The organism is Haemophilus sp. SZY H36 (genome assembly GCF_018829625.1).
In the GTDB taxonomy this organism is placed as follows: domain Bacteria; phylum Pseudomonadota; class Gammaproteobacteria; order Enterobacterales; family Pasteurellaceae; genus Haemophilus; species Haemophilus haemolyticus_K.
In genome coordinates this window covers 1-57671 of the sequence record NZ_JAHKKA010000006.1, presented here as the reverse complement: position 1 = coordinate 57671, position 57671 = coordinate 1, and the positions used below count along the sequence as shown (strand labels likewise).

At 39.1% G+C, this 57671-nt stretch carries 48 protein-coding genes (1 of these 48 running past the window's edge); 36 read left to right on the top strand and 12 right to left on the bottom strand.

Annotated elements, in window-relative coordinates:
• From KP713_RS08505 to rseB, 7 genes are all read left to right on the top strand, one after another.
• Positions 1-693, top strand: partial view of a glycosyltransferase family 2 protein gene (locus tag KP713_RS08505; protein WP_118846346.1) — the 3' portion only. Its footprint begins 111 nt before the window's first position; 693 of the gene's 804 nt are visible here — the last part of the coding sequence; its start codon lies off the left edge, out of view; its stop codon occupies positions 691-693.
• A 3-nt stretch (positions 694-696) separates the two neighbouring features.
• Complete coding sequence (gene trkA, locus KP713_RS08500; RefSeq protein ID WP_215770397.1) at positions 697-2073, top strand: Trk system potassium transporter TrkA; 1377 nt, start codon at positions 697-699, stop codon at positions 2071-2073.
• 73 nt (positions 2074-2146) lie between these two features.
• Positions 2147-2533, top strand: a complete 387-nt coding sequence (mscL, locus tag KP713_RS08495) for a large-conductance mechanosensitive channel protein MscL (RefSeq protein ID WP_005630888.1) — start codon at positions 2147-2149, stop codon at positions 2531-2533.
• A gap of 94 nt (positions 2534-2627) precedes the next feature.
• Positions 2628-2885: an FAD assembly factor SdhE gene (locus KP713_RS08490; protein ID WP_005690047.1), complete on the top strand. Its 258-nt coding sequence runs from the start codon at positions 2628-2630 to the stop codon at positions 2883-2885.
• Positions 2886-2993: 108 nt separating this feature from the next.
• Positions 2994-3572 carry an RNA polymerase sigma factor RpoE gene (gene rpoE, locus KP713_RS08485; RefSeq protein WP_005627595.1) on the top strand — a complete coding sequence of 193 codons (579 nt, stop codon included), beginning with the start codon at positions 2994-2996 and terminating at the stop codon, positions 3570-3572.
• A 17-nt stretch (positions 3573-3589) separates the two neighbouring features.
• The gene (locus KP713_RS08480) at positions 3590-4177 is read left to right on the top strand and encodes a sigma-E factor negative regulatory protein (RefSeq protein WP_215770396.1); all 588 of its coding nucleotides are present in this window, start codon (positions 3590-3592) and stop codon (positions 4175-4177) included.
• Between the two features lie 87 nt (positions 4178-4264).
• Positions 4265-5212, top strand: coding sequence for a sigma-E factor regulatory protein RseB (gene rseB, locus KP713_RS08475; RefSeq protein WP_106013847.1), 948 nt, complete (start codon positions 4265-4267; stop codon positions 5210-5212).
• Between the two features lie 40 nt (positions 5213-5252).
• Here the strand turns inward: rseB and KP713_RS08470 are convergent, their stop codons facing one another.
• The 4 genes from KP713_RS08470 to rsmA all read right to left on the bottom strand — a co-directional run bounded on the left by KP713_RS08470 (position 5253) and on the right by rsmA (position 9026).
• The gene (locus KP713_RS08470; protein WP_215770395.1) at positions 5253-6587 is read right to left on the bottom strand and encodes an NAD(P)/FAD-dependent oxidoreductase; all 1335 of its coding nucleotides are present in this window, start codon (positions 6585-6587) and stop codon (positions 5253-5255) included.
• A 100-nt stretch (positions 6588-6687) separates the two neighbouring features.
• Positions 6688-7311, bottom strand: coding sequence for a glucose-6-phosphate 1-dehydrogenase family protein (locus KP713_RS08465; protein ID WP_215770394.1), 624 nt, complete (start codon positions 7309-7311; stop codon positions 6688-6690).
• Between the two features lie 9 nt (positions 7312-7320).
• A complete protein-coding gene (gene apaH / locus KP713_RS08460) occupies positions 7321-8148 on the bottom strand; it encodes a bis(5'-nucleosyl)-tetraphosphatase (symmetrical) ApaH (protein ID WP_215770393.1) in 828 nt (275 codons plus the stop codon).
• A 14-nt stretch (positions 8149-8162) separates the two neighbouring features.
• Positions 8163-9026 (bottom strand): 16S rRNA (adenine(1518)-N(6)/adenine(1519)-N(6))-dimethyltransferase RsmA, encoded by an 864-nt coding sequence (gene rsmA, locus KP713_RS08455; protein ID WP_215770392.1) that lies wholly within the window; start codon positions 9024-9026, stop codon positions 8163-8165.
• Between the two features lie 205 nt (positions 9027-9231).
• On the opposite strand from rsmA, the gene infA reads away from it, so the two are divergent.
• From infA to rplI, 5 genes are all read left to right on the top strand, one after another.
• Positions 9232-9450 (top strand): translation initiation factor IF-1, encoded by a 219-nt coding sequence (gene infA, locus KP713_RS08450; protein WP_005627617.1) that lies wholly within the window; start codon positions 9232-9234, stop codon positions 9448-9450.
• Between the two features lie 198 nt (positions 9451-9648).
• The gene (gene rpsF / locus KP713_RS08445; RefSeq protein WP_005627620.1) at positions 9649-10026 is read left to right on the top strand and encodes a 30S ribosomal protein S6; all 378 of its coding nucleotides are present in this window, start codon (positions 9649-9651) and stop codon (positions 10024-10026) included.
• Positions 10013-10339, top strand: coding sequence for a primosomal replication protein N (gene priB / locus KP713_RS08440; RefSeq protein WP_215770391.1), 327 nt, complete (start codon positions 10013-10015; stop codon positions 10337-10339). The genes rpsF and priB overlap by 14 nt, the downstream gene beginning before the upstream one ends.
• 12 nt (positions 10340-10351) lie before the next feature.
• Entirely contained in the window at positions 10352-10579 is a 228-nt protein-coding gene (rpsR, locus tag KP713_RS08435) for a 30S ribosomal protein S18 (protein ID WP_005598105.1), read from the top strand.
• A 16-nt stretch (positions 10580-10595) separates the two neighbouring features.
• Complete coding sequence (rplI, locus tag KP713_RS08430) at positions 10596-11045, top strand: 50S ribosomal protein L9 (RefSeq protein ID WP_005627626.1); 450 nt, start codon at positions 10596-10598, stop codon at positions 11043-11045.
• Positions 11046-11146: 101 nt separating this feature from the next.
• Here the strand turns inward: rplI and rpoD are convergent, their stop codons facing one another.
• From rpoD to rpsU, 3 genes are all read right to left on the bottom strand, one after another.
• The gene (gene rpoD / locus KP713_RS08425) at positions 11147-13027 is read right to left on the bottom strand and encodes an RNA polymerase sigma factor RpoD (protein WP_140527848.1); all 1881 of its coding nucleotides are present in this window, start codon (positions 13025-13027) and stop codon (positions 11147-11149) included.
• Between the two features lie 71 nt (positions 13028-13098).
• Positions 13099-14880, bottom strand: a complete 1782-nt coding sequence (gene dnaG / locus KP713_RS08420; protein WP_215770390.1) for a DNA primase — start codon at positions 14878-14880, stop codon at positions 13099-13101.
• Positions 14881-15013: 133 nt separating this feature from the next.
• A complete protein-coding gene (gene rpsU / locus KP713_RS08415; protein ID WP_005627632.1) occupies positions 15014-15229 on the bottom strand; it encodes a 30S ribosomal protein S21 in 216 nt (71 codons plus the stop codon).
• A gap of 231 nt (positions 15230-15460) precedes the next feature.
• Between rpsU and tsaD the strand changes: the two genes are divergently transcribed.
• Genes tsaD through KP713_RS08400 form a run of 3 tightly spaced genes read left to right on the top strand, consistent with a single transcriptional unit; the run spans position 15461 to position 18336 of the window.
• The gene (tsaD, locus tag KP713_RS08410; protein WP_215770389.1) at positions 15461-16489 is read left to right on the top strand and encodes a tRNA (adenosine(37)-N6)-threonylcarbamoyltransferase complex transferase subunit TsaD; all 1029 of its coding nucleotides are present in this window, start codon (positions 15461-15463) and stop codon (positions 16487-16489) included.
• An 8-nt stretch (positions 16490-16497) separates the two neighbouring features.
• Entirely contained in the window at positions 16498-17079 is a 582-nt protein-coding gene (locus tag KP713_RS08405; protein WP_215770388.1) for a thymidine kinase, read from the top strand.
• A 36-nt stretch (positions 17080-17115) separates the two neighbouring features.
• Positions 17116-18336, top strand: a complete 1221-nt coding sequence (locus KP713_RS08400) for an aromatic amino acid transport family protein (protein WP_005630856.1) — start codon at positions 17116-17118, stop codon at positions 18334-18336.
• A 142-nt stretch (positions 18337-18478) separates the two neighbouring features.
• Here KP713_RS08400 and KP713_RS08395 read toward each other — a convergent pair whose 3' ends face one another.
• Positions 18479-18739 (bottom strand): YfhL family 4Fe-4S dicluster ferredoxin, encoded by a 261-nt coding sequence (locus KP713_RS08395; protein WP_005627640.1) that lies wholly within the window; start codon positions 18737-18739, stop codon positions 18479-18481.
• A gap of 77 nt (positions 18740-18816) precedes the next feature.
• Here KP713_RS08395 and KP713_RS08390 point away from each other — a divergent pair, with 77 nt between their 5' ends.
• The 4 genes from KP713_RS08390 to KP713_RS08375 all read left to right on the top strand — a co-directional run bounded on the left by KP713_RS08390 (position 18817) and on the right by KP713_RS08375 (position 23162).
• Positions 18817-19599 carry a ribonuclease T2 family protein gene (locus tag KP713_RS08390; RefSeq protein ID WP_140527845.1) on the top strand — a complete coding sequence of 261 codons (783 nt, stop codon included), beginning with the start codon at positions 18817-18819 and terminating at the stop codon, positions 19597-19599.
• Positions 19600-19694: 95 nt separating this feature from the next.
• Positions 19695-20855: a phosphoglycerate kinase gene (gene pgk / locus KP713_RS08385; protein ID WP_140527844.1), complete on the top strand. Its 1161-nt coding sequence runs from the start codon at positions 19695-19697 to the stop codon at positions 20853-20855.
• A 120-nt stretch (positions 20856-20975) separates the two neighbouring features.
• The gene (gene fbaA / locus KP713_RS08380; protein WP_140527843.1) at positions 20976-22055 is read left to right on the top strand and encodes a class II fructose-bisphosphate aldolase; all 1080 of its coding nucleotides are present in this window, start codon (positions 20976-20978) and stop codon (positions 22053-22055) included.
• A 66-nt stretch (positions 22056-22121) separates the two neighbouring features.
• The gene (locus tag KP713_RS08375; RefSeq protein ID WP_215770387.1) at positions 22122-23162 is read left to right on the top strand and encodes a glycosyltransferase family 9 protein; all 1041 of its coding nucleotides are present in this window, start codon (positions 22122-22124) and stop codon (positions 23160-23162) included.
• Here the strand turns inward: KP713_RS08375 and yczE are convergent.
• Entirely contained in the window at positions 23106-23774 is a 669-nt protein-coding gene (gene yczE / locus KP713_RS08370) for a membrane protein YczE (protein WP_140449624.1), read from the bottom strand. The two genes, KP713_RS08375 and yczE, sit on opposite strands and share 57 nt — an antisense overlap.
• A 209-nt stretch (positions 23775-23983) precedes the next feature.
• Between yczE and KP713_RS08365 the strand changes: the two genes are divergently transcribed.
• The 8 genes from KP713_RS08365 to rpoC all read left to right on the top strand — a co-directional run bounded on the left by KP713_RS08365 (position 23984) and on the right by rpoC (position 38565).
• Positions 23984-25528, top strand: a complete 1545-nt coding sequence (locus KP713_RS08365; protein WP_215770386.1) for a YjjI family glycine radical enzyme — start codon at positions 23984-23986, stop codon at positions 25526-25528.
• Between the two features lie 8 nt (positions 25529-25536).
• Positions 25537-26325, top strand: a complete 789-nt coding sequence (locus tag KP713_RS08360) for a 4Fe-4S cluster-binding domain-containing protein (RefSeq protein WP_215770385.1) — start codon at positions 25537-25539, stop codon at positions 26323-26325.
• Positions 26326-26426: 101 nt separating this feature from the next.
• A complete protein-coding gene (locus tag KP713_RS08355; protein WP_215770384.1) occupies positions 26427-27680 on the top strand; it encodes a NupC/NupG family nucleoside CNT transporter in 1254 nt (417 codons plus the stop codon).
• Between the two features lie 69 nt (positions 27681-27749).
• Entirely contained in the window at positions 27750-28466 is a 717-nt protein-coding gene (gene deoD, locus KP713_RS08350; RefSeq protein WP_048952894.1) for a purine-nucleoside phosphorylase, read from the top strand.
• Between the two features lie 172 nt (positions 28467-28638).
• Entirely contained in the window at positions 28639-29067 is a 429-nt protein-coding gene (gene rplK, locus KP713_RS08345; RefSeq protein ID WP_005633053.1) for a 50S ribosomal protein L11, read from the top strand.
• Positions 29068-29071: 4 nt separating this feature from the next.
• Positions 29072-29761 carry a 50S ribosomal protein L1 gene (gene rplA / locus KP713_RS08340; protein WP_009500432.1) on the top strand — a complete coding sequence of 230 codons (690 nt, stop codon included), beginning with the start codon at positions 29072-29074 and terminating at the stop codon, positions 29759-29761.
• Between the two features lie 381 nt (positions 29762-30142).
• A complete protein-coding gene (gene rpoB, locus KP713_RS08335; protein ID WP_140449622.1) occupies positions 30143-34171 on the top strand; it encodes a DNA-directed RNA polymerase subunit beta in 4029 nt (1342 codons plus the stop codon).
• 125 nt (positions 34172-34296) lie between these two features.
• Positions 34297-38565 carry a DNA-directed RNA polymerase subunit beta' gene (gene rpoC / locus KP713_RS08330; RefSeq protein ID WP_111407910.1) on the top strand — a complete coding sequence of 1423 codons (4269 nt, stop codon included), beginning with the start codon at positions 34297-34299 and terminating at the stop codon, positions 38563-38565.
• Between the two features lie 198 nt (positions 38566-38763).
• Here the strand turns inward: rpoC and KP713_RS08325 are convergent, their stop codons facing one another.
• Positions 38764-40086, bottom strand: a complete 1323-nt coding sequence (locus KP713_RS08325; protein ID WP_065264918.1) for an anaerobic C4-dicarboxylate transporter — start codon at positions 40084-40086, stop codon at positions 38764-38766.
• A 249-nt stretch (positions 40087-40335) separates the two neighbouring features.
• Between KP713_RS08325 and KP713_RS08320 the strand changes: the two genes are divergently transcribed.
• Together KP713_RS08320 and secB are read left to right on the top strand one after the other, a co-directional pair.
• Entirely contained in the window at positions 40336-40782 is a 447-nt protein-coding gene (locus KP713_RS08320; protein ID WP_005635667.1) for a rhodanese-like domain-containing protein, read from the top strand.
• Between the two features lie 13 nt (positions 40783-40795).
• Entirely contained in the window at positions 40796-41305 is a 510-nt protein-coding gene (secB, locus tag KP713_RS08315; RefSeq protein ID WP_005629412.1) for a protein-export chaperone SecB, read from the top strand.
• A gap of 68 nt (positions 41306-41373) precedes the next feature.
• Here secB and aphA read toward each other — a convergent pair whose 3' ends face one another.
• A complete protein-coding gene (aphA, locus tag KP713_RS08310; RefSeq protein ID WP_065264915.1) occupies positions 41374-42081 on the bottom strand; it encodes an acid phosphatase AphA in 708 nt (235 codons plus the stop codon).
• Between the two features lie 213 nt (positions 42082-42294).
• On the opposite strand from aphA, the gene hslV reads away from it, so the two are divergent.
• Together hslV and hslU are read left to right on the top strand one after the other, a co-directional pair.
• A complete protein-coding gene (hslV, locus tag KP713_RS08305) occupies positions 42295-42816 on the top strand; it encodes an ATP-dependent protease subunit HslV (protein ID WP_215770383.1) in 522 nt (173 codons plus the stop codon).
• A gap of 107 nt (positions 42817-42923) precedes the next feature.
• Complete coding sequence (gene hslU, locus KP713_RS08300; protein WP_065264913.1) at positions 42924-44252, top strand: ATP-dependent protease ATPase subunit HslU; 1329 nt, start codon at positions 42924-42926, stop codon at positions 44250-44252.
• 71 nt (positions 44253-44323) lie between these two features.
• On the opposite strand, the gene KP713_RS08295 is transcribed toward hslU, so the two are convergent.
• The gene (locus KP713_RS08295) at positions 44324-45376 is read right to left on the bottom strand and encodes an extracellular solute-binding protein (protein ID WP_046942905.1); all 1053 of its coding nucleotides are present in this window, start codon (positions 45374-45376) and stop codon (positions 44324-44326) included.
• A 141-nt stretch (positions 45377-45517) separates the two neighbouring features.
• On the opposite strand from KP713_RS08295, the gene KP713_RS08290 reads away from it, so the two are divergent.
• The 5 genes from KP713_RS08290 to KP713_RS08270 all read left to right on the top strand — a co-directional run.
• Positions 45518-46813, top strand: coding sequence for an NAD(P)/FAD-dependent oxidoreductase (locus KP713_RS08290; protein WP_215770382.1), 1296 nt, complete (start codon positions 45518-45520; stop codon positions 46811-46813).
• 62 nt (positions 46814-46875) lie between these two features.
• Positions 46876-49227, top strand: a complete 2352-nt coding sequence (gene lptD / locus KP713_RS08285; protein WP_215770381.1) for an LPS assembly protein LptD — start codon at positions 46876-46878, stop codon at positions 49225-49227.
• A gap of 167 nt (positions 49228-49394) precedes the next feature.
• Positions 49395-50912 (top strand): sodium-dependent transporter, encoded by a 1518-nt coding sequence (locus tag KP713_RS08280; RefSeq protein WP_215770380.1) that lies wholly within the window; start codon positions 49395-49397, stop codon positions 50910-50912.
• 1 nt (position 50913) lies between these two features.
• Positions 50914-51009 carry a methionine/alanine import family NSS transporter small subunit gene (locus tag KP713_RS08275; RefSeq protein WP_080351522.1) on the top strand — a complete coding sequence of 32 codons (96 nt, stop codon included), beginning with the start codon at positions 50914-50916 and terminating at the stop codon, positions 51007-51009.
• 636 nt (positions 51010-51645) lie between these two features.
• Positions 51646-57671, top strand: a 6026-nt coding sequence (locus tag KP713_RS08270; RefSeq protein ID WP_215770379.1) for an ESPR-type extended signal peptide-containing protein, incomplete at its 3' end; no start/stop codon positions are given.

Sequence of the window (57671 nt, the reverse complement as noted above, 5' to 3'; positions counted from 1 at the left end):
GATGACGGCTCTAAAGATAACACGTTAGCTTTGGCGCAAGAATGGGCTACGCAGTATCCAGAAAAAATAGTTGTTGAGTCTATGCCGAAAAATAGTGGCGTGGCTAAAGCGCGCAATTGGGGCGCTTTGCAATCAAGTAATGAATTTATTGCTTTTTTAGACGCTGATGATGCTTATGAACAGGGCGCATTAGAAGTTGCAGCGGCGACTTTTCATTTTCAACCAGATACCTCAGTGGTACGTTTAGCATTAAAGCCGATTGATTTGCCCGCGCGTTATGCTGAACATCCTAATTTTGAGTTTGCATGGCAACACATGCGAATGACCTGTGGTGGGAGCGTGGTTTTTCGTCGAGCTTTTTTCTTGGCATGTGGTGGTTTCCCACAAGATGAATTATTTCATCAATTAGGCGGTGAAGATGGTGCACTTGGTATTGCGACAACTAAGATAGCTAAAGTTGCAACGCTATTTAATGATGTTGGCGTACTTCATTACTGCAGAGATGGAATGCATGCAGAACGGCTATTGGATGCGATTTTATTCCAAAAAGCGCCACAGGAGATTACTGAAGAACAAATGGCTCAGGCTAATGGGGTGACAGATGAGATTTGTCGCCAGATTAACGCATTAAAGTGCGGTCTAAATTCATCAGAAATAGGCATTCGTCCTCTTGTATTAGAACGAACGGAGTAAGCGATGAAAATTATTATTTTGGGCGCAGGTCAGGTAGGAACAACGCTTGCCGAAAATTTGGTTAGTGAAGATAACGATATTACACTCGTTGATAATGAGTCTCCACAGTTGCAAGCTTTACAAGAAAAGCATGATTTGCGTGTGGTGCAAGGCTCGCCATCATCACCAAAAGTGCTTCGTGATGCAGGTGCTGCCGATGCAGATTTAATGGTTGCCGTAACAGCTTCTGATGAAATCAATATGGTAGCCTGCCAAATGGGCTATACATTATTTAATACACCAACGCGTATTGCCCGTATTCGTAATTCAGAATATTTACGTGAAAAAGATAAGTTATTCAATGATGAGAATGTCCCTATTGATCATTTGATTTCGCCTGAAAATCTTGTGACAGATGAAATTACACGCTTAATTGCTTATCCAGGGGCATTACAAGTTGCCCATTTTGCTAATAATCGTATTAGCATGGTTGTGGTAAGAGCTTATTATGGTGGCCCTTTGGTTGGATATGCGCTTTCCGCATTTCGTGAACATATGCCACATATTGATTGCCGTATTATGTCTATTTTGCGTAACGGCAAACCGATTCGCCCGCAGGGTTCTACTATTGTTGAAGCCGGTGATGAAATTACTTTTATTTGTGCAACTGAGCACATAAAAGCAGTAATGAGTGAACTTCAACGCTTAGAAAAACCTTATAAACGCGTAATGATTGTTGGGGGCGGAAATGTTGCCGCTGGTGTAGCGAAATGTTTGGAAAATGTTTGTACCGTAAAATTAATTGAACGTGATGAAGAACGGGCTAATTTGCTAGCTGAAAAACTTTCAAAAACCTTGGTTTTTTATGGTGATGCGTCTGATCAAAATTTATTGTTTGAAGAGTATATTGAAAATGTCGATGTGTTCCTTTCATTGAGTAGTGATGATGAAGCGAACATAATGTCCGCTTTATTGGCAAAACGTTTGGGTGCCAAGAAAGCAATGGTGCTGATTCAACGAATTGCTTATATAAACCTGATTCAAGGTGGAAGTATTGATATTGTAGTTTCGCCACAGCAAGCGACAATTTCTGCTTTGCTTGGTCATGTTCGTAAAGGGGATGTGAAAAATGTGGCTACATTACGACATGGTATTGCTGAAGCTCTCGAAATTGTCGCGCATGGTGATGAAAGCACCTCCAATGTGGTCGGGCGCAAAATTGGTGAGTTGCGTTTGCCTATGGGAACAATTATTGGTGCTTTATTGCGTGGAAATGATGTAATTGTTGCACGACGCCAAGTTGTGATTGAAGAAGGCGATCATGTGGTTATTTATTTGAGTGATAAGAAGAATGTGCCTGAAATTGAAAAATTGTTCCAGCCAAGTGCATTCTTCATTTAACGATTTATTTACTTTTAAGAGCGACTCATTATAATGGGCGCTCTTTTATTCAATCTCTAAAGGAAAAATTATTATGAGTTTTATTAAAGAATTTCGCGAATTTGCAATGCGCGGTAATGTTGTAGATATGGCTGTCGGTGTGATTATCGGCGGTGCGTTTGGTAAGATCGTAAGTTCACTTGTTAGTGATATTTTTATGCCTGTGCTTGGTATTTTAACGGGTGGCATTGATTTCAAAGATATGAAATTTGTATTAGCTCAAGCACAAGGCGATGTTCCGGCTGTTACTTTAAACTACGGTGTATTTATTCAGAATGTTATCGATTTCATTATTATTGCTTTTGCAATCTTTATGATGATTAAGGCACTTAATAAAGTGAGAAAACCAGAAGAGAAAAAAGCAGGTCCTACATCAGAAGATTTGCTCACAGAAATTCGTGATTTATTAAAGAATAAATAATGAAATTGAAAAGTAAAGGTTGGTAAATATGCCAACCTTTTTTTATTGTTATTTTTTAGGCTATAATCGCCCCCTAAAATTTAAGGAATTAAAAATGGAAAAATATAATAAACTCCGTATTGAATGGGATTGCCGCCGAGGAATGTTGGAGTTGGATAAAATCATTATGCCTTTTTATTTGAAGCATTTTGATGAATTAACGGATGACAAGAAAGATATATTTATTCGTTTATTAGCAAGTACAGATCTGCAGCTGTTTTCTTGGTTTTTTAATCGTGGTCAATCATCAGATTCAGACATTCAATCTATGGTGGAATATATCCAAAACGTACAAAAAATCACAACTAATTAAAATTATTAAGATACGTATGAACTTTTTTCACACACTTGTGTCTGAGATTGCAACAAGAGCTTGCTGTCTTGAATATTAAGGCGTGTTAGATATTGGCATAGGAGAAATATGGCTGAACAGCTAACAGATCAGGCTTTGGTAGAAAGAGTGCAGCAAGGGGATAAGAAAGCCTTCAATTTGTTGGTTTCTCGTTATCAGAATAAAGTGGCGGGGCTTTTGACTCGCTATGTATCACGTAACGATATTCCTGATGTGGTGCAAGAATCCTTTATAAAGGCTTATCGCTCAATTGAATCTTTTCGTGGCGAAAGTGCTTTCTATACATGGCTTTATCGAATTGCCGTCAATACGGCAAAAAATTATTTAACGGCTCAAGGGCGTCGTCCACCTAATGAAGATATTTTAGCTGAGGATGCTGAAAATTATGATGTGGGTACGCACTTGCGGGATGTAGATACACCTGAAAATGAAATGTTATCTAGTGAACTTGAACGAATCGTGTTTAGTACGATTCACAGTTTGCCAGAAGATTTAAAAACAGCAATCACCTTGCGAGAGCTAGAAGGCTTAAGCTATGAAGAGATTGCAGAAATTATGGATTGCCCTGTTGGTACTGTTCGTTCTCGTATTTTCCGAGCAAGGGAAATTATTGAGAATAAGATTCAGCCACTGATGCAACGCGAATAAAAATGTCGGAGTTTACTATGCAAAAAGAGCAACTTTCAGCCTATATGGATGGCGAACAAGTCGAGGCTGGCTTGACAGATGCTTTATTGAAAGACGAAGAATTACAAGAATCTTGGCGGGTATTCCATGCTGTACGAGCAGTGATGCGTAAAGAAAGCGCCTTGTTTCTAGGGGCTGATTTTACCGCTAAAATGGCAGGTTTAATTGAATCTGAAGAAGTGAAGAAAGTCGATGTCATTGCGGTGTCTCAACCTGAACCAGAAGATTCACATAATTCTGCATTTATGCAAAAATTAAAAGCGTTCTTTGCGCCAATGACACAAGTTGCAGTTGCTGCTGGTGTATGTTTAGTGGCGGTACTTGGTGTTCAATCTTTCAATAATAAAAACGAAGCGTCTAATTTACCTGAGACTCCAGTATTGCAAACCTTGCCATTTAATAATGCGGTTCAAGAGGTGAGCTATAATGCGCCGAGTAAAGATACATTGACATCAGAGCAGCTTGAACAAAAAAGTCGCCGTATTGGTGCGATGTTACAGAACTATGAATTACAACGTCGTATGAATGCAGATGCATTAAATGTAAGTAGTAATAGTCAAAAATAATATGGATTAGCCCTGTGCATTTATGTTAATTCACCACCTAATATACTATTTAGTGTGGTGAATTTTTATCCTTTAAATTTAATGTTTATGAAAAAAATAGCGTTAAAACTCACCGCACTTTCTCTTTCTTTTCTATTTAGTAACATTACTTCAGCTGAAGAGCTTTCTGCGAAGCAGTCTTTAGATAAAATGACACAAGCATTGGATAATCTCAATTATGAGCTTGCCTTTGTTCAAACAACTCCATCAAATATGGATTCCTTTCGCTATCGTCATATTAAGAAAGATAATAAAACTTATGCGCAATTAGTGACGCTTGATGGTCGTCAACAAGAAATTATTCAGCGTGATAATTTAGTCAGTTATTTTCAGCCAAATACTCAAGCCTTTACGCTTAATAGTGGCAATATAGTCGATGCAATGCCTGCTGTTGTTCGCGCTGATTTTGATAAACTTTCTTCAGTTTATGATTTTATAAAAATAGGTAAAGATCGAGTGGCTGGACGTTTTGCTGATACAATCCGTATTGTCCCTAAAGATGATTTCCGATATCAGTATTTAGTGTTTGTAGATGAAGAAAATGGTTTATTGTTACGCGGCGATATGCTTGATAGTGAGGGTAAATTACTTGATCAGTTTAGAGTTGTAACGCTTTATATCGATGATAGACTAAGAGGGTTGACGGAGTATATTAATAAAGTCTCAATGCCCCCTTTGTTGAAAGAAAGTAAAAATGAACAAAGTTCAGATATAACTTGGTCTGCAGGTTGGTTGCCACAAGGTTTTTCTTTAATTCGATATACCCAAGAAACATTAGAAAATGAAGTGATAGATAGTACGCTATATAGCGACGGTTTGTTTACTTTTACTCTGTTTGTTTCTAACGCTGGCTCTAATGTTTTGCCAGAAAATACTTGGAAACAAGGGGCATATACGATTTATAGTGAAGTGAATGGCGGAAAAGAAATTACTTTTATCGGGCAATTGCCCATAGCTGCAGCTAAGCGAATTGTACAAGAAGTTAAATTTCGATAACAAGTGCGGTGATTTTTCACCGCACTTTTATTTTTAAAGATTAGTGTAATTTTAATCTTGGTTTTAAATAACGATTAAGTTTATCAACCAGAATAATCAATCCAATTTTAATGCAACCATGTAAAGCATGTTGATGCATTCTATATAAGGATACATAGGCAAATTGTGCAAATTTACCTTGAACGGTCAGTGGGTTTTTCCCAAATTTATTTGAAATGCTACCTAATGCGGTAAAGCTTGAAAGAGAAACCAAAGTTCCTTTATCGTTGTATTTGAACGCTTTTAATGGTTTTTGCTCAAAAAGTGCAAAGATATTTTTCGCACAAGCTTTTGCCATTTGATGTGCAGCTTGCGCTCTTGGCGGAACTAATTTACCGTTTGGTTGCATTAATGCTGCACAGTCACCAATGGCGAAAATACTGTCATCCACCGTAGTTTGGAGAGTATCTTTTACCACTAATTGATTGATACGGTTAAGCTCTAATCCATCGAATTGCTGTGTCACCGTTGAGGTGCGAACACCTGCTGCCCACACAATCAGATCAGCTTTGATTTCTTCGCCATCTTTGGTGATAAGCGTGTTTGGCTGGGCTTCTGTGATCATCGTATTTAATTTCACGTTCGCGCCCATTTCTTGCAATTCGTCTAATACCGCAGCAGATAAATCTTCTGGTAGAGCTGGCAGTAAGCGAGGTCCGGCTTCAATGAGTGTGACTTGTAAACAAGAGTTATCAATCTTGCCATAACCGTAAGAAGATAAATCTTCCGTGGCATGATAAAGCTCTGCTGTTAATTCCACACCAGTTGCTCCGCCACCGACAATGGCAATATTCACTTTATTTTCATCCACTAATTTTTGTTTAAATTCTTCTTCACCAATATCATCTAAAGCACGGTTTTCAGAGAATTTAAGGAATAATTCCAACATCTTTTGCTGAAAGCGCAACGCTTGATCTGAGCTGTCTAGGAAAATACAGTTATCTGCTACACCTTTTGTGTTGAAATCATTTGATTTGCTACCGATCGCAATCACCAAGTAATCATAAGGAATTCGGCGAGCAATGACGAGCATATCGCCTTCTTGCCCATAAACAGGGGCGAGTTCAACATATTTTTGTTCACGATTAATACGAGTGATTGAACCCTGTTCAAAACTGAAATGGTGATTTTTACCATGTGCGCGATAGCTAAGAGAATCCATGCCATCATCCATCACACCCGTAGCTATTTCATGTAATAATGGTTTCCATAAATGGGTCGTATTGCGATCCACAAGTGTCACTTTAGCCTGTTCTTTTCGACCTAATTTATCTCCTAAAAATGTCGCTAATTCAATGCCGCCAGCCCCTCCGCCAACGATCACGACGTTTTTCATAATGTACTCCTAAAAGCAAAATTGTTAAAAATGTTAAACTACTGTAATGATAGCATAACAAATAAACAAGAAGAAAAAATTTAATGGAAATGACCGCGCTTCATTGATGGCAGCGATCGTAAAGCGGTTGTAATTGTTGGATGGTTTGGGTGATAAATAAAACGGGATCGATTTGGCTTAGTTGATCTTTTTCAATACTTTTCCCAATACACCAAAAATCGTCCTCTGAACGCAAGAGAAGATCTTTTTCAGAAATGGCTTTCACTTGGCGAAAATCATCATATTCGCTTTCATCCTCTCGCCAAATATCAAAATCAGCAAATTGTTTGAAATTAAATTGATCAAGCCACTGATTATATTGTTGCACATTAATTTGTGAGCGATCTGCACGATAGCAATGCCAATCCAAGCACACTCTTAATCGACGGCGATTTAAGAGCACGGAAAAAATGGCTGCAGAATTTTGGTTAAACTCGTATTTAAAATAAGCGAAGAAATGGGCGCGTACCTGCCAGCCATTAGTCCAGCTTTCAATATGCGGTTTTGCAAAAGGTGTGCCAAGCTGCTTTGCGACTTCTTGGATAATCGCTTTCCAGTTATCCCAATGTAATTTGTAATCAGCTTTAATTGCCGGAATATCTTCCGGACAGAATTTTTTCATTTGGGCGAATTGATAGAAAGGAATATTGAACAGTTCGCAAGATTCAGCAGTGAGTGAGAGCATAGCGTTTCCTTAAAAGTCACTGTAATTTTTGACCGCACTTTGCGTGAAGATCTGTCTGTCTTCCCAACGCAACATGGTCATCCGATTATTCCACACACATCCTGTATCCAAGGCATAAATACCTGGTGGAGTAGGCTCATCCACTAAACTAGCCCAATGCCCAAAGACAATGGGAATTTGTTTATAAAGTGGATTATCTAAATTAAACCAAGGCGTGAGTTCAGCCGGTGCATCTTTTAAAGGGGATTTACAGGCAAAATCAAAGCGATGATCTAAATAGCAAAAACGCATGCGAGTGAAAGCATTAATAATATAACGATGACGCGCTAAGCCCTGTAAATCTGGCGACCAGCGATCAGGCTGTTCAGAATACATATTTTCAATGAGATAATGAAAATCGCCGTGCTGTAAAATCTGTTCAACTTCAGCCGCACAAGATTTCGCAGTTTCCAAATTCCAATCAGGCGAAATGCCTGCGTGTGCCATCAGGAAGTTTGGCTTTTCATTATGCACAAGTAATGGCTGATGACGTAACCAGTAAATGAGATCATCGAAATCCGGTGCATTAAAAATGGCATCAACACGATCACGCGATTTCACTTTTTTAATACCCAGTGCAGTCGCAATTAAGTGTAAATCGTGATTGCCTAGTACAGTTTGTGCTGCATTGCCAAGTGATTTTACGAAACGAAGACATTCAAGTGATTTATCCCCACGTGCCACAAGATCTCCCACGAGATAAAGTTTATCTTGCGCAGGATTGAAATCTACACGCTCTAATAAAAGCTGTAATTCATCATAACAGCCTTGTAAATCACCGACGAAATAGGTTGCCATTTTAACTGCTCTTTTTACTCTTCTGAATCTAAGATTTCATCTTTATTGATATCAGCTGGTGGATTATCCGCCAACCAGTTTGCTAGGCGTGCATAATCTGCGATAGCTAAATTTTCTGCACGTGCATTTAAATCAATACCAAGTGCGGTCAGATTTTCGGCTGAAAATAATGTTGAAAGCGCATTACGCAATGTTTTACGGCGTTGATTGAATGCTTGGGAGCAAACGCGGTTCAGCCAATATAAATCTTTTACAGGGTGCGGCAATTCTTTATGAGGAATTAAACGCACAACAGCTGAATCCACTTTCGGTGCAGGTTTGAAGGCAGAAGGTGGAACTTCAAGTACAGGCATCACTTGGCAGAAGTATTGCGTCATAATGGTTAAGCGACCATAAGCTTTGCTATTTGGCCCTGCACATAAGCGTTTTACCACTTCTTTTTGTAGCATGAAGTGCATGTCTTGAATCACATCATGATACTTAAACAAGTGGAACATCAATGGCGTAGAAATGTTGTATGGCAAGTTACCAAACACACGTAATTTCTGATCTTTTTCTGCCAAATTTGCTTTTGCATAAAGCTCACCAAAATCAAATTGCATCGCATCCGTTTCAATAACGGTTAGCTTTTGATGTAAAAATGGATGATGACGTAAACGTTCTGCTAAGTCTCGGTCAAGCTCTACCACAGTCAGATGATCGACAAGCTCTCCAACTGGCTCTGTTAATGCGCCAAGTCCCGGACCAATTTCCACTAAGAATTGATTAGGCTGGGGGTAAATTGCCGCCACGATACCTTGGATCACAGAGGTATCATGTAAAAAGTTTTGACCAAAGCGTTTACGCGCCGTATGGCCTAAGTGTTTTTTTGAATTCATATATTATCTTCTTTTATAAGAGTGCGGTTATTATAGGGCTTGTTTTGGCTTTGTAAATCATTGTTAACTTATGCTAAATTGAGTTTTTTATGAACAATATTATTTTTTCTTTCGTAGAAAGCCAAAAACGGCTATAATCCGCCCGTTTTTCTTAACTTTTCCGCCTAAAGTGCGGATAAAAAATCGATTATTTTTAGAGGATACAATGGCGAAAGAAGATTGCATTGAAATGCAAGGCACAATTTTAGAGACTTTACCGAATACTATGTTCCGCGTGGAGTTGGAAAACGGTCACGTGGTTACTGCGCATATTTCTGGAAAAATGCGTAAAAACTATATCCGTATTTTGACTGGGGATAAAGTGACTGTAGAAATGACCCCTTATGATTTAAGTAAAGGTCGTATTATTTTCCGTAGTCGTTAATCATAGAAGACTTGAGATAGGCCGATATTGTTACAATATCGGCCTTCTTTTTTGTTCAAAAAGAACTCAAACTGGTTGCGGAACGTAAAAAAATCGGTATAATCCGCAAGCCTTAGCCACATTGAATTTTTCGTTCCTTGCCTTTGCAGATTGGTGGCTGATCTACGTCAAAGGCTGATTAACCCGTAAGGAGCAGTAATGCGTCACTACGAAATCGTGTTTATGGTTCATCCGGACCAAAGCGAGCAAGTACCAGGTATGATCGAACGTTACACCGGTTCTGTAAAAGAAGCTGGTGGTCAAGTTCATCGCCTAGAAGATTGGGGTCGTCGCCAATTAGCGTACCCAATTAATAAATTACACAAAGCACATTATGTGCTTATGAATGTAGAAGCGCCTCAACAAGTCATCGACGAGCTAGAAACGACTTTCCGTTATAACGATGCTGTATTACGCAGTCTTGTTATCCATACTAAGCACGCCGTAACAGAAGCGTCCCCAATGAAAGCGGCTAAAGAAGAACGTAAACCTTTAGCTGAAGTTGAAAACAACGATTTTGAGGATGCTGAAGAGTAATTTGAAAATTGATAATCGTTTTTCGGTTATGGGAGTCGTTTCTCAGTTACCAAAGCGATTAAAGAGCCCTAATGGAATTGAGCATTGCAAGTTTTTGTTAGAACATCGTTCTGATCAGATTGAAAGTGGTTTTACACGTCAAGCTTGGTTAAAGATGCCAGTTCAAATTAGTGGTAATCAATTGATAGAAAAAACTCAAAGCATTACGGTCGGTAGTAAAATTTTGGTGGTGGGATTTATTACATCACATAAAACCCAAAGTGGGTTATACCAATTAGTTTTACATGCCGAGCAAATCGAATTTATAGATTAGGAGACTAGCCAAATGGCACGTTATTTCCGTCGTCGTAAGTTCTGCCGTTTCACAGCGGAAAATGTTGTTGAAATCGATTACAAAGATATCGCTACATTAAAGAACTATATTTCAGAAAGCGGCAAAATTGTACCTAGCCGTATTACCGGTACTCGTGCGAAGTACCAACGTCAATTAGCTCGTGCAATCAAACGCGCTCGCTATTTAGCGTTACTTCCATACACTGACAATCATCAGTAATTAAGGAGATACGGTAATGCAAGTAATTCTTTTAGATAAAATTGTTCACTTAGGTCAAGTGGGCGATCAAGTAAATGTTAAATCAGGTTTTGCGCGTAACTTCTTAATCCCACAAGGTAAAGCAGTTATGGCAACTAAAGCTAACATTGAACACTTTGAAGCACGTCGTGCAGAATTAGAAGCGGCAGCAGCAGCAAATCTTGCAGCAGCTCAAGCTCGTGCAGCAGAAGTTACTGCATTAGGTTCTGTGACTATCGCATCTAAAGCAGGTGATGAAGGTCGTTTATTCGGCGCAATCACTACTCGTGATGTGGCAGAAGCAGTAACTGCAGCAGGCGTTAAAATTGCGAAAAGTGAAGTTCGTTTACCAAACGGTCCAATCCGTACTCTTGGTGACCACGATGTTCGTTTCCAACTTCACGGTGAAGTATTTGCAACATTAGATGTAATCGTTGTTGCAGAATAATTTGTCAGATAGGCAAAATAAAACCCGGTCTTAGATCGGGTTTTTTTATTATTAGTTTAATGTAATAAAAAAGGAGCATAGCTCCTTTTTATTTGTAACTTTTAGTCGTCAAGGAAACTTCTTAATGTTTCTGAGCGGCTCGGATGGCGTAATTTACGTAACGCTTTTGCTTCAATTTGACGAATACGTTCGCGTGTAACATCGAATTGTTTACCCACTTCTTCAAGCGTATGGTCTGTATTCATATCGATACCAAAACGCATGCGTAATACTTTTGCTTCTCGTGGTGTTAGGCCTTCAAGAACTTCGTGAGTCGCAACTCTTAAGCTTTGTGCTGTTGCTGAATCTAAAGGAAGTTCTAAGGTTGAATCTTCAATAAAATCACCTAAATGTGAGTCATCGTCATCACCGATAGGCGTTTCCATAGAAATTGGCTCTTTTGCAATTTTTAATACTTTACGGATTTTATCTTCCGGCATTCCCATACGTTCAGCTAATTCTTCTGGTGTTGCTTCTCGTCCCATTTCTTGTAATAACTGGCGAGAAATGCGGTTAAGCTTATTGATCGTTTCAATCATATGTACCGGAATACGGATTGTTCGCGCTTGATCCGCAATAGAGCGTGTAATGGCTTGGCGAATCCACCAGGTCGCATATGTAGAGAATTTATAACCACGGCGATATTCAAATTTATCTACCGCTTTCATTAAACCAATATTCCCTTCTTGAATTAAGTCTAGGAATTGTAAACCGCGATTCGTGTATTTTTTTGCGATGGAAATTACTAAACGCAAGTTAGCTTCTACCATTTCTTTTTTGGCACGACGAGCTTTTTGTTCACCTCGAGCGACCGCATCACAAATATCACGCATTTGAGTAATGGTAAGTTTCGTATTTTCTTCAACGTTAGCTAAGTTGTTTAATGCCTCAAGAATACGTTCTTCATATTTTGGTAAGCGTTTTGCCCATGGTTTGCTTGATTTTAAGGCTTTTTGTACCCATTCAGTATTGCTGCCATTAGTCGTAATGAGTTTTTCAAAATCATCTTTTGGCATTCCTGCAATATCAACTAATATTTTTTGTAATTGGCGTTCTTCATAGCGCACACGTTTCATCATTTCTTTCATTGATAAAACGAGTAAATCGAATTGTTTTGGTACTAAGCGGAATTGTTTAAAAATTTCACCAAGCAGTGCTATTTGATCCTGGGCGCGTTTTCCTGAGCGACCATGTTTTTCAATAACAGCAAGTGTTTTGGTGTGTTGCTCTTTTAATTGTTGGAATTTTTCTCTTGCGACTTCTGGATCGATGCTATTATCAGATTCGCTGGAATCTGATGTAGATTCTGCTTCGCTTTCGTCTTCATCTTCATTGTCTTCAATATCTGCACTTTCAGCTTCTTCGTCTTCAGAAAAGCTTTCATCAATGACATTATGTTCTTCTATTTCGGCATTTGGATCGACAAAACCTGTAATTAGGTCAGCTAAACGGAAGTTTCCTTTTTCCACATCATCATAATTTTTTAGCAATCCGTTTAAGGCTTCAGGGTATGCAGCAATGGATGTTTGAACTTCATCAATTCCTTCTTCAATACGTTTTGCAATACTGATTTCATCTTCACGAGTAAGAAGATCAACCGTTCCCATTTCACGCATATACATACGGACAGGATCGGTTGTTCGACCGATTTCAGATTCTACATTTGAAAGAATTTGAGTTGCCTCTTCTACCGCATCTTCATCTGGAATAGTGTCATTCAACATCATCTCATCGCTTTCAGGGGCCTCATCCAAGACTGGAATCCCCGCATCATTTTGCAGCGTTTGTAGCAATTTATCGTAATATTCAGGGTCGATGACATCTTCTGGTAATAAATCATTAATTTCTGCATAGGTTAAATAACCTTGAGTGCGACCTAATTCCATCAGTTGTTCAATTTGTTCTGAATATTGTTCAGCCGTAGACTGTTGATTTTTTTCCATTTTTATATCCGTTTTGCTTGATGTGATAGTAGCAATATAATTCTTGTTACGAACTTACAATTTTATCATTGTTATTGCGGATTAACTAACTGTTTTTTCTGCAGTTCTTTACCCGCTAAAAGGTGAACGAGCACTGTTTTTTCCTCGTTAGTAAGGCCTTCAGCTCGTTCTTTAGCAATCAGCATTTCAATGTCTCGCTCAATGGCTTGAATATTTAAGCGACGATAGTTTTGTGAAAATGCATTGATCATTTCTGCTTCGTCTAATAAATGATCCCAAGTTGCCAGTATTTCAAGGGGATTGCTGTAAGGCGTATCACGGAAGTGCTCTAAAATCTGCCCTGTCGTAATACCTTCTCGTTGGCGACAAAGTGCGGTCAATTTTTCCAGAATTTCAAAACCAGCTTCTGCACGTAATGCTTGCAGGCCGCTTTCAGACATTCTTTTCACTAATTCAGGATTTTGTAGAAGCAAGGAAATGATCATTCGCATCGGTGTCTTCTTGATCTTATTATTAGCGACTTTTTGTCGTGTATTGGCTTGTTCTAATTGTTTTGGAATAAGATTTTCTAGCTGAGTTTGATCAAAAATTCCTAGCTTTTGAGCCAACATATTGCGCAGCGATAAGCGAAGCATTTCTCCTGGAATTTGGCGAATTAACGGCGCAGCCAGAGCAACTAATTTTCCGCGCCCTTCTTTGCTAGAAAAATCAACTTGTGGGCTTAAGTGAGCAAACATAAACTCACTTAAAGATTGCGCACTTTCGATATATTCTTCAAATTTTTCTTTGCCATATTGGCGAATGTAAGTATCAGGATCTTCTCCATCTGGCAAGAAAATAAACTTGAGTTGTCTGCCATCTTCTAAATAAGGTAGCGCATTTTCTAATGCTCTCCACGCTGCATCACGCCCAGCACGGTCACCATCGTAACAACAAACAACTTGCTCAGTCGAACGAAAAATAAGTTGAATTTGTTCTGATGTCGTGGACGTACCTAAAGAAGCGACCGCATAATCCACGCCAAATTGTGCTAATGCCACTACATCCATATAACCTTCAACAACAAGTAATTGTTTTGGTTCATCGTTGGCTTGTAAGGCTTCGTACAAACCATAAAGCTCGTTACCTTTATGATAAGTAATGGTTTCTGGCGAATTTAGATATTTCGGTTTTTCATCTGTTAATACACGCCCACCAAAAGCCACTGTACGTCCACGTTTATCGCGAATTGGAAACATAATGCGATTTCGGAATTTATCGTAAATATTGCCACGATCATTTCGAGAAAGCATGCCTAATTCAATGAGTTTTTGTTGTTCTTCACGATTAACACCAAATTTACGCAATACCGTATCCATCGCATTCGGCACAAACCCAATTTGAAAACGCTCAATAATTTCAGTCGAAAGCCCACGTTGTTGTAAATATTCTTGTGCTTGAGTATTTAATGGTAATTGGTTTTGATAAAACGTGGCAATCTCTTGCATTAATTCATAGAGATTTCGTTTGGTTTGGTAATTCGCTTGAGGTTTCCCGTTGTTATTAGCACGTTTTTCGTAAGGTACTTCAAGCCCTGCCATAGCAGCAAGTTCTTCAATAGCCTCTACAAATTCAAGCTTGTCATAATCCATTAAAAAGGAAATCGAATTACCATGTGCGCCACAACCAAAGCAATGATAAAACTGTTTCTTTTGACTAACCGTGAAGGATGGTGTTTTTTCGTGATGGAAAGGGCAGCAGGCTTGATAATCGCGGCCAGCTTTTTTTAGTTTTACGCGTGTGTTAATCACATCGACAATATCGGACTTTGTCAGCAAATCATCAATAAAGGGGCGTGGAATAGAACCTTTCATTGTCGAGCCTCCGTGATCGTGGTGTGAAAGTGCGGTCGTTTTTGGCGTAGATTTTTGTTGTGCTTAAAGTAACAAAACCGTGAGTCCAAAGGATTCACGGTTTGTCTTAACTCGAGTCAGAAAATACTATAAATTAGTATAAACGGGTATTGCGCGCGTTTTCGCGAGCGTTGCGTTTTGCGTGACGTTTTGCAAGTGTTGCATTTTCACGTTTACGAATTGTAGTTGGTTTTTCGTAAAATTCGCGAGCGCGTACTTCAGCTAAGATTCCCGCTTTTTCGCAAGAGCGTTTGAAACGACGTAAAGCTACGTCAAATGATTCGTTTTCACGTACTTTAATTACAGGCATAAGCCAATCACCTCAATGAGTTTAATTTAATTGCAATTTAAAATTTTATTTTCACCAAAGCACCACTGTGCAAATGGTAAATTTAATAAAGGACGCAATTCTAATCTACTTTTAGGGAAAAAGTAAAGGAAAGAATGCCAATTCACCTTAATATTTGTGGTTTCAACTGGTTAAAACCGCTTAAACAGGGTAAAATCGCGCAACATTTTAGGTAATAAATTAAGAAAATCAATGAAAATCTTAGGCATTGAAACCTCGTGTGATGAAACGGGCGTGGCAATTTATGATGAAAAAAAAGGATTAATTGCTAATCAACTTTATACTCAAATTGCCCTACATGCAGATTATGGTGGTGTGGTTCCTGAATTAGCATCGCGCGATCATATTCGTAAAACAGCTCCTCTTATTAAAGCTGCGCTAGAAGAAGCTAAGTTAACGGCGAGCGATATTGATGGCATTGCTTATACGAGTGGCCCAGGGCTTGTCGGCGCATTGCTTGTCGGCGCTACGATTGCGCGTTCCTTAGCTTACGCGTGGAATGTTCCTGCGATTGGTGTTCATCATATGGAAGGGCATTTACTTGCGCCAATGCTTGATGAAAATTCACCGCACTTTCCTTTTGTTGCTTTGTTGGTATCGGGTGGTCATACTCAATTAGTGCGTGTCGATGGTGTAGGAAAATATGAAGTGATTGGTGAATCCATTGATGACGCTGCAGGTGAAGCCTTTGATAAAACAGCAAAATTACTTGGACTAGATTATCCAGGTGGCGCGGCTCTTTCTCGTTTAGCAGAAAAAGGCACACCGAATCGTTTCATATTTCCACGTCCAATGACAGATCGTGCAGGCCTTGATTTTAGCTTTTCAGGTTTAAAAACGTTCGCTGCGAATACGATTAATCAAGCAATTAAAAACGAGGGTGAACTGACAGAACAAACTAAATCGGATATTGCTTATGCTTTCCAAGATGCGGTGGTGGATACCCTTGCCATTAAATGTAAGCGTGCATTAAAAGAAACTGGCTATAAACGTTTAGTGATTGCGGGGGGTGTGAGTGCAAATAAAAAACTCCGAGAAACGCTTGCGCGCTTAATGCAAAATTTAGGTGGTGAAGTGTTTTATCCTCAACCTCAATTTTGTACAGATAATGGCGCAATGATTGCTTACACAGGTTTTTTACGTTTAAAACAAGGTCAGTATAGCGATCTGGCTATTGATGTTAAGCCTCGTTGGGCAATGACGGAATTACCAGCAATTTAGGAGAAAAAATGGCGAAACTCTACTTCTATTACTCCACAATGAACGCTGGAAAATCAACGACGTTGCTACAATCTTCCTATAACTATCGCGAGCGCGATATGAACACAGTAGTTTATACGGCTGCGATTGATGATCGTTTTGGCGTGGGGAAAGTCACATCGCGTATTGGCATTTCGCAAGATGCCTTTTTATTTCGCTCGGAAACCAATTTGTTTGATGAAATCAATGAGCACTTAAAAAAAGAAAAAGTGCATTGTGTGCTGGTGGATGAAGCTCAATTTCTTAGCAAGCAACAAGTTTACCAGTTGAGTGATGTCGTTGATAAACTCAAAATCCCTGTGCTTTGTTATGGCTTGCGTACAGATTTCCAAGCGGAACTTTTTGAAGGAAGTAAATATTTACTGGCTTGGGCGGATCAACTCGAAGAATTAAAAACAATTTGTTATTGTGGCAGTAAGGCTAACTTTGTTTTGCGCTTAAATGATCAAGGCGAGGTTATTAAAGAAGGCGCGCAAATTCAAATTGGCGGCAATGACTCTTACCTTTCTGTTTGCCGTTTACACTATAAAGAAAAGTGCGGTCAACTTTAAATTAGTTTTCAAACACAACACTATAAGGATAATTTTATGTTACAGAATAAAACATTTGGGAGTGCGCTGATTATTGCAGGCACAACCATTGGTGCAGGTATGCTTGCTATGCCGCTTACATCAGCGGGCATGGGCTTTGGTTACACCGTGTTATTGCTCGTTGGCTTGTGGGCTTTGTTGGTTTACAGTGGATTGTTGTTTGTAGAAGTGTATCAAACAGCGGAGCAGTTGGATGATGGTGTGGCCACGCTAGCTGAAAAATATTTTGGCGTTCCCGGACGTATTTTAGCAACGTTGAGTTTGTTAATTTTGCTTTATGCACTTTCAGCCGCTTATATTACGGGTGGTGGATCTTTACTTTCAGGCTTGCCAACAGCTTTTGGAATGGAAGCGATGTCGCTGAAAACGGCGATTATTATCTTTACTGTGGTATTAGGTTCTTTTGTCGTTGTAGGAACGAAAGGTGTGGATGGTTTAACTCGCGTGTTATTTATTGGTAAGTTAGTCGCCTTTGCTTTTGTGCTGTTTATGATGCTTCCCAAAGTGGCAACAGATAATTTAATGGCATTGCCTTTGGATTATGCCTTTGTGGTTTCTGCTGCACCGATATTTTTCACCTCTTTCGGTTTCCACGTCATTATGGCGAGTGTAAATAGCTACTTAGGTGGAAGTGTAGAAAAATTCCGTCGTGCTATTTTGATTGGTACCGCGATTCCATTAGCTGCTTATCTTGTATGGCAGTTAGCAACTCATGGTGTATTAAGTCAAAGTGAATTTGTGCGTATTTTACAAGCTGACCCAACGCTAAATGGCTTAGTGAATGCAACACGTGAAATCACAGGTTCTCATTTTATGGGGGAAGTGGTGCGCGTGTTCTCATCACTGGCTTTAATTACTTCATTCTTGGGCGTGATGCTTGGTGTGTTTGAAGGCTTAGGTGATTTATTCAAACGCTATCATTTGCCAAATAATCGCGTTGTATTAACCATTGCGGCATTTTTACCGCCACTTGTGTTTGCATTGTTTTATCCTGAAGGATTTATTACTGCATTAAGTTACGCAGGTTTGTTGTGTGCGTTCTATTGCTTAATTTTACCAATTGGCTTGGCATGGCGTACACGTATTGAAAATCCAACATTGCCATATCGTGTTGCTGGCGGTAATTTTGCTTTGGTGTTTGCGTTATTGATTGGCGTGGTGATTATGGTCATTCCATTTTTAATTCAATGGGGATATTTACCGGCTGTAGCAGGATAATGTGAAAAAAAGTCACTCAATATAGTTCTTTTTATAGATAAAAGTGCGGTGAAAAATTTCAGTTTTATGATAATAAAAATAAGCTCAAAATTAACCGCACTCTTTTAGAAGATAGTAAGTCATATTTCAGTTGCTTTAAAAATTACAATTTATCCGAATGATGAATCATCACAAAGCGTTCCCAAAGCTGTTCTTCGGTTTCTTGATGTTCTGGATCGGGCTTAATGCAGTTCGTGATTGGGCAAACTTTTTGGCAGGTAGGGGTGTCGTAATGGCCGACACATTCCGTGCAAAGGACAGGATCGATCACATAAATCTCATCGCCAATGGAAATGGCTTCGTTCGGGCATTCTGGTAGGCACATATCGCAGTTAGTACATTTGCTAGTGATGAGTAATGCCATTGTGATCCTTAATAGAAAGTTGAAAGCGGCGAATTATAGCCGACAAAAACTTGATTGACAAAAACTAAACAAAATTTATGAAAAAATTCACTTCTACCCTTTCTCTTATTGTCCTCGTTGTATTAGCAATTTGGCAATATTTTACCGATTCAACCAAAACTAAAAATCAATCACCTTCTCCCGTAATTGAACAGACTAAGCAAACAAAAGTATCTGAGTCTAAATTTGAGCCTCAATTTGAGACAAAGCGGACTGATATTGAAAAAAGTGCGGTGAAAAATCCGAATGTTTTTGCCAATTATGATGTGATTATGCGCGATGATCCTATCGGGCAAAATGCAAAGGCGCCTGTCGATTATTATATGTTGGCATTATCTTGGTCGCCTGGATTTTGTGATATTCAGCGTGAAAAATATGGTAATCAGCTGCCTTCCTCCGCTAAATATCAATGCGGAAATAACCGTGCTTTAGGTTGGGTTGTTCATGGATTATGGCCTCAAAATGCAAATGCACTTTCAGTGACGGATCATCCACGTTTTTGCAAGGGCGATTTACCCGCATTGCCAAAAGATTTATTAGCACGATATTTGGCTATTTCACCTGGTGAACAATTATTGCAAGGTGAATGGGAAAAACATGGTAGCTGTGCATTTGATTCTGCCCAGCAATATTTTGCTAAGGAGCAGGAATTATTTAGCTCATTAAAATTACCGAATCAAAATTTAAGCCGTAATGAACTTTTTCGTTGGATGAAACAACATAATCCACAATTAAAAAATGCTTATTTAGGCGCAAGTCGAAACGAATTATTCATTTGTTATGATAAAAAATGGCAGGTAATGAATTGCCAAAGCAAATAAGAATTTCTTTGATCTAAATCGTTACAACCTAGCGCGAAGTAGGTATAATACGAAAAGTTTTCAATTTTAATTTTAACTTAATAAGAGGATAGATTATGTCAGTAATCAAAATGACCGATTTAGATTTAGCCGGTAAACGTGTATTTATCCGTGCGGATCTTAATGTGCCAGTAAAAGATGGCAAAGTGACCTCAGATGCGCGTATTCGTGCGACCATTCCTACTTTAAAATTAGCCTTAGAAAAAGGCGCAAAAGTGATGGTAACTTCTCACTTAGGTCGTCCAACTGAAGGTGAATTCAAACCAGAAGATTCTTTACAACCAGTTGTTGATTACTTAAAAGACGCAGGCTTTAATGTTCGTTTAGAACAAGACTATTTAAACGGCGTAGATGTTAAAGAAGGCGAAATTGTTGTTTTAGAAAACGTACGCGTGAACAAAGGTGAAAAGAAAAACGATCCAGAATTAGGTAAAAAATATGCCGCACTTTGCGATGTATTTGTAATGGATGCGTTTGGTACCGCTCACCGTGCGCAAGCATCAACTTACGGTGTTGCAGAATTTGCACCAATCGCTTGTGCAGGTCCATTATTAGCCGCTGAGTTAGATGCATTAGGTAAAGCATTAAAAGAACCTGCTCGCCCAATGGTGGCTATTGTTGGTGGTTCTAAAGTTTCAACTAAATTAGAAGTATTAAATTCTCTTTCAAAAATCGCTGACCAAATTATTGTGGGCGGTGGTATTGCAAATACTTTCATTGCGGCAGCAGGCCATAATGTAGGTAAATCTTTACATGAAGCTGATTTAATCCCTGTCGCGAAAGAATTAGCCGCAACTACAGATATTCCTGTGCCTGTTGATGTGCGTGTAGGTTTAGAGTTCTCTGAAACGGCAGCAGCAACAGAAAAAGCAGTAAACGAAGTGAAAGATGAGGAATCTATCTTCGATATCGGTGATAAATCTGCAGAACAATTAGCTGAAATCATCAAAAATGCAAAAACCGTTTTATGGAATGGCCCAGTTGGCGTGTTCGAATTCCCTAATTTCCGTAAAGGGACTGAAATCATTTCTCACGCGATTGCAAACAGCGATGCATTCTCTATCGCAGGTGGCGGTGATACTTTAGCGGCTATTGATTTATTCGGTATTGCAGACAAGATCTCTTACATTTCAACGGGTGGCGGTGCGTTCTTAGAATTCGTAGAAGGCAAAGTATTACCAGCAGTAGAAATTCTTGAAAAACGTGCGAAAAACTAACCGCACTTTTCCTATGTGACATATCGATGGCGATAATTAAAAATGTCGCCATCAATAAAAAGTCAAAAAAATTCTCCAATTGTGGGTTTGTCCCGCTAAACATAAAAAGGAAACACAAGTATGGCTAAATTATTAGATATCGTGAAACCTGGTGTTGTAACAGGTGAAGATGTGCAAAAAATCTTTGCTTATGCAAAAGAGCATAACTTTGCTATCCCTGCAGTAAACTGCGTGGGTTCTGACTCAGTTAATGCTGTGTTAGAAACTGCTGCACGCGTAAAAGCGCCAGTTATTATTCAATTTTCTAACGGTGGTGCGGCGTTTTATGCGGGTAAAGGTATTAAACCTGCAAGCGGTGCTCGTCCTGATGTACTTGGTGCGATTGCTGGAGCGAAACACGTTCATACTTTAGCTAAAGAATACGGTGTTCCAGTTATTCTTCACACTGACCACGCTGCGAAAAAATTACTTCCATGGATTGATGGTTTACTTGACGCTGGTGAAAAACACTTCGCAGAAACTGGCCGTCCATTATTCTCTTCTCACATGCTTGATCTTTCTGAAGAGCCAATGGAAGAAAATATGGCTATCTGCCGTGAATACCTCGCTCGTATGGATAAAATGGGGATGACCCTTGAAATAGAAATCGGTATTACTGGTGGTGAAGAAGATGGTGTAGATAATTCTGGTGTTGATGAGTCTCGTTTATATACTCAACCATCTGACGTGCTTTATGTTTACGATCAATTAAACCCAGTAAGCCCTAACTTTACTGTTGCAGCGGCATTCGGTAACGTACATGGTGTTTACAAACCAGGTAACGTAAAATTAAAACCATCTATTTTAGGTGCATCACAAGAGTTCGTTGCGAAAGAACGTAATCTTCCTGCAAAACCAATTAACTTCGTCTTCCACGGTGGTTCAGGTTCTAGCCGCGAAGAAATCCGCGAAGCAATTAGTTACGGTGCAATCAAAATGAACATTGATACTGATACTCAATGGGCATCTTGGAATGGTATTTTGAATTTCTATAAAGCAAATGAAGCTTATCTTCAAGGTCAATTAGGTAACCCAGAAGGTCCAGATGCACCAAACAAAAAATACTACGATCCACGTGTTTGGTTACGTAAAATGGAAGAATCTATGTCTAAACGCTTAGAACGATCTTTCGAAGACTTAAATTGTGTTGATGTTTTATAATCCACAAAAATAACATAAAATACGACCGCACTTTCAAGTGCGGTTTTTTATTTTAGCGGAGAAATTATGGAAAAGATCTTAGTTATTCGTAACGATAAATTAGGCGATTTTATGCAAGCATGGCCCGCTTTTGCTATGCTGAAGTTATCGAATCCTTCTTTAAAATTAACCGCTCTTGTTCCGAGTTACACTGCGCCTTTAGCGGAAGTTTGTCCGTTTATTGATCATGTCATTATTGATAGCAAAAAAAATGATAAAACGGATTTCAAACGTCTTGTGCAGGAAATCAAAGCGCAGCAGTTTGATGGAATGATTAGTTTTTTTTCCAATACCCATAATGGAAAACTCGCTTGGAAAAGTGGGATTAAATATCGTCTCGTGCCAGCAACGAAATGGGTTCAAATTCTCTATAATCACCGCCTAATACAACGTCGTTCTCGTTCTGAAAAATCGGAAGCTGAATACAATAAAGATTTAGCCCGCGCTTTTTTGCACAAGCATAATATGCCAGTTGTTGAACCTAAACCGCCTTATTTAACCTTTGAGAAAAGTGCGGTGGAAAATCAACGTGTTTTCTTGCAAGAGAGTTTAGGACTTTCCGCAAATAAAAAATGGATCTTTGTACATAGCGGTTCTGGTGGTTCAGCTACGAATCTTTCTTTAGCGCAATATGCGGATTTAATTAAAGGCTTATTGGCTGAGTTTGATTGTAATGTTGTGCTGACTGCAGGACCTGGCGAAAGTGAAAAGGCCCATGAGTTAGCTAATCTAGTTAATGATTCACGCGTAGTTATTTACGATAAGAATAAAGGTTTAGTGGATTTTGCGCATTCTTTGGCTTGTGCGGATTTATTTATTGCGGGATCTACTGGTCCATTGCATTTGAGTAGTGCGTTTAATATTCCAACTATCGGATTTTATCCAAATAGTCGTTCTTCTCAGCCGAGACGCTGGAAACCGATTAATGATGTCGATAAGCATCTTGCATTTTGTCCACCCGCGGGAAAAGAGACTCAAATGAATCTAGGTTTAATTTCAATAAATAATGCTTTAGTAACCATTTTCCCCTTTGTGAGAAAAATGTGGGCATTGCGCAATGATGTTTAAGCAAATCTGAACTATCCATCCTATACTGGCGGCAAAAATAATTGTCCCCAAACCGACGGTGCCACCAAGGATAAACCCTAGAATACAAACAAAGATTTCAATGCTTGTTCTGACGATGCTCACTTTTAAATAAAATCTTTGACAGAAACCAACCATTAATCCATCCCTTGGTCCCGCGCCTAAATGGCAGGTAAGATATAAGGCTGTGCCTAAGCCGTAAAGTAATAAGCCTACCGTACCATATAATAGTTGTTCTGCTAATGAGCTTGGTGTGGCCAGTATTTTTGTTGTGAGGCCGAGGAAAAAAGCAATAATAACGATATTAAGTAGAGTGCCCAATCCTAATCGGAGTTTTAGTGGAAACCAGGCTATCATTACGATACAACTGATAAAAAATGATGCCCAACCAATGCTCATATTAGTTTGTATTGCAATGCCTTGTGAAAGCACCGTCCAAGGTGTTGAACCTAAATTCGAAAGCACGATTAATCCATCGCCGATACCGAGGATTGATAAGGCAAAGATCAAAACTGACAATGTTTTGATGTTCAACGACCAAAGAGATGTCGCCGCCCAAGATGTATGGGGAATAACACGTACTTTTTTCTTCATAAAATATCCTTTTAATTCTTGCCATAATAAAAGGAAATGTAGAAAAAATGAAACAATTTAATGTTCTATTTTAGAATTGTATCTTATAGAAATACACGACCATTTGTATCAATATTAATTTCTAAAACTGTGATCTTACTCACATTTTGAAAATTGTCTAATATCTCTCCATTTCGTACAATATGCCTAATTCTTAATGGGAGAAAATTATGTTAGCAACACTTCAAGATATTCTCGATACGGTTAAAGCCAATAATCTGACTTATCATCAAAAATTAATGACATTAGGCAATATTGCTGAGCGTTTATTTGATCCTCGCGATTTGCTTGGCTATACCGATGAAGAATGGGGCTTTTTACAGAATCAGATGATTTGTGATTTATGTGAAGGTTATGCTATTTATCGCCCTCGCTATATCCTGCCTGATTACAATGTGTATATTAAAAAAGGCTGCGAATTTTTAGAATTGCCACCACCAAAAGATCTAGATGAAGCACTTGATGGATTATTGATTCTTTACTCTCACGTGCCATCTATTACAACTTATCCTGTTTATGTTGGCCGTCTTGATGTGTTGCTCGAACCTTTCATTACGGATGAAGAAAAAGACTACATCAAAATTAAACGTTTCTTAAATCATATCGACAAAACTGTGCCTGATTCATTCTGTCATGCCAATATTGGGCCGTATGATACGAAAGCGGGTCGCTTGATTTTACGCGCGGTGATTGAGCTTGAAGCGCCAACACCGAATATGACCATTCGTTATGATAAATCCAAAACGAGCCGTGAGTTTGCTGAACTTGCAGCAAAAGCCTGTTTATTAGTTTCGAAGCCATCTTTTGCGAACGATGCGTACTATATTTCTGATCTAGGTGAAGAATATGGTGTAGCAAGTTGCTATAACGCATTGCCTGAATGTGGCGGTGCTTACACATTAACACGTTTACGTCTAGGGACGATTGCTCGCACATGTAAAAGTGCGGATGAAATGGTAAACGAATTATTACCACGTGTGGCGAAATGTGCTCTTTCAACCATGGATAAACGCCATAAGTTTGTAGTGGAAGAAAGTAATTTCTTTAACAGTTCATTCCTCGAAAAAGAAGGCTTTATCAAACGCACTAATTTTACGGGGATGTTCGCAATTGTGGGCTTGGCAGATGCAGCAAACCACTTATTGCAATGTGAAGGCTTAAATGAAACCTTTGGTAAGAGTGCTCGCGGTGATGAAATTGCGACAGCAATTATGGATAAACTTAAAGAAATCACTGATGCTCATGAAGGGGTTTATGCTGAACGCACTGGCAATCGTTATTTATTACATGCGCAAGTTGGCGCAAGTAACCACGAAGAAGACAAACGTAACGCACCGGCTCACCGTATTCGTGTAGGCGAAGAACCAACGTTACTTGCACATTTAAAACAGTCTGCCCCGTTCCATAAGTATTTCCCATCTGGTACAGGGGATTTATTCGCCTTTGATCAAACCTATGTAGATCACTGCGATGCGGTGGTGGATATTATTGACGGTGCATTCTCTTTAGGCTATCGCTACATTACCACCTATTTGAAAAATACGGATTTAATTCGCGTTACAGGTTATTTGGTGAAGAAAAGCGAAGTTGAAAAATACCGTAAAGGCGAAGTCGCATTACGCGACACAACCTGGTATGGCTCGGGTACGGATGAATGTGCCAACGTGTTTGATCGCCAATTGCGCGATGAAAAAGATGTCACCGCTGAAAAATAATTGGAAAAATGACCGCACTCTCTGAGATTTTTGTGCCGTTGCATCGGATTATTCCTTTTTCAAATGTAGAAGGGCAAGGCAATCGTTCGAGCATTTTTCTGCAAGGTTGCAAGCTAAATTGCTTGTATTGCCATAATCCAGAAACTATTCCTCGTTATACGGAAAATGCGAAGTTGGTTAGTTTGCAGTATTTGTATGAACAGGTTATGGAGGCGGTTCCATTTATTCGCGGTGTAACAATTTCAGGCGGCGAACCGACAATCCATCATAAAAAACTTGTTCCGCTCTTTGAGGCTTTACGTTCGCAAGGATTAACCTGTTATTTGGATAGTAGCGGCTTTTTTGAGTTTGATCGTATTCGTTCTTTAATCGATGTCACTGATAAATTTTTATTCGATCTGAAAGGTGAGGGCGCAGGTTTACAAACGCTCTGTTTTGACCGACAAAATCAAGCGGGCATTGTACCACAGCAAGTGACACCCGAACGTTTACATATAAAAAACGATAAACTTGAGCGAAATTTACAAAATCTGGCTGCCTTGTTGCCGTTAAATAAAGTGGAAGAAGTGCGGTTAGTTTTTTTAAAGCATTTTTTTGATGCTGAACATTTGGTGGGCAAAGTTGCGCTCCTTTTACGAAATTATCCTGATGTGGCATTAAAAATTATCCGTGTGCATAGTAAAGGTGCGCGCGATGAAACTGGGTTATCAACGCACATTCCAAGTGCGGAAGAAACTAATGCATTGGCTACTTATGCGCGTCAATGTGGAATTAACAAGGTTTTGACTATTTTGTAGTCGCTTACAAAAAAGTGCGGTGAAAATTCACCGACTTTTTGTGAGAAAACAAGTAGAATAAGCCGACTTTTTTATTAACTTAACCAATCTAGGGGAATCAAATGAGTGTGTTAAGCAGCATTTTGGGAATGGTCGTATTAATCGCTATTGCCGTGTTACTTTCCAATAATCGTAAAGCGATTAGTATCAGAACCGTGCTCGGGGCGTTAGCAATCCAAGTTGGATTTGCCGCCCTTATTTTATATGTACCAGCAGGTAAACAAGCACTTGGTGCAACTGCTGATGCCGTATCAAATGTTATTGCTTACGGTAATGAAGGTATTAACTTTGTATTTGGTGGTTTAGCTGATCCAAGCAAACCTTCAGGTTTCATTTTTGCAGTGAAAGTATTACCGATTATTGTGTTTTTCTCTGGCTTAATTTCTGTGCTTTATTACCTTGGCATTATGCAAGTGGTGATTAGAGTATTAGGCGGTGCATTACAAAAAGCATTGGGTACGTCAAAAGCAGAATCCATGTCAGCAGCTGCTAATATTTTCGTTGGTCAAACTGAAGCACCATTGGTGGTTCGTCCTTACATTAAAAATATGACCCAATCTGAATTATTTGCCATCATGGTGGGTGGTACTGCGTCTATCGCGGGTTCAGTGATGGCAGGTTATGCTGGAATGGGCGTGCCATTGACATACTTAATCGCTGCGTCATTTATGGCTGCGCCAGCAGGTTTATTATTCGCGAAATTAATGTTCCCACAAACAGAACAATTCTCTGATAAACAACCGGAAGACAATGATTCAGAAAAACCAACTAACGTACTTGAAGCAATGGCGGGCGGTGCGAGTGCAGGTATGCAACTTGCGCTAAACGTAGGTGCAATGTTAATCGCATTCGTTGGTTTAATTGCATTAATTAACGGTATTTTAAGTGGCGTTGGTGGCTGGTTTGGCTATGGTGACGTAACTTTACAATCTATCTTTGGTTTAGTTTTCAAACCATTAGCATACTTAATCGGTGTAACTGACGGTACCGAAGCGGGTATCGCAGGACAAATGATCGGGATGAAATTAGCGGTTAACGAATTCGTAGGTTACCTTGAATTTGCAAAATACTTGCAACCAGATTCTGCGATTGTATTAACTGAAAAAACCAAAGCAATTATTACTTTCGCACTTTGTGGTTTTGCTAACTTCAGCTCAATTGCAATCTTAATCGGTGGTTTAGGTGGAATGGCGCCAAACCGTCGTAGTGATGTTGCACGTTTAGGCTTGAAAGCGGTAATCGCAGGTACTTTAGCAAACTTAATGAGTGCAACTATTGCAGGCTTGTTCATCGGACTCGGTGCAGCAGCGCTTTAATTCTCGGATAAGTGCGGTGAAAAATGACCGCACTTTTTATTTTTACATTTGAAAAAAGGAAGGAAAATTATGACTCCACATATTAACGCGCCTGAAGGTGCATTTGCTGATGTTGTTTTAATGCCAGGCGATCCACTTCGTGCAAAATACATTGCAGAAACGTTTTTGCAAGATGCAGTAGAAGTAACAAATGTTCGTAATATGCTTGGTTTTACTGGGACTTATAAAGGTCGTAAGATTTCTATTATGGGCCACGGTATGGGGATTCCATCTTGCTCTATTTACGCGAAAGAATTAATCACTGAATACGGTGTGAAAAAAATTATCCGTGTAGGTTCTTGTGGCGCTGTTCGTATGGACGTAAAAGTACGTGATGTGATTATCGGTTTAGGTGCATGTACTGATTCAAAAGTAAACCGTATTCGTTTCAAAGATAACGACTTTGCAGCTATTGCTGACTTCGATATGGCACAAGCCGCTGTTCAAGCTGCAAAAGCAAAAGGCAAGGCTGTTCGTGTCGGTAACTTATTCTCGGCAGATTTATTCTATACGCCTGATGTTGAAATGTTCGATGTAATGGAAAAATACGGCATCTTAGGCGTGGAAATGGAAGCTGCCGGAATTTATGGTGTGGCTGCAGAATATGGTGCGAAAGCCTTAACGATTTGTACTGTGTCTGACCATATTCGTACACATGAACAAACCACAGCAGAAGAACGTCAATTAACATTCAATGATATGATTGAAATTGCGTTGGATTCAGTATTAATTGGTGATGCACAATAATTTCTTATAGTGGATTTAAGAAGTGCTTGAAAAACAACCGCACTTTTTATATAATCCGCACCCACTATGAGCCGTTCGCGGCTCATATTTTTGTGTGGTGCAATGAATGTTGTACTGAAAATTATCGGGGAGCTATTTAATAGCGTTATTACCCAATTAGAGGAAAACTAAAATGGCAAAAAAAGTCCAAGCCTACGTTAAGTTGCAAGTTGCAGCTGGTATGGCAAACCCATCACCACCAGTTGGTCCTGCATTAGGTCAACAAGGTGTGAACATCATGGAATTCTGTAAAGCATTCAACGCTCGTACTGAGAGTTTAGAAAAAGGTTTACCAATTCCGGTTGTTATCACTGTATATGCAGACCGTTCATTTACTTTCGTAACTAAAACTCCACCAGCAGCAGTATTATTGAAAAAAGCTGCAGGTATCAAATCTGGTTCTGGTAAACCGAACAAAGAGAAAGTGGGTAAAGTAACTTTAGATCAAGTTCGTCAAATCGCTGAAACTAAAGCAGCAGATATGACTGGCGCGTCTATCGAAACCAAAATGAAATCAATTGCTGGTACTGCTCGCTCTATGGGCTTAGTGGTGGAGGAATAATACGATGGCTAAATTGACTAAAAAAATGAAAGCAATCAAAGCTGGCGTAGATTCTACTAAAGCATACGAAATCAATGAAGCGATCGCGGTATTAAAACAATTCGCAACAGCTAAATTCGTTGAAAGTGTTGACGTTGCAGTAAACTTAGGTATCGATCCTCGTAAATCTGACCAAAACGTTCGTGGTGCAACTGTATTACCACACGGTACTGGTCGTGAAGTACGCGTAGCTGTGTTCACTCAAGGTGCTAACGCAGATGCAGCTAAAGCAGCTGGTGCTGATTTAGTAGGTATGGAAGATTTAGCAGAGCAAATCAAAAAAGGCGAAATGAACTTTGATGTTGTTATCGCTTCTCCTGATGCAATGCGTGTTGTTGGTCAATTAGGTCAAGTATTAGGACCACGTGGTTTAATGCCAAACCCTAAAGTTGGTACTGTAACACCAAACGTTGCTGAAGCAGTTAAAAATGCTAAATCTGGTCAGATCCGTTATCGTAACGATAAAAACGGTATCATCCACACCACTATCGGTAAAGCAAACTTCTCTGAAGTTCAATTAAAAGAAAACCTTCAAGCATTATTGGCTGCTTTAAACAAAGCAAAACCAACTACTGCTAAAGGTATTTTCATCAAGAAAGTAAGCATCTCTACCACTATGGGTGCAGGTGTTGCTGTTGATCAAGCTTCTTTATAATTTAAAGAATTGATAGATTTTAAACCGCACTTTTGAAAGTGCGGTTTTTTATTTCATAAAATTTCTCCATAAGTTTTAAACTTGACGAGAAAGCTGCATTCATTTAAAATTTACCGCCTTAAAATTAGCAAAGATTTAGATTGATTTTTAATCAATTTTGACCTTTTATTGTTTAATTTAACCGTGTTTTTGATAGAAAGCACATCCATACAATGACAAATCCACCGTTATTTGTCGTTGTTTTGCTCAAGTTGTCGTCCTATGTAATTTGAGTTGTCACCCCACTATAGAAGTAAGGTTCAGAGTGCGGTCATTTTAACGGTCATTCACGTCACAGTTAGTTTGTGGCTAGGTCACTGAACAGTTAGCAGAGGAAAACCAATGGGTTACTCCTATTCTGAAAAAAAACGAATTCGTAAAGATTTCGGTAAACGTCCGCAAGTTTTAAATGTTCCTTATTTATTAACCATTCAATTGGATTCTTTTGATAAATTTATTCAAAAAGATCCTGAAGGTCAGCAAGGTTTAGAAGCGGCATTCCGTTCTGTATTCCCTATTGTAAGCAATAATGGCTATACAGAATTACAATATGTAGATTATCGTTTAGAAGAACCTGAATTTGATGTACGTGAGTGCCAAATTCGTGGCTCAACTTATGCAGCAGGCTTACGTGTAAAATTACGTTTAGTGAGCTACGATAAAGAATCTTCTTCACGCGCAGTTAAAGATATTAAAGAAAATGAAGTTTATATGGGTGAAATCCCATTAATGACTGATAACGGTACTTTCGTAATCAATGGTACCGAGCGTGTTATCGTTTCACAATTACACCGTAGTCCAGGCGTATTCTTCGATTCTGACAAAGGTAAAACCCATTCTTCAGGTAAAGTGCTTTATAACGCACGTATTATTCCTTATCGTGGTTCTTGGTTAGATTTTGAATTCGATCCAAAAGATAACTTATTTGCACGTATTGACCGTCGTCGTAAATTACCGGCAACAATTATTCTTCGTGCATTAGGCTACACCACTGAAGAAATCTTAAACTTATTCTTTGATAAAATTACCTTTGAAATCGCTGGCGATAAATTGTTAATGACTTTAGTGCCAGAACGTTTACGTGGTGAAACAGCTTCTTTTGATATTGAAGCAAATGGCAAAGTTTATGTTGAACGTGGTCGTCGTATTACCGCACGCCATATCAAGGCATTAGAAAAAGACAAAATTTCACAAGTCGTTGTACCTTCTGAATATATTTTAGGTAAAGTTGCGTCGAAAGATTATGTCGATTTAGAGTCTGGTGAAATTATTTGCCCTGCAAACGGCGAGATTTCTTTAGAGATTCTTGCAAAATTAGCTCAAGCAGGTTACACCACGATCGAAACTTTATTTACTAATGATTTAGATTACGGTCCATATATTTCTGAAACTCTACGTGTAGATCCAACTTATGACAAAACTAGTGCGCTTTACGAAATTTATCGTATGATGCGTCCAGGTGAACCACCAACACCAGAATCTTCAGAAGCGTTATTCAATAATTTATTCTTCTCTGCAGAGCGTTATGATTTATCTGCTGTCGGTCGTATGAAATTTAATCGTTCTTTAGCGATCGCAGAGGGTGAAGGCGCTGGCACTTTAAGCAATGAAGATATTATTGCGGTAATGCGTAAATTAATCGACATCCGTAATGGCCGTGGCGAAGTGGATGATATTGACCACTTGGGTAACCGTCGTATCCGTAGCGTAGGTGAGATGGCGGAAAACCAATTCCGTATCGGTTTAGTGCGTGTAGAAAGAGCGGTGAAAGAACGCTTATCTTTAGGTGATTTAGATGCAATCACACCGCAAGACTTAATTAATCCAAAACCAATTTCTGCAGCGGTGAAAGAATTCTTTGGTTCTTCACAACTTTCCCAATTTATGGACCAAAATAACCCATTATCAGAAGTCACGCACAAACGTCGTATTTCTGCATTAGGTCCAGGCGGTTTAACGCGTGAGCGCGCAGGCTTTGAAGTTCGTGACGTACATAATACTCACTATGGTCGTTTATGTCCGATTGAAACCCCTGAAGGTCCAAACATCGGTTTGATCAACTCACTTTCTGCTTTTGCACGTACTAATGATTATGGTTTCTTAGAAACGCCATATCGTAAAGTGGTTGATGGCCAAGTTACTGAAGAAATTGAATACCTATCTGCAATTGATGAAGCAAACTATATCATTGCACAGGCAAACTCAAATTTAGACGAAAATAACCGTTTTACTGATGCCTTTGTTACTGCGCGTGGTGAACGTGGTGAATCAGGTTTATATAAACCTGAAGATATTCACTATATGGACGTTTCGACACAACAAGTGGTATCTGTTGCGGCAGCATTAATTCCATTCCTTGAGCACGACGATGCGAACCGTGCGTTGATGGGTGCGAACATGCAACGTCAAGCAGTTCCAACATTACGTGCGGACAAACCATTAGTTGGTACAGGTATGGAAAAACCAATCGCACTTGACTCAGGTGTTGCGGTTGTTGCAAAACGCGGTGGTACAGTTCAGTACGTCGATGCTTCTCGTATCGTCATTAAAGTAAATGAAGATGAAACCATTGCAGGTGAAGCTGGTATTGATATTTATAACTTAATCAAATATACCCGTTCTAACCAAAATACTTGTATTAACCAAATTCCTTGTGTGAATTTAGGCGATCCAATCAATCGTGGTGAAGTATTAGCAGATGGTCCTTCTACTGATTTAGGTGAGCTTGCATTAGGTCAAAATATTCGAGTGGCGTTCATGCCTTGGAACGGCTATAACTTTGAAGACTCAATGTTAGTTTCTGAACGTGTTGTTCAACAAGACCGTTTCACTACCATCCATATTCAAGAATTATCTTGTGTTGCCCGTGATACCAAGTTAGGTGCAGAAGAAATTACGGCGGATATTCCAAACGTAGGTGAGTCAGCGTTAAGCAAACTTGATGAATCTGGTATTGTTTATGTTGGTGCTGAGGTTAAAGGTGGTGACATCTTAGTAGGTAAAGTAACGCCTAAAGGTGAAACTCAATTAACCCCAGAAGAAAAACTTTTACGCGCAATCTTTGGTGAAAAAGCATCTGACGTGAAAGATTCTTCATTGCGCGTACCAAATAGCGTAACAGGTACGGTAATTGATGTTCAAGTCTTCACTCGCGATGGCGTGGAAAAAGACAAACGCGCACTAGAAATTGAAGAAATGCAATTAAAACAAGCGAAAAAAGACCTTTCTGATGAATTAGAAATCTTGGAAGCCGGCTTATTCGCACGTGTTCGTAATCTTCTTATCTCTGGTGGTGTTGATGTTGCTCAATTAGATAAATTAGAGCGTACTAAATGGTTAGAACAAACCATTGCAGATGAAGAAAAACAAAATCAATTAGAACAGCTTGCAGAGCAATACGAAGAACTTCGTAAAGAGTTTGAACATAAACTTGAAGTGAAACGTAAGAAAATTATCAAAGGTGATGATCTTGCACCAGGCGTGTTAAAAGTGGTTAAAGTTTACCTCGCGGTGAAACGTCAAATCCAACCGGGTGATAAAATGGCGGGTCGTCATGGTAACAAAGGTGTTATCTCGAAAATTAACCCAGTTGAAGATATGCCATACGATGAGAATGGCCAACCAGTTGAGATCGTATTAAACCCATTGGGCGTACCATCTCGTATGAACATTGGTCAGATCCTTGAAACCCACTTAGGTTTAGCAGCGAAAGGTATTGGTGATCAAATCAATGCAATGCTCAAACAAAAACAAGAAGTGGAAAAATTACGTGGTTATATCCAAAAAGCGTATGACTTAGGTAATGGCTCACAAAAAGTGGATTTAAGTACCTTCACAGATGAAGAAGTATTGCGTTTAGCTGAAAATCTACGTAAAGGTTTACCAGTTGCGACACCAGTATTTGATGGTGCAGCTGAAGCTGAAATCAAAGAGTTATTAAAACTTGGTGGATTACCAACTTCAGGTCAAATCACTTTATATGATGGCCGTACAGGTGAGAAATTCGAGCGTCCAGTAACAGTAGGTTATATGTACATGCTCAAATTGAACCACTTAGTTGATGACAAAATGCATGCTCGTTCAACTGGTTCTTATAGCCTTGTTACACAACAACCATTGGGTGGTAAAGCTCAATTCGGTGGTCAACGTTTCGGTGAAATGGAGGTATGGGCACTTGAAGCATACGGTGCAGCTTACACCTTACAAGAAATGTTAACGGTGAAATCTGATGATGTGAATGGTCGTACGAAGATGTATAAAAACATCGTAAGTGGTAACCAACACATGGACCCAGGCACACCGGAATCTTTCAATGTAATTATGAAAGAAATCCGCTCACTTGGTTTAAATATCGAGTTAGACGAAGAGTAATCAGTAGGGGAGTGAAGAATTTCTGATTCACTCACCTTACGAAAGAAAAATCGCCGAAGTGCGGTGGAAAAACATCGAAATTTTTAACCGCACTTTAAACCTTTAACTCCGACAGGAGAACATTTGTGAAAGACTTAGTTAAGTTTTTAAAAGCACAGTCAAAAACCAGTGAAGATTTTGATGTGATTAAAATTGGGTTAGCTTCCCCAGATATGATCCGTTCTTGGTCATTTGGTGAAGTGAAGAAACCTGAAACCATTAACTACCGTACGTTCAAACCTGAACGTGATGGTCTTTTCTGTGCGCGTATCTTCGGGCCTGTAAAAGATTACGAATGTTTATGTGGTAAATATAAACGTTTAAAACACCGTGGTGTGATTTGTGAAAAATGTGGTGTTGAAGTTACCCAAACTAAAGTTCGTCGTGAACGTATGGGGCACATTGAACTTGCATCGCCAGTTGCACATATTTGGTTCTTAAAATCATTGCCGTCTCGTATTGGTTTACTTTTAGATATGCCATTGCGCGATATTGAACGTGTACTTTACTTTGAAATGTACATCGTGACCGAACCGGGTATGACTGATTTAGAGCGCGGTCAATTATTAACTGAAGAACAATACCTTGACGCTGAAGATCGTTGGCAAGATGAATTTGAAGCGAAAATGGGTGCTGAAGCGATTCAAGATCTCTTAAAAGGTATGGATCTTGAAGTTGAATGTGAAAAATTACGTGAAGAATTACAAGAAACTAATTCTGAAACTAAACGTAAAAAAATCACTAAACGCTTAAAATTATTAGAAGCATTTGTTCAATCTGGTAATAAACCAGAATGGATGGTAATGACTGTATTACCAGTTCTTCCACCAGATTTACGCCCATTAGTACCACTTGATGGTGGTCGTTTTGCGACTTCAGATCTGAACGATTTATACCGTCGTGTAATCAACCGTAACAACCGTTTAAAACGTTTATTAGATTTAATTGCGCCAGATATTATTGTGCGCAACGAAAAACGTATGTTACAAGAATCTGTTGATGCGTTATTAGATAATGGTCGCCGCGGTCGTGCAATTACGGGTTCTAACCGTCGTCCGTTAAAATCATTGGCAGATATGATCAAAGGTAAACAAGGTCGTTTCCGTCAAAACTTATTAGGTAAACGTGTTGACTACTCAGGTCGTTCTGTAATCACTGTTGGTCCGTACTTGCACTTACACCAATGTGGTTTGCCGAAGAAAATGGCATTGGAATTATTCCGTCCGTTTATCTACGCTAAATTGGAAAGCCGTGGTTATGCTACGACAATCAAAGCAGCTAAGAAAATGGTTGAGCGCGAAGATGCGATCGTTTGGGATATTCTTGCAGAAGTTATTCGTGAACACCCAATTCTATTGAACCGTGCGCCAACACTTCACCGTTTGGGTATCCAAGCCTTTGAACCGATCTTAATCGAAGGTAAAGCGATTCAATTACACCCACTTGTTTGTGCGGCGTTCAACGCGGACTTCGATGGTGACCAAATGGCGGTACACGTTCCATTAACGCTTGAAGCTCAATTAGAAGCTCGTGCGTTGATGATGTCAACCAACAATGTGCTTTCACCAGCAAACGGTGATCCTATTATCGTTCCATCACAAGACGTGGTATTAGGTCTTTACTATATGACCCGTGAAAAAGTGAACGGTAAAGGCGAAGGTATGTTATTGCAAGATCCTCGCGAAGCTGAAAAAGCATATCGTACTGGTGAAGCAGAATTACATTCTCGCGTGAAAGTACGTATTACTGAATATGTGAAGAATGAAGTTGGTGAATTTGATGCGAAAACCACGTTAACTGATACAACTATCGGCCGTGCGATTTTATGGATGATTGCACCACAAGGTATGCCTTATTCATTGTTCAACCAAACATTAGGTAAAAAAGCAATTTCTAAACTGATTAACGAAGCATATCGTCGTTTAGGTTTAAAAGAAGCGGTAATGTTTGCTGACCAAATTATGTATACCGGTTTTGCTTATGCGGCACGTTCTGGTTCATCAGTTGGTATTGATGATATGGAAATTCCAGCGAAGAAATATGAAATTATTTCTGCAGCGGAAGAAGAAGTGGCAGAGATCCAAGAACAATTCCAATCAGGTCTTGTGACTGCAGGCGAACGCTATAATAAAGTAATCGATATTTGGGCTGCTGCGAATGAGCGCGTAGCGAAAGCGATGATGGAAAACTTATCTCAAGAAGAAGTCATCAATCGCGAAGGTAATCCTGAAAAACAAGCATCCTTTAATAGTATCTTTATGATGGCTGATTCTGGTGCTCGTGGTTCTGCAGCGCAGATTCGTCAGTTAGCAGGTATGCGTGGTTTGATGGCTCGTCCAGATGGTTCGATCATTGAAACCCCAATTACAGCAAACTTCCGTGAAGGTTTGAACGTATTACAGTACTTTATTTCAACCCACGGTGCGCGTAAAGGTTTGGCGGATACAGCATTAAAAACTGCGAACTCAGGTTACTTAACTCGTCGTTTAGTTGACGTAGCACAAGACTTAGTGATCGTAGAAGATGACTGTGGTACGCACGAAGGTTTAGTCATGACCCCATTAATCGAAGGTGGTGATGAAAAAGTTCCACTTCGTGAATTAGTGTTAGGTCGTGTAGCTGCGGAAGATATTTTAAAACCTGGTACAGAAGAAGTATTAATTCCTCGTAACACGTTATTAGATGAAAAACTCTGTGATGTGTTGGATGCAAACTCTGTAGACAGCGTAAAAGTACGTTCTGTTGTAACTTGTGATACTGATTTTGGTGTATGTGCGAAATGTTATGGTCGTGATCTTGCTCGTGGTCATTTAATTAACCAAGGTGAAGCAGTGGGTGTTATTGCTGCTCAATCTATCGGTGAGCCAGGTACACAGTTAACCATGCGTACGTTCCATATCGGTGGTGCGGCATCTGCGGCAGCGAAAGAATCGAGTGTACAAGTTAAAAACACTGGTACATTACACTTAATGAATGCGAAATTCGTTACTAATGATGAAGGTAAATTAGTATTAACGTCTCGTAATACTGAATTAACTATTACCGATGCATTTGGTCGTACTAAAGAACACTATAAAGTGCCTTACGGTGCGGTGTTAAGCAAAGGTGACGGTCAAGATGTAACGGCGGGCGAAACTATCGCAAATTGGGATCCACATACAATGCCAGTTGTCTCTGAAGTATCTGGTTTTGTGAAGTTCGTTGATATTATTGATGGCTTAACTGTAACGCGTCAAACTGATGAATTAACAGGTTTATCATCAATCGTGGTTCAAGATGTGGGTGAACGTGCTACTGCGGGTAAAGATTTACGTCCAACCATTAAATTAGTTGATGCAAATGGTAACGATATTTTCTTACCTGAAACTGATGTTCTTGCACAGTACTTCTTACCGGGTAAAGCAATCGTAAGTTTAGACGATGGCGCAGCAGTAAAAGTGGGTGAACCATTAGCACGTATTCCGCAAGAATCTGTGGGTACGAAAGATATTACCGGTGGTCTACCGCGCGTTGCGGATTTATTTGAAGCACGCAAACCAAAAGAACCAGCTATCTTGGCTGAAATTTCTGGTATCGTGTCTTTCGGTAAAGAAACCAAAGGTAAACGCCGTTTATTAATTACTCCTTCAGAAGGCGAAACTTACGAAGAAATGATTCCAAAATGGCGTCAGCTCAACGTATTTGAAGGTGAAATGGTGCAACGTGGTGACGTAATTTCTGATGGTGCTGAAACACCACATGATATTTTACGTTTACGTGGCGTGCGTGCAGTAACTGAATACATCGTGAACGAAGTACAAGATGTTTACCGCTTACAAGGGGTAAAAATCAACGATAAACATATAGAAGTTATCGTTCGTCAAATGTTACGTAAAGCAGTAATTACCAAAGCTTACGACTCAGAATTCCTAGAAGGGGAACAAGTCGAAGTTGCTCGCGTGAAAATCATCAACCGTCAACGTGAAGCAGAAGGTAAACCACCGGTTGAGTTTGAACGCGAATTATTGGGTATCACTAAAGCGTCTCTTGCGACTGAATCCTTCATCTCTGCAGCGTCGTTCCAAGAAACTACTCGTGTTCTTACCGAAGCAGCAGTGGCAGGTAAACGTGATGAATTACGTGGCTTGAAAGAGAACGTAATTGTAGGTCGTTTAATCCCAGCGGGTACAGGTTTTGCGTATCATCAAAGCCGAGTTAAAAATCGTCAAAAAGCGGCTGATTTAGCAACATTAGCAGCGGAAGATGTAGCTTCTGCTTTCGCAAGTGATGCTGATATCGCTGATGAATTTGAAATGATCGCAGATGATGCTACACAAAATCTTGCTGCATTATTAAATTCAGAAATGGAAGATTAATTTTCCAAATGAGATGAAAAAAGCCCCGAAAGGGGCTTTTTTATTATAGCTACTCAAAGTTTGGTTATAAAAGTTATATGCTATTTGTATGACGGGAAATAGTTTAAGTGAATGATAAATAGAAAAATCCTCACTATATAATGAATAAATCTGATAAGCAAAATTCAATATATAGGAGGATTGTTATTGAATCACATCTTAAAGAAGAATGTGAGAAAGACCTAAACCGATTAATAAGCAGAAAAGCATGCTTAATAAACCAGGAATCATAAAGCTATGGTTTAAAATATATTTACCAATTTTGGTTGTGCCCGTAGTATCGAAGTCAATGGATGCAATGATTGGACCGTAATTAGGAATAAAGAAGTAACCATTTACTGCCACAAATACACCGATTAATACTGGAGCTGGGATACCTAATGCGATACCAAGTGGGAACAATGTCGCTACTGTTGCACCTTGGCTGTTTACTAATACTGAAAGTACAAATAGCGCGAAAGCAAATGCCCATGGCGCAGTTTCAACTAAGCCTTTTACCATTTCTTTCACTTCAGTCATGTGCGCTTGCATCAATGTATCGCCTAACCATGCAATACCGAAGATTGCAATTACTGCACGCATACCTGCGTGGAATACAGAACCTTTAGTGATTTCAGTGCCATCTGGTTTACAAGTTAAGATAATTAACGCACCAATCGCTAACATAATGATTTCGATAGTGTGTGCCATCCCCATTGGTTTACCATCAAATACTGGACGTAAAGATGGAACCGCACCCATGATTACAACAAGTAATGAACCAAATAAGAATAAAGAAACAGAAATTTTAGCTGTTTTGCTCACTTCTACTTCTTTGACTGAAGTGGTAGAAGCAAAAGTATCTGCATATTTTGGATCATTTAAACGACGTTGATATTCCGGATCATCTTTTAATTCTTTACCCATTTTGTTTACAAATAAACAAGCAATAAAAATACCTAAGATGGTTGAAGGAATAGTTACCATCAATACGTCGCCAAGATGGATGCCTTGAGGTTCAAGGTAAGCCACGACCGCTACAACAGCTGCCGCAATAGGGCTTGCTACGATAGCAAATTGTGATGCGATTACCGCCATTGACATTGGACGTTCTGGACGGATACCGTTTTGACGGCTCACTTCAGCGATAACAGGTAATACAGAATATGCTACATGGCCAGTACCCGCTAAGAAAGTGAATAACCAAGTTACTGCTGGAGCGATAAATGTAATGTGTTTAGGATTACGACGTAAGATTTTGGTTGCGATTTTGATCATGTAGTCTAAACCGCCAGCTGCTTGCATTGCTGCTGCCGCTGCCACTACAGCCATAATCATAAACATAACATCAATAGGTAAACCTGCTGGTTTTAGACCAAAGCCAAAAGAAAGAATAGCAAGGCCTAAACCACCAAATACACCTAAACCGATACCACCTACACGTGCACCCACAAAGATACACAATAATACGATGGCAAATTGTAGTAAGAACATTGCAGACATACTGCCCCCTAAGTTAATTAAAAAAACATCTTTGTTTTATTTGTTAAAACAGCGACTAATATAGCAACAAATAGGTATCGATTCCATAACATGGATCAATAAATTGTAGTCAAAAGTACAGTTATTTCTAGTTTAGTTGTAGAGGTATAATTCAAGGTGTTTAACGTTCATAAGAATTTTTTTGAAAGATAACCCAAGTGCGGTTATACTTGAGCCCTATTTTGACGTACTTGATTAGTAGAGAAAACAATGCAAGAATTTATCCCAATGGCAACAGAGTTTGCTCAAAAACATACTCTTTTAGCGGTTTCTTGGTTTGCGATTTTCGTGATGGTAATTTATACCTTCTATAAAGGTGCAACGAGTAAATTTAAAGTAATTACTCACAATGAGGTTATTCGTTTAATCAATGCGGATGAAGCTATTGTGGTGGATTTACGTAGTATTGAAGAATTTCAACGTGGTCATATCATTGATAGCATTAATTTACTTCCAAGCGAAATTAAAAATCAAAACATCGGTAAAATTGAACAACACAAAGAGAAAGCAATTGTGTTGGTAGATATTAACGGTGTTTCCGCACCAGCTTCAGCTACACTTTTAGCGAAACAAGGTTTTAACCGTGTGTTTGTATTAAAAGAAGGCATTTCTGCATGGGCAGCGGCAAATTTACCTTTAGTTAAAAAACATAAATAATAAGGAATAGAAAATGTCAGAACAAAAACAAGACGTTGCAGCAACAGAAGAACAACAACCCGTTCTTCAAATTCAACGTATTTATGTGAAAGATGTGTCTTTTGAAGCACCAAATCTTCCACATATTTTCCAACAAGAATGGAAACCAAAACTTGGTTTTGATTTAAGCACCGAAACAACCCAAGTTGGTGATGACTTATATGAAGTGGTATTAAACATTTCTGTTGAAACTACACTTGAAGATAGTGGTGATGTCGCATTTATTTGTGAAGTAAAACAAGCGGGCGTATTCACTATTAGCGGTTTAGAAGATGTTCAAATGGCGCATTGTTTAACTTCTCAATGCCCGAATATGCTTTTCCCTTATGCGCGTGAATTAGTGTCTAACTTAGTAAATCGTGGTACGTTCCCTGCGTTGAATTTATCTCCAGTAAACTTTGATGCATTGTTTGTTGAATATATGAATCGTCAACAAGCAGAAAATGCAGAAGAAAAATCTGAAGAAGGTCAAACTAAACACTAATTAAGTGGTAAAACAAAAGGCAAGCTAGGAATCCTAACTTGCCTTTTTTGTTGTTAAAGTGCGGTCAATTAATAGCTTGAATTGATTAACACTTCTTCACCATAGCCACCTAAAGTCGGCATTGGTTGATAAGTTGAGTTTGCTGCACGCATTAAACGAATACCACGAATACCCGCTTCTTTAGCTGCTAATACATCATCATCGCTGTCGCCATAGTGAATGCTAACTTTATGCGCAATAATGCCCGGGGTTTTGTTGTATTTAGTTGTGCGTTCACGTCCGCCCATAAACTCAACAGGGTGCATATTTTTAATATCAAATGCTTTTTGTAATATAGGCGTTACACCATCCACGTTCCCTGCTGTACGACCTGTAATAAAATAAATTTGGTCTCCGCGTTCTTGGTGCATTTTGATCAAATCAGCAGCGATTTGTTTTGGAATGGAATATTTATCACAACCTGCGTTAACTTCATTCCAGAAATCTTGGTTTTTCAAATAGTCTTGTTTACCTGGAGAATATTTTTGTTGACCATAATAGAAACAAGAGCTGGTGAAAAGTACGGTATCATCAATATCAAAGCTGACATTAATTGGGCCTTTGCCTTCTAATTCTTTTTTAATTTGATCTACTGAAATCCAGTGAATTGGTTGCTCTTGCAACATTTCACGCGCATTTGTACCAGATTGTGTATAAGGTTCAGTTTTGCCAGCCATGGCGGGAATCGCAGCGGCAGTTAACAATGCCACTAAAGATAATTTCATTAAATTTTTCATAGAGAATCCTTCTAGGTTGGGTTTAAAATCTGCGTCATAATACGCTTTTTATTGAGTCAATCAATTAGAAGCAATCGTTTTCGATGTTAAAATATGATCATGATCACATTTTTTAATTTCTTTTGATGAATAAATATACAATATATTTTAACTTGAATTCTGATAATTCATCACCATATAACGAAAAACTTTTATTTAATAAAGGATAGAACAATGACAACGATTGTATGTGTTCGTAAAAATGGCAAAGTGGCAATTGGTGGAGATGGACAAGCAACACTTGGTAACTGTGTGGAAAAAGGAAGTGTACGTAAAGTACGCCGTTTATATAGAGATAAAGTAGTGACAGGTTTTGCTGGTTCTACTGCTGATGCTTTTATTTTACGAGACTTATTTGAGAAAAAATTAGAATTGCATCAAGGACATTTAGTTAAATCTGCGGTGGAGTTGGCAAAAGAATGGCGTACAGAGCGCTCATTACGCAAACTAGAGGCCATGATGATTGTAGCAAATGACAGCGATTTTTTACTTGTATCAGGCTCTGGTGATGTAATTGAACCTGAGTTTGATGTGTTGGCTATCGGTTCTGGTGGTAACTACGCAAAAGCTGCTGCACTTGCCTTGCTTAGAACTAAAAATGATTTAACCGCAAAAGAAATCGTCGCGGAAGCGCTAAAAATAGCGGGTGATATCGATATTTACAGTAATCATAACCACGTTATTGAAGAAGTATAAACTTACTCATGTAGGTGTGAAAAGCGCATTTCATATACAAATATGAAATGGTGATCCATGTTAATAAAAGCATTTCTCCTACATTTTCATTATATAAAGGATAATTTATGTCAATGACCCCTCGTGAAATCGTTTCTGAATTAGATGCGCATATTATTGGACAAAATGAGGCTAAACGTGCAGTGGCGATAGCATTGCGTAACCGCTGGCGCCGCATGCAGTTAACTGAAGAACTTCGTCAAGAAGTAACGCCTAAAAATATTTTAATGATTGGTCCAACAGGCGTAGGTAAAACAGAAATTGCACGTCGCCTAGCGAAACTTGCTAATGCACCATTTATCAAAGTAGAAGCGACCAAATTTACTGAAGTGGGGTATGTCGGTAAAGAAGTAGATTCTATTATCCGAGATCTTACGGATGTTTCCCTGAAGTTGGTTCGTCAACAAGCGGTAGAAAAAAATCGTATGCGTGCACAAGATGCTGCAGAAAATCGTATTTTAGATGTGTTACTTCCTCCAGCAAAAGATCAGTGGGGAAATGTGCAGGATTCTGACAATGCTAGTACGCGTCAAATCTTCCGTAAAAAACTACGTGAAGGGCAGTTAGATGATAAAGAAATTGAAATTGATGTATCTGCTGGAGTATCAATGGGGGTAGAAATTATGGCGCCTCCAGGTATGGAAGAGATGACAAGTCAATTGCAGTCGCTCTTTCAAAATCTAGGTACAGAGAAGACTAAAAAACGCAAAATGAAGATTAAAGAGGCGTTGAAAGTTTTAATTGATGATGAAGCGGCAAAGCTCATCAATCCAGAAGAGCTTAAGCAACAAGCCATTGATGCGGTAGAACAAAACGGTATCGTCTTTATTGATGAAATTGATAAGATTTGTAAAAAAGGTGAACACTCAGGTGGTGATGTTTCGCGTGAGGGCGTACAACGTGATTTATTACCGATTATCGAAGGTTCAAGCGTGAATACTAAGCATGGTATGGTAAAAACGGATCATATTTTATTTATTTGTTCTGGTGCATTTCAAATAGCACGTCCATCTGATTTATTGCCAGAATTACAAGGTCGTTTGCCAATCCGAGTGGAATTGAAATCCCTGACGAAAGAAGATTTTGAGCGTATTTTAACTGAACCAAATGCATCACTTACATTGCAATATCGTGAGTTAATAAAAACAGAAGGTGTGGAAGTTGAGTTTACTCAAGATGGCATTAGTAAAATTGCAGAATCAGCGTTTAGAGTGAATGAAAAAACGGAGAATATTGGTGCTCGTCGTTTACATACTGTATTAGAGCGTTTAATGGACGGAATTTCTTTTGACGCAAGTGAACGCGCGGGGGAGAAAATTGTGATAGATGAAAAATATGTTTCTGAAGCGTTAAATGACGTTGTTGAAAATGAAGATTTGAGTCGTTTTATTCTTTAAGTATTTTCTTTTCTGATACAAGAAGTGCGGTGAATTTTCACCGCACTTTTTTGCTTTTTTAAATTAAGAAATTAATTGGTTTTTAATTTGCTCCAATATTTTTCATAAATATCGACAGCTTCACCAACATCACCTTGCATAATCCCTTTTTCTACTTCTGATGCGGGTGGAAATAGTTTAGGATCGTTGGCAACTTCTGGGCTGAGTAATGCTTTGACTCCTTCATTTGGCATAGAAAAGCCCATGCGTTCTACCACAACTTTGGCATTTTCTGGACGAAGTAAGAAGTCAATGAACTTATGCGCACCTTCAACATTTTTTGCTGTAGTTGGAATCGCATAGTTATCCATCCAGAAAATTGCGCCTTCTTTTGGATACACAAATTGGAGAGATGGATTTTCTTTATGTGCTAAATAAGCAGAACCATTCCAAATCATACCAATTGCTGCTTCACCTTGTACGTAAGGGACTTCTGGCGAATCAGAGTTAAAGGTCGCTACATTTGGTAAAAGTTTTTCTAAACGTTCATAAGCTGTTTTGATGTCTTCTTCATTGGTGGTATTTGGCGATTTACCATCAAGTAATAATGCTACGTGGAACACTTCACGCGCATCACTGGTCATAAGAACTTTACCTTTAAATTCAGGTTTCCATAAATCCGCCCAGCTGGTGATGGTTTTAGGATCAATCTCATCCGCATTAACTTCAATACCAGTAAGTCCGTAAACGTAAGGTAATGAATATTTATTTTCTGGGTCGAATTCTTTATTTAATAAATGTTTAGGGATTTGATGAATATTGGTCAATTTACTTTGATCAATCGGTTGAAGCATCTTTTCCTTAATCATTTTATTTACGTAGTAACTTGATGGAAACACCAAATCATAGCCAGAGCCAGTATTCTGAGTAAGTTTGAGTTTCGCGTACATTTCTTCGTTGCTTTCAAAGGTAGAATAAATCACCTCGATGCCGGTTTCTTTAGAGAACTGTGCGACTAAATCAGAAGGTACATAGTCTGTCCAGTTATAGACGTAAAGTTTGTTATTGGCAAAAGCGGATGCCGCGAAAAGTGCGGTGGTGGAAAGGAAAAGATTTTTGAGTGAGTGAGCAAAGAATTTTTTCAATTTATTGACCTCCGAGGGTTATCGTTCATCATAAAACGCACAAATTTTGCGCGCGCGCAGTATAGCATTTTTTTCGTAAAAGGTTTGACATATTTCCCTTTCGGGGTAAGATTTTGCCAGTTTTTTCCTAAGAGATTTTTTATGCTTAATTTTGCCTATCAAGAACACGTTCGCTCTTATTATTTCGACTCTCGTAACCAAGATTTTCAATTCCCGCCGCTCACTCAAATTGAACATGCTGATGTATGCGTGATCGGAGCTGGCTTTTTTGGTTTATCTGCGGCATTAGAACTGGCGGAAAAAGGAAAAAAAGTTATTGTATTAGAGGGTGCTCGAGTAGGATTTGGTGCTTCTGGTCGTAGTGGTGGGCAGGCAATTAATGGCTTTGAAGAAGGCATTGATGAATACGTTAAACAAGTTGGCGAAGATAAAGCGCATAAACTTTGGAATATGTCATTAGAGGCCATTGATATTATTGATGAGCGTATTGAAAAATATGGCATTCAATGCGACTGGAAAAAAGGCTATGCCACATTGGCATTAAATGAACGCCGAATGGATGACTTAATTGAAATTGAAAAAGAAAGTCATGGGAATTTTGGCTATCAGAATATGCAACTTTGGGATAAGGCTAAATTAAAACAGCACTTAGGCAGTGATATTTATGTGGGGGGCTTATTTGATAGTAACTCAGGGCATTTACATCCACTTAATTATTGCCTAGGTTTAGCGAAAGCTTGTGTCGAACTGGGTGTTCAGATTTTTGAACAATCTCCCGTAGTGGATATGGTTGAGAAAAATGGTTGCGTTGAGGTTAAAACAGCTAAAAGTGCGGTGATTTCTCAAGACGTCATTTTAGCCACCAATGCTTATATTGATGCGCTCCCGAAATCTATTCACCACGGAATTAATCGTAAAATATTACCTGTAGAAAGTTTTATTATCGCCACAGAGCCGTTAAGCCAAGCGGTTGCTGATTCTGTTATTAATAATGGAATGTCGGTGTGCGATAATAATTTATTATTAGACTATTATCGTTTGAGTGCTGACAATCGTCTTCTTTTTGGTAGTGATTCTAGCTCAGAAAAAGATATGGTCGCGATTATGCGGAAAAATATGTTGCGCGTATTCCCGCAACTTGAAAATGTAAAAATCGATTATGGCTGGGCTGGCCCGATTGATATGACGTTAAATTCAACGCCACATTTTGGTCGTATTTCTCCGCACATTTATTTTGCTCATGGTTATTCTGGTCATGGTGTGGCTTTGACAGGTCTTGCGGGGCGAATTGTAGCCGAGGCAATTTTAGGTAATGATGAACGCTTATCTATTTTTGAAAGTCTGAAAGTCCCTTCTGTTTATGGTGGTCGAATTATCAAAGATCTTGCGACAAAGATTGGTGTACAGTATTACAAATTTTTAGATCGTTATCGTTAATAATATTCGGAAACACATTTTTCCCGTATAATCGTAGATATTTTTTACAGCAGAACGGCATTATGAATAAAAATCAAACCTTAGTTTCTCTTGCTATTTTCACCGCACTTTACAGTCAGCAAAGTATGGCGGATTTACGTGATCAATGTTTAATGGGGGTACCACACTTTACTGGCGAAGTGGTACAGGGGGACTTAAATACCTTACCCGTCTATATTGAAGCTGATGATGCAGAGATTAATCAGCCTACACAGGCCGTATATCAAGGTAACGTAGATGTAAGACAGGGAAATCGTCATTTAATGGCAGATTCTGTTGAAGTGAAACAATCGGGGAATCATCAAGCTCCACAGCGTTTTGTCTATATACGAGGTGGATTTGATTATAAAGATAATCAACTTAATATGCTGGGGAAAAATGCTGATTTTAATTTAGATAGCCATGACGGCCATGCCACAAATGCGGATTATGAATTGGTTGGGCGACAAGGAAGAGGCAAGGCAGAACATATCAATTTACAAAATGATTACCGTATAATGAAAAATGCCACATTTACCTCTTGTTTACGAGGTGATAATGCCTGGGCGGTAGATGCATCCGAAATCCGTCAATATGTAAAAGAAGAATATGCTGAAATGTGGCATGCACGTTTTAAAGTGCATGGCGTGCCTGTTTTTTATACCCCTTATTTGCAATTACCAATTGGTGATCGCCGTCGTTCGGGATTATTGATTCCAAGTGGTGGCTCATCTAGCCGTGATGGCTTCTGGTATATGCAACCGATTTATTGGAATATTGCACCGAATTACGACATGACGGTTACGCCTAAATACATGTCGCATCGTGGTTGGCAATTAAATGGTGAATTTCGCTATTTAACCTCTATAGGGGAAGGAAAAGTTGCAGGAGAATATCTAGGCCGAGATCGTTATGACGAATATATTAGTGATAAACGTAAACGCCATTTATTCTATTGGAATCACAGTTCAAGCTTCTTAGAAAACTGGCGTTTTAATGTAAATTATACACGAGTGAGTGATAAACGTTACTTTAACGACTTTGATTCACAATACGGTAGCAGCACAGATGGCTATGCAGATCAGTATGCGCGAATTGCTTACTATAAACCTAATTATAATTTCTCGCTTTCAGCGCGCCAGTTCCAAGTTTTTGATGAAAATCTATCTATTGGTCCTTATCGTGCGATGCCACAAATGGACTTTAATTATTACAAACATGATTTAGCCAATGGATGGTTAGATTTTAAATGGTATTCTCAAGCTGTACGTTTTGATAATGACAGTGATCTCATGCCAACGGCATGGCGTTTTCACATTGAACCAAGTTTAGCTTCATCAATGTCAAATGAATATGGTGGCTTGAAAGTAGAAACTAAACTTTATGGCACACGTTACGAGCAGAAAAAGGGTTCTGGAGTGAATGCGGAAGAGGTTCAGAAAAACATAAATCGTGTCATTCCACAATTTAAGCTTGATTTACAAACTGTATTAGCTCGGGACACCACTTTCTTAAAAGATTACACTCAAACTTTTGAACCACACATTCAATATTTATATCGCCCTTATCGTGATCAAAGCAATATTGGTTCAAAACAACGTACGAGTGATTATTTAGGATTTGGTTATGATTCCGCATTGGTACAGCAAGATTATTATTCGCTTTTCCGTGATCGCCGTTACAGTGGATTAGATAGAATCTCCTCTGCGAATCAAATGACATTAGGTGGAACAACTCGCTTTTATGATAAAACGGGTGATGAACGCTTTAATTTATCAGCTGGTCAAATTTATTATTTAAATGATTCACGTATTGATGATAACCCCGTAAATAAAACGCCAACATCGTCATCAGCTTGGGCTTTAGAGTCTAACTGGAAAATGAGTGAGCATTGGCGTTGGCGTGGCAGTTATCAATATGATACGAATACGCACGCAACATCGTTAGCGAATACATCATTGGAATATAATCCTGCAAAGGATAATTTAATCCAATTAAATTATCGTTACGCTAGTCAAAATTATATTGATCAAAATTTAGGGCGATCAGCAAATGCTTATCGTCAAGATATTCAGCAGATAGGGCTTGTTACTGCATGGGAAGTTTCAGATAACTGGTCGGTTGTGGGCAAATATTATCATGATCTCGCACTTAAAAAACCTGTTGAACAATATCTTGGTATTCAATATAACACTTGTTGTTGGGCTGCCGGAATTGGTGCAAGACGCTATGTGACAAGCCGTCAACATCAAGATGAGGATTCTGTGCTCTATGATCATGGTATTGGTTTTACCTTAGAATTACGTGGTCTAGGTACAAATAATTACCAAAATGGTATTGATGATATGCTCGAAAAAGGTAAGTTACCTTACATCCGTGCATTTAGCCTTGAATAATCCATTCTAAAACCGATAGCGATTGCTGTCGGTTTTCTCATTTTTTTAAACGAAAGCGCTTTCACCAAAAATTAGTATAAATTTCACCGCACTTTCATCTCTTTTATTGACTGATGTAAAGATTTCATTATATTGACAGCTTTCATTCTAACTTATAGGAACAATTTATGGCGCAATCTGCACCAAAGCGTGAAACCTTCTCTGGTCGTAACGCGTTTATTATGGCTGCCATTGGCTCAGCGGTGGGCCTTGGTAATATTTGGCGTTTCCCTTATACCACTTATGAAAATGGTGGGGGCGCTTTTATTATCCCTTATCTTATTGCATTATTAACTGCAGGGATTCCTCTTTTATTTTTAGATTATGCGATTGGGCACCGTCACCGTGGTGGGGCACCATTGTCTTATCGTCGTTTTAGTCCACATTTTGAAGTGTTTGGCTGGTGGCAAATGATGGTGAATGTCATCATTGGCTTATATTATGCCGTTGTGCTTGGCTGGGCTGCAAGTTACACCTATTTCTCAATTAATGGTGCTTGGGGAGATAAACCGATCGATTTTTTCATTGGTGAATTTCTGAAAATGGGCGACATCAAAAATGGGGTGAGTTTTGAGTTTGTGGGAATGGTCACCGGCCCATTAATTGCGATGTGGATTATTGCCCTCGGTGTACTTTCACTTGGTGTACAAAAAGGCATTGCAAAAGTTTCATCGGTATTAATGCCGGTGTTAGTCATTATGTTTATTGCTTTGGTTATTTATTCTTTATTTTTACCTGGTGCAGAAAAAGGCTTAGATGCTTTATTTACACCAGATTGGTCAAAACTATCTAATCCAAGTGTATGGATTGCCGCATATGGACAAATATTCTTTTCTCTCTCAATTTGTTTTGGAATTATGGTGACATATGCTTCTTATCTTAAAAAAGAATCAGATTTAACCGGAAGTGGATTAGTAGTAGGTTTTGCAAATAGTAGTTTTGAAGTGTTAGCAGGCGTAGGTGTTTTTGCGGCATTAGGCTTTATTGCAACGGCACAAGGCCAAGAAGTAAGTGAGGTAGCAAAAGGCGGAATTGGTTTAGCATTTTTTGCATTTCCAACCATTATTAACAAAGCACCATTTGGTGAAGTATTAGGTGTCTTGTTTTTTGGTTCATTGACGTTTGCAGCATTGACTTCTTTCATTTCTGTTATTGAAGTGATCATCTCTGCTATTCAAGATAAGCTGCGTGTTCGCCGTGTGAAAGTAACCTTTATCGTGGGTGTACCAATGATGCTGGTTTCAGTGCTCTTATTTGGTACGACAACAGGATTGCCAATGTTGGATGTCTTTGACAAATTCGTGAACTATTTTGGTATTGTTGCTGTTGCATTTGTATCATTAATTGCAATTGTGGCAAATGAAAAATTAGGGTTATTGGGCGATCATTTAAATGAAACCTCTTCTTTCAAAGTGGGCTTTTTCTGGCGTTTATGTATTGTGCTGACCACAGGTATTTTAGCATTTATGTTATTTAGTGAGGGCGCCAAAGTCTTCTCTGAAGGATATGAAGGATACCCAAGCTGGTTTGTCAATATTTTTGGCTGGGGAATGGCTATCAGTTTATTAATTGTGGCGTTTATGCTTTCTCGCTTAAAATGGAAAAATGATACCCAATTAATCCTTGATGAAAAAAAAGGAGAGTAAAATGAGTTTGAGTGCAATTATTATGATGATTGTGGCTTTTGGCGTTATTTGGGGCGGTTTTATCTACGCCTTGATACGCTTGCCTAAAGAAAAATAAGTATAGTATTAACCGCACTTTAATCGTGCGGTTATTTTTTTAGCTCGCTTGATAATTTAATAACATCAGCTTAACTCATATCATATTATTGGGAGGGGCATAAAATTCATTCATGCCGTAGGGGGTTATCTAAAAAAGCGAATCTTTACATTAATTTATAAATTTCTTATTCTCATTTCCATTAATATTATGTAGAATATCTATCCGATCCGATCTTTAACTTGTCTCTACCTAGTTTGGATTATTAATGGGCAAGTTAACTTATTGGAGTGAAGTCATTAATTTTTTAGTTGTATTTATCTTTGACAGATAAGTTCCTTTCTTTTTAAGAATAATAAAAATGTCTCATCTGAATAACGCAACATGGAATGTTGCCTATCATTTATTAACCACATATATTGCATTTAATACATCAAAGAAAATACATTCATTTCACTTATTAACAATCTTAACGAGTTCTAGGTTTAGGTTTTAATCTTTCTTAAGATGGAATTTCAGAGTGGAAATTTAAACATTCTGTTATTTCTTATTTTCCTTAACAATATAAAGGTATTTATACGCTTTTCCCAAGCCTTTATTTTTTTCACTTATCTCACGCCTGAGAGCGTGCATTTAAATTAATATAGGATTATCAATATGAATCATATCTATAAAGTTATTTGGAATACGATCACACAAACATGGGTTGCCGTTTCCGAACTTAGCCGTGCAAAAGGCAAAACAAAATCAAGTAAAACATTAAGTGCGGTAGTTTTAGCTGCAACTTCTGGAATCCTTATTTCTGGTCAGGCTCAATCTGCTAATGAAGTAGGGAGCGCTAAAGATAATAGTTCTGTTGTATTTGGTATCCAAAGCTATGCTTCTCACGATGCAGTCGCCGTTGGCGGAGAATCAAATGCAAGAGCTTATGAGGATGTAGCAATTGGTTATAAGGCAACTTCAGGAGCTGAGTTAAAAATTGAAAACGGCAAAGAGGTCACTCATTCGTCAAATCAATCTAGCGTCGCAGTAGGTACACACGCCCAAGCCACTCATGTTGCAACAACTGCAATTGGTGCACATGCACAAGCAATCCACAATTTTGCAACTGCCGTAGGTGCTGGAGCAATTGCTGATCACGAAAACGCATCTGCATTTGGTGAAGGCGCTAAAGCGCAGGGGACGTACTCAACAGCTTTAGGGAAAGGAGCGTCCGCAACAGAAGATTATGCTGTAGCATTAGGTAAAGAAGCATCCTCAACAAATACTTATTCAACATCTATAGGTACAAAAGCGAACGCTACAGGTCAATCTTCATTAGCTATAGGTGGAGCAGCAATAGACTCTCTACCAATCAGAACTAATGAGGAAGGTAAGCAGTATTCTAAATTAGAAGATGGTGTTGGCGCAAAAGCCACGGGGCAAGATTCTGCTGCAATTGGAGCCAGCGCTAACGCTACTGCAAAGGCAGCGCTTGCTGTAGGTAAAATGGCAAATGCGTCCGCTAACTCAACTATTGCTGTAGGCGATCAAGCCCAAGCTTCTGGAGAAAAAGCAACCTCCATTGGTGCTGGTGCTATTGCAAAAAATGATGGTACTATTGCGATAGGTGATCGAGCTAAAGTGGGCGCAACAAATGGAAATGTTGCGGCAACTAATGGCATTGCTATTGGTACAGAATCTGAATCAAAAGATCAACAAGCTATTGCCGTTGGTAAAAAAGCAATTGCAGCAGGTAATAACTCTATCGCCTTGGGGAATGAGACTAAAACAACTGGAGGCGAGGGAGTTGCCATTGGTAATACAGCAAATGCATCTCACCACTCTGTAGCCTTCGGTTCTCAAGCTAAAGCTACTGCAGATAAAGGGTATTCCTCTGCATTTGGTAATCAATCTGAAGCTACCGCAGCCGACGCATCTGCCTTTGGTAATACAGCCATAGCAGCAGCACAAGATTCAACTGCTATAGGCGCACACAGTAGTGTGACGTCAGTCGCAACTGGTGGTACTGCACTAGGCCGCAGTTCATCCGTAACCACAGCAGGCGGCGTAGCATTAGGTCAAGGTTCATCATCATCTAGAACAGCGTTAGACCCAAATCATGTTCAAATAAATGATAAAAATATAGACAAATCCACTGGTATTTCTCAAGATAGTGAAAAAATTTCCGATGTTTACTCACCAGTTAAATTAATTGATGACCCAGAAGTACTTAAGAGAGTAAAAAACACAATTCACGGAAATGCAGGCGCTGTTTCTTTAGGTAAAGATGGTGAAACCACTCGCCAACTCACCAATCTTGCACCAGGTAGTGCAGATTCTGATGCCGTCAACGTGGCGCAGTTAAAGGCTGTTGTGGGAACAATCAAACATTATAACGTGACCTCTAAAGATGGGGATATTACCATTAATCCCGATACCACCGATCCAAATAAGACTGTTTGGGATTTAAAAATAAATCCTAAATATAAAATCAAATATTTCTCAGTCAAGTCAGAGGGTGGCGCCAACGAAAATAATGATGGTGCAACTGGGAAAGACGCAATTGCAATTGGCAAAGATGCAGCCTCATCTGCAAATAACGCTGTAGTAATTGGTAAATCAGCGACAGCATTAAAAAATGATGAACAATATGACTTAAATGTTGGTAAAGCAAAAAGTAATGCTGACAGCGCTGTTGTGATCGGTAACGGTGCAATCAGTAAACAAGCTCGTACAGTAGCAATTGGTAATGCTGCAACAACGTTACACACTAGTGCAATTGCAATAGGTGATAAAGCTTACAGTAATGGTGCTCGAGGAATTGCAATTGGTCGAAATGCTCAAAGTACAGGTAATAATTCAATTGCACTAGGTGCAGGTGATCAGAATGATGGCAATAAAACAGAAGCTAGCAAAGATCACGCTGTTGCCATTGGCTCAGGTGCCGTAGCAAACATCGCTGATGGTATTGCTTTAGGTTCAAAATCAGAAACAACTGCAGCTTCAGGTCAAACTGGCTTTGATGCATCTACACATGATGGGCGAGCAAATCACTATAGCGGACTCAATGGAAAAACGCTTACCTCTAACCTTGCGGGATTATCCATTGGTAATGGTGACAAAACCCGTCAAATTAACCACTTAGCAGCAGGTACAGCAGATGATGACGCGGTAAACGTAGCGCAATTAAAATCCGTGAACCTTGCCTTCAAAGGTGACAATAATACAAAAGGTGATGTACGTTTACATGATCAACGTTTATCTGTTGTTGGTGCGACAGATAGTTTTATTACAACCAAAGCAAGTAATAATGAATTAGAAATTAGCACTACACAAGGAACATTCTCTACGACGGATGGCAAATCATCTTCTACCACAGCAGGTTTAGCTACAACGACTGCTGTTGCAAAGGCAATCAATGAAAGTGGTTGGGAAGTGCGAGCAAAAGGTAACAAAGTTGGTCTGGTAAATCCAGGTGATAAAGTTGACTTCACTAATGCAGATAAAAGCATTGAAATCGAATCTTCCGCCGAAGCCAACGGTTTATCTACAATTAAATTTAAAGCAGTCACGGAAACAATCCAAACGGAAGAAAAATCACCAATTACTCAAATTGATGTAAATGGCAGCACTGTTTCTAAAACAACAAAAGGGAAGAATGAGCCTACAGGTCGATTTGTTGTACCAACAGGAGACAAGGCTAATAAATATGCCTTAGCTACAGCTTATGATGTAGCAGATAAAGTCAATCAAACAGGTTGGAATTTATACACCAATGGAGGGGCTCGCTCTTTAATCAACCCAGGTGATTACGTCAACTTTAAGTCAGGCAATGCTACCAATGCCAAGGTTGTGACTGAAGCAAGCGAAGGGGCAACGATTAGCTATGATGTAAACGTAGATAACACCACAATAAAAATTGACTCTAATGGTAATAAGCTTACTGCAAATACCGGAGACGTAGATTCGGTAACAAATACCGAAGGTACTAGTAAAAAAGGACAAGTTACAATTCATAAAGACCCGCTAGAGCCGTCAAAAACTGATTCAGGTAAACTTGCTACTGTTGATACTGTAGTAAAAGCGGTTAATAACGCCAAATGGTTTACCATAGCAAAAGACTCAGATGACAAGGTTACAGGTGAAACTAAAACCAATGAATCTGAAGGTACTGCAATGGCAGCAGGTGAAACACTAGGTTTAAATGCAGGCAAAAACCTACGTTTAAAACGCGAAGCCAACACAAACAACTTTACTTTTGCTTTGGATAGCAATTTGAAAGACCTTGATAGTGTTCACACAAAAGAAATTAAGTTGGGTGAGAGCAATAACCCTATCAGCATTAAAAATGATGGCGACCGCATCACCTATACGACGAAAGGTGGAAATAACTCCGACGTAACGCACAAGGTAGCAAACCTAGAAGATGAGAAACACATCAAGCCAACAACAGATGGCAACGAATATACTGTTGATGCAAGCGGCAACATTACCATGACCTATGCGGACGGCAACAATAAAGATGTAACAAATACGAAAGCAGTAATCAAAGGTGTTGCTAAAAACGATTTATCCAATATTACTAATGATGGTAAAAGGGCTATTACTACTTTAGGCTCGGTAGTAAAAGCGGGTGACAATGTGTTAGTTGACGAGGATACTGATGCAGTAACAGGTAAAAAAACTTACACCGTGAATGCAGTTACACCTGTGGTTTACACTGACAAGCAAGGCAATCGTGTTTACAAAGTGAAAGATGGCAATGGCTATAAATTCACTAAAAATGCAGATGGCACAGGCGAGGTTGTAAACAAATCAGACGTGATTGCATCATTCTACGATGGTAACAACAGCACCACTGCAGGCACCATGATTGTGAATAATATTGGTTCGGCAATCAAAAATGTGACTGTTCCAGCGGGTAAAGATGCAAATAACTTCTTAAATAAATTAGAGGTTGCTGCATCAGCTACAGGTACACCAAATGCTGCGGTAAATGTTTCTGACTTACACAATACGGCTGATGCATTGCGTAGTAATGAAATCCATATTGCTCCAACGACTGATAAAACCGAGGGTAAGGAAGCAACTCACTACAAGTATGATGCGGATAAAAAACAAGTTGTGATGACTTATCAAGATGGTAAGGGTAAGGATGTTGCGGACAAAAAAGCCGTAATTGATTTAAGCTCACTGGCTGATTCTGTTCACAATTATGGATTTAAAGCAAATGCAACAGGCAATGGCTCCACTGGTGCCTCCGCTCAAGATGTAGCCAATGGAACAACAGTCAACTTTGATGCAGGCAAAAACTTAACGGTGACACAAACAGTTGATGGTGAAAAAAATCACACTTATAGTTTTGCATTAAGTAATAACGTAGACCTAACCAGCGCAGGCTCTATAACAATGGGTGACACCAAAGTTGACAATAGCGGCATTACCATTAATGCAATCACTCCAGCAGCTGGCGAAACCAAAAAACCAGATGTCACCCTAACCAACACAGGTTTAAGCAATGGTGACAATCACATCACGAATGTGAAGGGTAATTTACCAAGCACTCAAAACAACACAGCGAGCGGTGATAACGCCCAAAGTAACGCGACAAAATCAAAAGAAGCGCCAAATATCACAGGTACAGGTGATAATGTTGTAAATGTTAACAATGCAGCTACTGTGGGTGATGTGCTAAATGCAGGCTGGAACCTTCAAGGTAATGGTAGCGACATTGACTTTGTTAAACCTTATGACACTGTCAACTTCGCAAACGGCACAGGCACAACTGCAACTGTCACCAACATGGATGGCAAAACCACTACCGTGAAATATGATGTAGCTGTTGGCAAAGGCTTAGAAGTGGATGGTGACAATAAAGTTACCGTTAAAACCGATGGTGACACCATTACCGTTGGGGAGGATGGCAAACTCAAAGCAAGCCTTTCAACTGAAAAAGTGAAAGCCGCTACAGGCGACGACAACATTGCCACCGTTACACCATCTACGACAGATACATCAAAATACGGTGAAAAAGGTGCAACCTATGAAGTCGCTGTGACAAAAAGTGCGGTGAAACAAGTCGCTAAAACAGCAGTGAAAGTGGCGGCAGGCGATAATGTGATTGTTTCATCGAAAGATGACGCAACGAATAATGAAACCACTTACACTGTAGAAGCGGTAACGCCTGTGGTTTATACAGACAAATCAGGTAAGAAGGTTTATGCAGTAAAACAACCTGATGGTAGCTATAAGTTCTATAACAAACCAAATAGCACAAATTCAGCAGATGAAGTTAATCCATCAAATGTTATTGCATCTTTCCTAGATAGCAATAATAGCACCACTGCAGGAGCTATGATTGTGAACAATATTGGTTCAGCAATCAAAAACGCGACTGTTCCAGCGGGTAAGGATGCAAATAACTTCTTAAATAAATTAGAGGTTGCTGCATCAGATACAGGTACACAAAATGCTGCGGTAAATGTTTCTGACTTACACAATACGGCTGACGCATTGCGTAGTAATGAAATCCATATTGCCCCAACAACTGATAAGGCCGAGGGTAAAGAGGCAACCCATTACAAATACAATGCTACAACGAAACAAGTTGAAATGACGTATGAAGACGGCAAGGGCAATAAGGTTGCAAACAAAAAAGCCGTGATTGATTTAAGCTCACTGGCTGATTCTGTTCACAATTA

What these genes read in the sequence shown, in the direction of transcription:
- rpsR (WP_005598105.1), top strand. Translation starts at nt 10,352, where the DNA reads ATGGCACGTTATTTCCGTCGTCGTAAGTTCTGCCGTTTCACAGCGGAA.
- rseB (WP_106013847.1), top strand. Translation starts at nt 4,265, where the DNA reads ATGAAAAAAATAGCGTTAAAACTCACCGCACTTTCTCTTTCTTTTCTA.
- rpoE (WP_005627595.1), top strand. Translation starts at nt 2,994, where the DNA reads ATGGCTGAACAGCTAACAGATCAGGCTTTGGTAGAAAGAGTGCAGCAA.
- deoD (WP_048952894.1), top strand. Translation starts at nt 27,750, where the DNA reads ATGACTCCACATATTAACGCGCCTGAAGGTGCATTTGCTGATGTTGTT.
- KP713_RS08400 (WP_005630856.1), top strand. Translation starts at nt 17,116, where the DNA reads ATGTTACAGAATAAAACATTTGGGAGTGCGCTGATTATTGCAGGCACA.
- rpoD (WP_140527848.1), bottom strand. Translation starts at nt 13,027, where the DNA reads ATGGAAAAAAATCAACAGTCTACGGCTGAACAATATTCAGAACAAATT.
- KP713_RS08465 (WP_215770394.1), bottom strand. Translation starts at nt 7,311, where the DNA reads ATGCTCTCACTCACTGCTGAATCTTGCGAACTGTTCAATATTCCTTTC.
- rpsF (WP_005627620.1), top strand. Translation starts at nt 9,649, where the DNA reads ATGCGTCACTACGAAATCGTGTTTATGGTTCATCCGGACCAAAGCGAG.
- yczE (WP_140449624.1), bottom strand. Translation starts at nt 23,774, where the DNA reads ATGAAGAAAAAAGTACGTGTTATTCCCCATACATCTTGGGCGGCGACA.
- KP713_RS08290 (WP_215770382.1), top strand. Translation starts at nt 45,518, where the DNA reads ATGCTTAATTTTGCCTATCAAGAACACGTTCGCTCTTATTATTTCGAC.
- rpoB (WP_140449622.1), top strand. Translation starts at nt 30,143, where the DNA reads ATGGGTTACTCCTATTCTGAAAAAAAACGAATTCGTAAAGATTTCGGT.
- tsaD (WP_215770389.1), top strand. Translation starts at nt 15,461, where the DNA reads ATGAAAATCTTAGGCATTGAAACCTCGTGTGATGAAACGGGCGTGGCA.
- hslV (WP_215770383.1), top strand. Translation starts at nt 42,295, where the DNA reads ATGACAACGATTGTATGTGTTCGTAAAAATGGCAAAGTGGCAATTGGT.
- KP713_RS08395 (WP_005627640.1), bottom strand. Translation starts at nt 18,739, where the DNA reads ATGGCATTACTCATCACTAGCAAATGTACTAACTGCGATATGTGCCTA.
- KP713_RS08320 (WP_005635667.1), top strand. Translation starts at nt 40,336, where the DNA reads ATGCAAGAATTTATCCCAATGGCAACAGAGTTTGCTCAAAAACATACT.
- apaH (WP_215770393.1), bottom strand. Translation starts at nt 8,148, where the DNA reads ATGGCAACCTATTTCGTCGGTGATTTACAAGGCTGTTATGATGAATTA.
- rpsU (WP_005627632.1), bottom strand. Translation starts at nt 15,229, where the DNA reads ATGCCTGTAATTAAAGTACGTGAAAACGAATCATTTGACGTAGCTTTA.
- rsmA (WP_215770392.1), bottom strand. Translation starts at nt 9,026, where the DNA reads ATGAATTCAAAAAAACACTTAGGCCATACGGCGCGTAAACGCTTTGGT.
- KP713_RS08275 (WP_080351522.1), top strand. Translation starts at nt 50,914, where the DNA reads ATGAGTTTGAGTGCAATTATTATGATGATTGTGGCTTTTGGCGTTATT.
- dnaG (WP_215770390.1), bottom strand. Translation starts at nt 14,880, where the DNA reads ATGAAAGGTTCTATTCCACGCCCCTTTATTGATGATTTGCTGACAAAG.
- lptD (WP_215770381.1), top strand. Translation starts at nt 46,876, where the DNA reads ATGAATAAAAATCAAACCTTAGTTTCTCTTGCTATTTTCACCGCACTT.
- KP713_RS08480 (WP_215770396.1), top strand. Translation starts at nt 3,590, where the DNA reads ATGCAAAAAGAGCAACTTTCAGCCTATATGGATGGCGAACAAGTCGAG.
- KP713_RS08355 (WP_215770384.1), top strand. Translation starts at nt 26,427, where the DNA reads ATGAGTGTGTTAAGCAGCATTTTGGGAATGGTCGTATTAATCGCTATT.
- aphA (WP_065264915.1), bottom strand. Translation starts at nt 42,081, where the DNA reads ATGAAAAATTTAATGAAATTATCTTTAGTGGCATTGTTAACTGCCGCT.
- trkA (WP_215770397.1), top strand. Translation starts at nt 697, where the DNA reads ATGAAAATTATTATTTTGGGCGCAGGTCAGGTAGGAACAACGCTTGCC.
- infA (WP_005627617.1), top strand. Translation starts at nt 9,232, where the DNA reads ATGGCGAAAGAAGATTGCATTGAAATGCAAGGCACAATTTTAGAGACT.
- KP713_RS08360 (WP_215770385.1), top strand. Translation starts at nt 25,537, where the DNA reads ATGACCGCACTCTCTGAGATTTTTGTGCCGTTGCATCGGATTATTCCT.
- hslU (WP_065264913.1), top strand. Translation starts at nt 42,924, where the DNA reads ATGTCAATGACCCCTCGTGAAATCGTTTCTGAATTAGATGCGCATATT.
- KP713_RS08390 (WP_140527845.1), top strand. Translation starts at nt 18,817, where the DNA reads ATGAAAAAATTCACTTCTACCCTTTCTCTTATTGTCCTCGTTGTATTA.
- rplI (WP_005627626.1), top strand. Translation starts at nt 10,596, where the DNA reads ATGCAAGTAATTCTTTTAGATAAAATTGTTCACTTAGGTCAAGTGGGC.
- rplA (WP_009500432.1), top strand. Translation starts at nt 29,072, where the DNA reads ATGGCTAAATTGACTAAAAAAATGAAAGCAATCAAAGCTGGCGTAGAT.
- pgk (WP_140527844.1), top strand. Translation starts at nt 19,695, where the DNA reads ATGTCAGTAATCAAAATGACCGATTTAGATTTAGCCGGTAAACGTGTA.
- KP713_RS08490 (WP_005690047.1), top strand. Translation starts at nt 2,628, where the DNA reads ATGGAAAAATATAATAAACTCCGTATTGAATGGGATTGCCGCCGAGGA.
- secB (WP_005629412.1), top strand. Translation starts at nt 40,796, where the DNA reads ATGTCAGAACAAAAACAAGACGTTGCAGCAACAGAAGAACAACAACCC.
- priB (WP_215770391.1), top strand. Translation starts at nt 10,013, where the DNA reads ATGCTGAAGAGTAATTTGAAAATTGATAATCGTTTTTCGGTTATGGGA.
- KP713_RS08470 (WP_215770395.1), bottom strand. Translation starts at nt 6,587, where the DNA reads ATGAAAAACGTCGTGATCGTTGGCGGAGGGGCTGGCGGCATTGAATTA.
- mscL (WP_005630888.1), top strand. Translation starts at nt 2,147, where the DNA reads ATGAGTTTTATTAAAGAATTTCGCGAATTTGCAATGCGCGGTAATGTT.
- KP713_RS08375 (WP_215770387.1), top strand. Translation starts at nt 22,122, where the DNA reads ATGGAAAAGATCTTAGTTATTCGTAACGATAAATTAGGCGATTTTATG.
- KP713_RS08325 (WP_065264918.1), bottom strand. Translation starts at nt 40,086, where the DNA reads ATGTCTGCAATGTTCTTACTACAATTTGCCATCGTATTATTGTGTATC.
- fbaA (WP_140527843.1), top strand. Translation starts at nt 20,976, where the DNA reads ATGGCTAAATTATTAGATATCGTGAAACCTGGTGTTGTAACAGGTGAA.
- KP713_RS08365 (WP_215770386.1), top strand. Translation starts at nt 23,984, where the DNA reads ATGTTAGCAACACTTCAAGATATTCTCGATACGGTTAAAGCCAATAAT.
- KP713_RS08280 (WP_215770380.1), top strand. Translation starts at nt 49,395, where the DNA reads ATGGCGCAATCTGCACCAAAGCGTGAAACCTTCTCTGGTCGTAACGCG.
- KP713_RS08405 (WP_215770388.1), top strand. Translation starts at nt 16,498, where the DNA reads ATGGCGAAACTCTACTTCTATTACTCCACAATGAACGCTGGAAAATCA.
- rplK (WP_005633053.1), top strand. Translation starts at nt 28,639, where the DNA reads ATGGCAAAAAAAGTCCAAGCCTACGTTAAGTTGCAAGTTGCAGCTGGT.